Source organism: Leyella stercorea, from assembly GCF_021531355.1.
Taxonomy (GTDB): domain Bacteria; phylum Bacteroidota; class Bacteroidia; order Bacteroidales; family Bacteroidaceae; genus Prevotella.
The window spans coordinates 115,343-173,013 of record NZ_JADYTS010000002.1 but is presented as its reverse complement, the minus strand read 5'-3'; the positions used below and the strand labels follow the sequence as shown (position 1 = coordinate 173,013).

43 protein-coding genes and 2 pseudogenes (1 of these 45 cut by a window edge) are annotated in these 57,671 nt (G+C 48.8%); 12 read left to right on the top strand and 33 right to left on the bottom strand.

Annotation, left to right across the window (positions count from 1 at the left end):
* The 3 genes from I6E38_RS01425 to gpmI all read left to right on the top strand — a co-directional run.
* Positions 1-905: the 3' portion of a hypothetical protein gene (locus I6E38_RS01425; protein WP_235392310.1), read on the top strand. It extends 121 nt beyond the left edge of the window; 905 of the gene's 1,026 nt are visible here — the last part of the coding sequence; its start codon lies off the left edge, out of view; its stop codon occupies positions 903-905.
* Between the two features lie 240 nt (positions 906-1,145).
* A complete protein-coding gene (locus tag I6E38_RS01420) occupies positions 1,146-2,276 on the top strand; it encodes an AraC family transcriptional regulator (RefSeq protein WP_235392309.1) in 1,131 nt (376 codons plus the stop codon).
* A 155-nt stretch (positions 2,277-2,431) separates the two neighbouring features.
* Positions 2,432-3,955 (top strand): 2,3-bisphosphoglycerate-independent phosphoglycerate mutase, encoded by a 1,524-nt coding sequence (gene gpmI, locus I6E38_RS01415; RefSeq protein WP_235392308.1) that lies wholly within the window; start codon positions 2,432-2,434, stop codon positions 3,953-3,955.
* A 76-nt stretch (positions 3,956-4,031) separates the two neighbouring features.
* Here the strand turns inward: gpmI and I6E38_RS01410 are convergent, their stop codons facing one another.
* From I6E38_RS01410 to I6E38_RS01400, 3 genes are all read right to left on the bottom strand, one after another.
* Complete coding sequence (locus tag I6E38_RS01410) at positions 4,032-6,518, bottom strand: glycoside hydrolase family 95 protein (RefSeq protein WP_407936636.1); 2,487 nt, start codon at positions 6,516-6,518, stop codon at positions 4,032-4,034.
* Positions 6,519-6,526: 8 nt separating this feature from the next.
* Positions 6,527-9,262 carry a 4-alpha-glucanotransferase gene (locus I6E38_RS01405; protein ID WP_235392307.1) on the bottom strand — a complete coding sequence of 912 codons (2,736 nt, stop codon included), beginning with the start codon at positions 9,260-9,262 and terminating at the stop codon, positions 6,527-6,529.
* 190 nt (positions 9,263-9,452) lie between these two features.
* Positions 9,453-10,379, bottom strand: coding sequence for a magnesium transporter CorA family protein (locus I6E38_RS01400; protein WP_235392306.1), 927 nt, complete (start codon positions 10,377-10,379; stop codon positions 9,453-9,455).
* A 332-nt stretch (positions 10,380-10,711) separates the two neighbouring features.
* On the opposite strand from I6E38_RS01400, the gene I6E38_RS01395 reads away from it, so the two are divergent.
* On the top strand, positions 10,712-11,671 hold the full coding sequence (locus I6E38_RS01395) for an alpha/beta hydrolase (protein ID WP_235392305.1): 960 nt from the start codon (positions 10,712-10,714) through the stop codon (positions 11,669-11,671).
* Positions 11,672-11,933: 262 nt separating this feature from the next.
* Here I6E38_RS01395 and I6E38_RS01390 read toward each other — a convergent pair whose 3' ends face one another.
* The 6 genes from I6E38_RS01390 to I6E38_RS01365 all read right to left on the bottom strand — a co-directional run bounded on the left by I6E38_RS01390 (position 11,934) and on the right by I6E38_RS01365 (position 24,555).
* Positions 11,934-14,489 (bottom strand): glycoside hydrolase family 31 protein, encoded by a 2,556-nt coding sequence (locus tag I6E38_RS01390; protein WP_235392304.1) that lies wholly within the window; start codon positions 14,487-14,489, stop codon positions 11,934-11,936.
* A gap of 123 nt (positions 14,490-14,612) precedes the next feature.
* Positions 14,613-16,742 (bottom strand): glycoside hydrolase family 97 protein, encoded by a 2,130-nt coding sequence (locus I6E38_RS01385; RefSeq protein ID WP_235392303.1) that lies wholly within the window; start codon positions 16,740-16,742, stop codon positions 14,613-14,615.
* 14 nt (positions 16,743-16,756) lie between these two features.
* The gene (locus I6E38_RS01380) at positions 16,757-18,538 is read right to left on the bottom strand and encodes an endo-dextranase (RefSeq protein ID WP_407936633.1); all 1,782 of its coding nucleotides are present in this window, start codon (positions 18,536-18,538) and stop codon (positions 16,757-16,759) included.
* A gap of 20 nt (positions 18,539-18,558) precedes the next feature.
* Complete coding sequence (locus I6E38_RS01375) at positions 18,559-20,064, bottom strand: SusE domain-containing protein (RefSeq protein ID WP_235392301.1); 1,506 nt, start codon at positions 20,062-20,064, stop codon at positions 18,559-18,561.
* 38 nt (positions 20,065-20,102) lie between these two features.
* Positions 20,103-21,596 (bottom strand): RagB/SusD family nutrient uptake outer membrane protein, encoded by a 1,494-nt coding sequence (locus tag I6E38_RS01370; RefSeq protein ID WP_235392300.1) that lies wholly within the window; start codon positions 21,594-21,596, stop codon positions 20,103-20,105.
* A gap of 13 nt (positions 21,597-21,609) precedes the next feature.
* Positions 21,610-24,555 carry a SusC/RagA family TonB-linked outer membrane protein gene (locus I6E38_RS01365; RefSeq protein WP_407936635.1) on the bottom strand — a complete coding sequence of 982 codons (2,946 nt, stop codon included), beginning with the start codon at positions 24,553-24,555 and terminating at the stop codon, positions 21,610-21,612.
* Between the two features lie 371 nt (positions 24,556-24,926).
* On the opposite strand from I6E38_RS01365, the gene I6E38_RS01360 reads away from it, so the two are divergent.
* Positions 24,927-26,564 (top strand): DUF6377 domain-containing protein, encoded by a 1,638-nt coding sequence (locus I6E38_RS01360; RefSeq protein ID WP_235392298.1) that lies wholly within the window; start codon positions 24,927-24,929, stop codon positions 26,562-26,564.
* 505 nt (positions 26,565-27,069) lie between these two features.
* Here I6E38_RS01360 and lpxB read toward each other — a convergent pair.
* Both lpxB and surE read right to left on the bottom strand, forming a co-directional pair.
* Positions 27,070-28,209 (bottom strand): lipid-A-disaccharide synthase, encoded by a 1,140-nt coding sequence (gene lpxB, locus I6E38_RS01355; RefSeq protein ID WP_235392297.1) that lies wholly within the window; start codon positions 28,207-28,209, stop codon positions 27,070-27,072.
* Between the two features lie 60 nt (positions 28,210-28,269).
* The gene (surE, locus tag I6E38_RS01350) at positions 28,270-29,031 is read right to left on the bottom strand and encodes a 5'/3'-nucleotidase SurE (RefSeq protein ID WP_235392296.1); all 762 of its coding nucleotides are present in this window, start codon (positions 29,029-29,031) and stop codon (positions 28,270-28,272) included.
* Between the two features lie 100 nt (positions 29,032-29,131).
* Between surE and I6E38_RS01345 the strand changes: the two genes are divergently transcribed.
* The 6 genes from I6E38_RS01345 to I6E38_RS01320 all read left to right on the top strand — a co-directional run bounded on the left by I6E38_RS01345 (position 29,132) and on the right by I6E38_RS01320 (position 36,313).
* Positions 29,132-29,914, top strand: coding sequence for a ParA family protein (locus tag I6E38_RS01345; protein WP_235392295.1), 783 nt, complete (start codon positions 29,132-29,134; stop codon positions 29,912-29,914).
* 36 nt (positions 29,915-29,950) lie between these two features.
* Positions 29,951-30,877: a ParB/RepB/Spo0J family partition protein gene (locus I6E38_RS01340; protein WP_235392294.1), complete on the top strand. Its 927-nt coding sequence runs from the start codon at positions 29,951-29,953 to the stop codon at positions 30,875-30,877.
* A 234-nt stretch (positions 30,878-31,111) separates the two neighbouring features.
* On the top strand, positions 31,112-31,693 hold the full coding sequence (locus I6E38_RS01335; protein WP_235392340.1) for a DUF5683 domain-containing protein: 582 nt from the start codon (positions 31,112-31,114) through the stop codon (positions 31,691-31,693).
* Between the two features lie 70 nt (positions 31,694-31,763).
* The gene (locus tag I6E38_RS01330; protein ID WP_235392293.1) at positions 31,764-33,107 is read left to right on the top strand and encodes a lytic transglycosylase domain-containing protein; all 1,344 of its coding nucleotides are present in this window, start codon (positions 31,764-31,766) and stop codon (positions 33,105-33,107) included.
* A 149-nt stretch (positions 33,108-33,256) separates the two neighbouring features.
* A complete protein-coding gene (locus I6E38_RS01325) occupies positions 33,257-35,536 on the top strand; it encodes a RelA/SpoT family protein (RefSeq protein WP_235392292.1) in 2,280 nt (759 codons plus the stop codon).
* A 33-nt stretch (positions 35,537-35,569) separates the two neighbouring features.
* Positions 35,570-36,313: a copper homeostasis protein CutC gene (locus I6E38_RS01320; protein WP_235392291.1), complete on the top strand. Its 744-nt coding sequence runs from the start codon at positions 35,570-35,572 to the stop codon at positions 36,311-36,313.
* Between the two features lie 37 nt (positions 36,314-36,350).
* On the opposite strand, the gene pnuC is transcribed toward I6E38_RS01320, so the two are convergent.
* On the bottom strand, positions 36,351-36,956 hold the full coding sequence (gene pnuC / locus I6E38_RS01315; RefSeq protein WP_235392290.1) for a nicotinamide riboside transporter PnuC: 606 nt from the start codon (positions 36,954-36,956) through the stop codon (positions 36,351-36,353).
* A gap of 7 nt (positions 36,957-36,963) precedes the next feature.
* On the bottom strand, positions 36,964-39,315 hold the full coding sequence (locus I6E38_RS01310; protein WP_235392289.1) for a TonB-dependent receptor: 2,352 nt from the start codon (positions 39,313-39,315) through the stop codon (positions 36,964-36,966).
* Between the two features lie 389 nt (positions 39,316-39,704).
* Between I6E38_RS01310 and asnA the strand changes: the two genes are divergently transcribed.
* Complete coding sequence (gene asnA / locus I6E38_RS01305; RefSeq protein WP_235392288.1) at positions 39,705-40,742, top strand: aspartate--ammonia ligase; 1,038 nt, start codon at positions 39,705-39,707, stop codon at positions 40,740-40,742.
* Positions 40,743-40,757: 15 nt separating this feature from the next.
* Here the strand turns inward: asnA and I6E38_RS01300 are convergent, their stop codons facing one another.
* From I6E38_RS01300 to I6E38_RS01210, 20 genes and pseudogenes are all read right to left on the bottom strand, one after another.
* Entirely contained in the window at positions 40,758-42,638 is a 1,881-nt protein-coding gene (locus tag I6E38_RS01300) for a heavy metal translocating P-type ATPase (protein WP_235392287.1), read from the bottom strand.
* A 93-nt stretch (positions 42,639-42,731) separates the two neighbouring features.
* Positions 42,732-43,742 (bottom strand): hypothetical protein, encoded by a 1,011-nt coding sequence (locus I6E38_RS01295; protein ID WP_235392286.1) that lies wholly within the window; start codon positions 43,740-43,742, stop codon positions 42,732-42,734.
* Between the two features lie 21 nt (positions 43,743-43,763).
* Positions 43,764-45,323 (bottom strand): alpha-L-fucosidase, encoded by a 1,560-nt coding sequence (locus I6E38_RS01290; protein ID WP_235392285.1) that lies wholly within the window; start codon positions 45,321-45,323, stop codon positions 43,764-43,766.
* Between the two features lie 133 nt (positions 45,324-45,456).
* The gene (locus I6E38_RS01285; protein WP_235392284.1) at positions 45,457-45,834 is read right to left on the bottom strand and encodes a RidA family protein; all 378 of its coding nucleotides are present in this window, start codon (positions 45,832-45,834) and stop codon (positions 45,457-45,459) included.
* A 35-nt stretch (positions 45,835-45,869) separates the two neighbouring features.
* Positions 45,870-46,892, bottom strand: coding sequence for a S41 family peptidase (locus I6E38_RS01280; RefSeq protein WP_407936632.1), 1,023 nt, complete (start codon positions 46,890-46,892; stop codon positions 45,870-45,872).
* Positions 46,893-46,901: 9 nt separating this feature from the next.
* The gene (locus tag I6E38_RS01275) at positions 46,902-47,789 is read right to left on the bottom strand and encodes an Rpn family recombination-promoting nuclease/putative transposase (RefSeq protein WP_235392283.1); all 888 of its coding nucleotides are present in this window, start codon (positions 47,787-47,789) and stop codon (positions 46,902-46,904) included.
* Between the two features lie 86 nt (positions 47,790-47,875).
* Complete coding sequence (locus I6E38_RS01270) at positions 47,876-48,559, bottom strand: PP2C family protein-serine/threonine phosphatase (protein WP_235392282.1); 684 nt, start codon at positions 48,557-48,559, stop codon at positions 47,876-47,878.
* A 64-nt stretch (positions 48,560-48,623) separates the two neighbouring features.
* Positions 48,624-49,526: an NADAR family protein gene (locus tag I6E38_RS01265; protein ID WP_235392281.1), complete on the bottom strand. Its 903-nt coding sequence runs from the start codon at positions 49,524-49,526 to the stop codon at positions 48,624-48,626.
* 25 nt (positions 49,527-49,551) lie between these two features.
* A complete protein-coding gene (locus I6E38_RS01260; RefSeq protein ID WP_235392280.1) occupies positions 49,552-50,208 on the bottom strand; it encodes a matrixin family metalloprotease in 657 nt (218 codons plus the stop codon).
* A gap of 12 nt (positions 50,209-50,220) precedes the next feature.
* Positions 50,221-51,348, bottom strand: coding sequence for a hypothetical protein (locus I6E38_RS01255; RefSeq protein ID WP_235392279.1), 1,128 nt, complete (start codon positions 51,346-51,348; stop codon positions 50,221-50,223).
* Positions 51,345-52,439, bottom strand: coding sequence for a WG repeat-containing protein (locus I6E38_RS01250; protein WP_235392278.1), 1,095 nt, complete (start codon positions 52,437-52,439; stop codon positions 51,345-51,347). Before I6E38_RS01250 ends, I6E38_RS01255 begins: the two co-directional genes overlap by 4 nt.
* A 231-nt stretch (positions 52,440-52,670) precedes the next feature.
* The gene (locus I6E38_RS01245) at positions 52,671-54,164 is read right to left on the bottom strand and encodes a DUF3298 domain-containing protein (RefSeq protein WP_235392277.1); all 1,494 of its coding nucleotides are present in this window, start codon (positions 54,162-54,164) and stop codon (positions 52,671-52,673) included.
* A gap of 106 nt (positions 54,165-54,270) precedes the next feature.
* On the bottom strand, positions 54,271-54,999 hold the full coding sequence (locus I6E38_RS01240) for a vWA domain-containing protein (protein ID WP_235392276.1): 729 nt from the start codon (positions 54,997-54,999) through the stop codon (positions 54,271-54,273).
* Between the two features lie 164 nt (positions 55,000-55,163).
* Positions 55,164-55,280, bottom strand: a pseudogene (locus I6E38_RS01235) (hypothetical protein); the annotation flags it as partial.
* Positions 55,281-55,286: 6 nt separating this feature from the next.
* Positions 55,287-55,430: pseudogene (locus tag I6E38_RS15565) on the bottom strand (A1S_2505 family phage non-structural protein); the annotation flags it as partial.
* On the bottom strand, positions 55,427-55,681 hold the full coding sequence (locus I6E38_RS01230; RefSeq protein WP_235392275.1) for a hypothetical protein: 255 nt from the start codon (positions 55,679-55,681) through the stop codon (positions 55,427-55,429). The gene I6E38_RS01230 and the pseudogene I6E38_RS15565, both read right to left, overlap by 4 nt.
* A 91-nt stretch (positions 55,682-55,772) precedes the next feature.
* Positions 55,773-56,060: a hypothetical protein gene (locus tag I6E38_RS01225; protein WP_235392274.1), complete on the bottom strand. Its 288-nt coding sequence runs from the start codon at positions 56,058-56,060 to the stop codon at positions 55,773-55,775.
* A gap of 11 nt (positions 56,061-56,071) precedes the next feature.
* Positions 56,072-56,560: a hypothetical protein gene (locus tag I6E38_RS01220; RefSeq protein WP_235392273.1), complete on the bottom strand. Its 489-nt coding sequence runs from the start codon at positions 56,558-56,560 to the stop codon at positions 56,072-56,074.
* A 62-nt stretch (positions 56,561-56,622) separates the two neighbouring features.
* Positions 56,623-57,057 (bottom strand): hypothetical protein, encoded by a 435-nt coding sequence (locus I6E38_RS01215; RefSeq protein WP_235392272.1) that lies wholly within the window; start codon positions 57,055-57,057, stop codon positions 56,623-56,625.
* Positions 57,058-57,200: 143 nt separating this feature from the next.
* Positions 57,201-57,563: a YkvA family protein gene (locus I6E38_RS01210; protein ID WP_235392271.1), complete on the bottom strand. Its 363-nt coding sequence runs from the start codon at positions 57,561-57,563 to the stop codon at positions 57,201-57,203.
* Positions 57,564-57,671: the final 108 nt, after the last annotated feature.

Here is a 57,671-nt window from a genome sequence, read left to right as displayed (position 1 = left end):
TCAATCTGACAAACGACCAGTATGAGGCAGCATACGAGATAAACCTCGACTACCTTATGAGCGTAAACACTGTCGACGACCTGTATGGTGCCTACTGGCGCTACCGCAATCTCGACATGAGCTACGTTCTACTCTACTGGCAGTATCGCGCCTTCTGCGACGCAGCCTACTTCTATCGTCCGCTCTACTTCAACGCTGGCTACTGGCACTTCGGCATTTACGCACGCTATCCGCATCGCGACTACTTCTACTTCGACCGCCCGACTGTGTACATCAGCTATTGCGGCGGCCACTCATGGCACACGAACCGCGGACGCTCATGGTATCACGGTCGTAGCTATGGCCCGCGTCGTGGTGACAACCACTTCGGAATGCGCGACGGATTCGACCGCGGCGACTACGGACGTGGCAACAGACAGTCGTTCGGCTCACGCGAACCGCAATATATCTCAAGTCGTCCGCAAAACTCATTCGGAAGCCAGAGCAACCGTCAGCAAGGCTCGTTCGGTAGCCGTGGCAGCAGCACACGCACTACTGTAAAACGCTCGTTGACCGACAATAATACAAGTCGTGAACAGTTTGGTTCAAGTCGTGGACAGTTTGGATCGCGACGTGGAGGTGATGACGTATACGGCACACCGCGCAACACGTTCACACGCCCCAACACTTCCAATCAGTCAAGACCGTCGTTCGGCAACAGCAGCCGCAACAACTCATCATCATTCGGAAGCGGTTCGCGCTCTAACGGTTCTTCATTTGGAGGAGGTTCACGTTCAAACAACAGCTCGTCGTTCGGCTCACGCAGCAATGGAGGCTCATCGTTCAGTGGCGGCACGCGCTCAAACGGCGGAAGCAGAAACAGCAATGGCGGCGGAAGCCACGGCTCATTCGGAAGCCGTCGCTAACATAACGCTATCATACACAGCTCAACAACAAAATATATAAAGGTTGAAAATGAAGTGTGAGGATGTCAAAACCATAATGTTTTGAACATCCTCATCTTTTATGTATACACGACACATCCAATAAAAAAACAAATAAAAATCGACAAGAAGCGGGCTTATATAAAAAATAAATGGTAATTTTGTAATTACAAAAATCGGAGAATGTTTACTACTATACTGCTTTTAATTATTTACTAAGTTATGGATTCACTATTTACATTACAGTACACCTGCCTACTTGTATTCGCAATGATTATGTTGCAGCTTATTGTGTCACGACTATACCTGACATCAACAACTCTACAATATGAGAAGTCGCGACTGTTGCTCATAGCGACAGCGATAGTACTGATAACACACTACGCGCTACAGATCAAATTCAAATTACGAGCCAACGACAACAACGTAGGCACCGTATTCAACATGCTTTTCTATCCTATTGCCAGCTATTTTCTGGCGTGCTCGATAATACAGATACAAAGTTCACGAAAAACCACACGGCGTTATGTCATAATAGGCTTACTGGCATGCCTTGCAATAGTGGGTGTGTTCGGTACGGGATGGATTGTCACTGGCAGCATGGCACTTGGCTATTTCAGGCACATAATGTTCGGTATATTCGCTATCAGTATGATATATTTCATTGTTTCGCCTACCATTATACTAAGACGCACCACACATCGTATCAACGACGAGACGGGCGGCGATATCTCTCCATACGACCGCTATGTTTCGTCAAGCTATAGAATGCTGTGTATGTTGGCGCTATCGATGATTTTCGCCATAACATGGCGACCTGCATTGTTTGTTGTAGGTCCGCTCATATTGCTCGCAATATTTCTGTTTGTCTCAAGTTTCGTGGCGCTGGGCTTCAATATGGCTTCAGTGAAAGACGTTCTGGACGAAGACGATGCCAACAACACGGCAACCGACAACATAAGCCCAAATATCATAAACGACGACCCGACAACGGTATCAGCACAACAAGCCGAACAAATAAGCGAAATACTGGCACAATGGGTAGCCGACGGCGGATTTCGCGACACATCAGCCAACATCAGCAAGCTGGCCCAACAGACACGTATATCGCGCATACGACTGAGCCAATACTTCGACCAACAACTCGGCTCAACGTTCCGTGTATGGCTGTCGGGCATACGCTTTGCCGAAGCACAACGGCTAATCCAGGTACACCCCGAATACAACAACGACACAATATCGGTATATTGCGGTTTCTCATCGCGTAGCCAGCTGTACAAGATATTCAACGACAACACAGGCATGTCGCCACGCGAATGGCGAGAAATGCAGAGTAAAAGTACTACAATATAATTGTTGTTAAACTTGTTTTGCGTTATTTTGCCAATTAAAGCGAAAATTGTAATTTTGCATATTGACGAGTAGACAAGGAGATTGGCTTTCCTTGACAATCGTTGAATACACCCGAAGATTACAGAACAATTCATTTATAAGATTTTATAATAATTATGGCAAAGAAAGCATTATTGATGATCCTCGACGGATGGGGCATCGGCCAGCATGGCAAGGGAGACGTTATCTACAACACACCGACTCCTTATCTCGACTATCTCACAGCTGTTAGTGCTCACTCACAGCTCCTCACCTGCGGCGAAGACGTAGGTCTGCCCGCAGGACAGATGGGTAACTCGGAGGTAGGCCACCTCAACATCGGTGCTGGTCGCATCGTTTATCAGGACCTCGTAAAGATCAACCGCGCATGCAAGGACGGTTCTATACTCCAGAACAAGGAAATCATTAACGCTTACAGCTACGCTCAGAAGACTGGCAAGAAGCTCCACCTCATGGGTCTTACTTCTACCGGCGGCGTACACTCTTCACTCGACCACCTCTTCAAGTTCATCGAAATCGGCAAGGAGTATGGTCTGAAGGACGTATATGTACATTGCTTCATGGACGGCCGTGATACCGACCCGAAGTCGGGCAAGGGCTTCATCGAGCAGGTACAGAAGTGCTGCTCTGACAATGGTGCACACATCGCAAGCATCGTAGGCCGTTTCTATGCAATGGACCGCGACAAGCGTTGGGAGCGCGTTAAGGAAGCTTACGACCTGCTCGTTGAGGGCAAGGGCAAGCAGTCGGCTGATATGGTTCAGGCTATGCAGGAAAGCTACGACGAGGGCGTGACCGACGAGTTCATCCTCCCTATCAACAACTCTACCGTTGACGGTACAATCCAGGAGGGCGACGTTGTCATCTTCATCAACTATCGTAACGACCGTGCCAAGGAGCTTACCGAGGTGCTCACACAGAAGGACTACACCGAGGCTGGCATGCACACTATCAAGGATCTGCAGTACTACTGCATGACTCCGTACGACGCTTCGTTTGAGGGTGTACACATCCTCTTCCCGAAGGAGAACGTAACAAACACTCTCGGCGAATACCTCGCTGCCAACGGCAAGCGTCAGCTCCACACTGCTGAGACAGAGAAGTATGCTCACGTAACATTCTTCTTCAACGGTGGTCGTGAGACTCCGTACGAGGGCGAGGACCGTATCCTTGTTCCTTCACCAAAGGTTGCCACATACGACTTGAAGCCGGAGATGAGCGCATACGAGGTTAAGGACAAGCTCGTTGGTGCTATTCAGACTCAGGAGTACGACTTCATCGTTGTCAACTTCGCCAACGGCGACATGGTAGGCCACACTGGAATCTACAACGCTATCGCTAAGGCTGTTCACGCTATCGACAACTGCGTTAAGGAGGTTGTAGAGACTGCTAAGGCTAACGATTACGAGACTATCATCATCGCTGACCACGGCAATGCCGACCACGCTCTTAACGATGACGGTACTCCTAACACAGCCCACTCATTAAACCCGGTTCCGTTCATCTACGTTACTGACAACAACTCAGCAACTGTTAAGGACGGTCGTCTGGCTGACGTTGCTCCTTCTATCCTCCACATTCTCGGAATGGAGCAGCCTGCCGATATGACTGGCGAGAACCTCATTGAGGACAACAAGTAATCAACAGATTTACTAAATACAAAAAAACTGGCAAGCAACCAATTGGTCGACTTGCCAGTTTTTTATTTATACATTTTTACTTCACAATCAGCTTTCCATTCACGCTGGTAACGTTGTATGTCTTGCCCTTTTGGGTCTTGAAGCGTACGGTCTGGTCGCCATAGCGCACCTCGCACGGTTCACCGGCACCTGAATAGACAGTAGCCTTAGTCAGCTTGCCACCGTTCCATACTATGCCTACGGTGAAGTTGCCACGGGCACGTAGACCCTCGATTGTTCCTTCAGCCCAAGCATCAGGCAAAGCAGGCAACAGATGGATGAATCCCATGTGACTCTGCATAAGCATTTCGGTCACACCGGCAGTTCCACCGAAGTTTCCGTCAATCTGGAATGGAGCGTGAGTGTCCCACAGATTGTCGAGTGTGCCATTCTTAAGCAAATTGCCATAGAGCTTGTATGCGTGGTTGCCGTCGTGCAGACGTGCCCACTGATTGAGTTTCCATCCCATTGACCATCCTGTAGCGCCGTCGCCACGATGCTCGAGTACTACACGCGAAGCCTTGGCAAGCTCTGGAGTTGTGACAGGCGAAACGGTGTGACCCGGGTGCAAGCCGAACAGATGATTGACATGACGATGCTCGTCCTTAGGATCATCAATGTCGCGCGACCATTCCATAAGCTGTCCGTAACGACCTATCTGATAAGGAGCGATGTGCTTCAATGCATCTTCCCACACACGGCGGTCCTTGGCGTCGCGGCCGAGAATCTTGCTCGCCTCAATAGCATCCATAAGAATCTCGCGCACCACAGCGTGAGCAAAAGTAGCACCCTCGTCAACCGGTCCGTGTTCGGGCGAAGTAGACGGTGCTGCGGTATATACGCCATCCTTGCGATGCCACAGATAGTCGGCAGCAAAGTCGGCACTACCCTTGATTATGTCGTAAGCCTCGTTGGCAAGGAACCGGCGGTCGCGTGTGTAGTCATAATAGTTCCACATGTGTGTAGCAAGCCACGGACCTGCAAACGGAGAGAAGTTCCACGACATATCCTCGCTCGACAACGGCGATGTGAATCCGAAGATGTTGGCAGAAACAGATGTTGTCCATCCACGTGTACCGAAGTAAGCCTTGGCAGTAACCTCACCCGGCTTGATGAGTGTGCGGATGAAGTCGAACAACGGCTGTTCGCACTCGCTGAGGTTGGTCTGGCATGCCGGCCAGTAGTTCATCTGCAAATTGATGTTGGTGTGATAGTCGACACGCCAAGGTCCGTCAACATTGTTGTGCCATACGCCCTGCAGGTTGGCTGGCATATTGCCCGGACGCGACGAAGCGATGAGCAGATAGCGGCCAAACTGATAGTAGAGCTGTTCGAGATAGAAGTCCTTCTGACCGCGACGATAGTTGCTGAGTCGCTGGTTGATAGGCATGTCCTTAACGTTGGCTGTTGCGTTGTTGATGTTGAGCTTCACGCGGTTGAACAGACTTGCGTAGTCATTGTAATGCTCCTTGAACAGCGTCTCATAGCCCTTGGCTACAGCCTTGTCGACCCACTGGCGTGTAGTAGACTCAGGATTGACGCCTACATAAGCCTTTGCTTCGTCGAAGTTGGGATTGTAGTTGGGCTTGTAGTCGGTGTCGGCTGTGATGATGAACACCACCTCGTCGGCACCCTTAACGGTGATTTTTCCGTTATGATTGTCTACGGTTCCGCCCTTTACCACCGCCTTCATACGTATGCAATACTGCATATTATTATTGTCGAGACGGGCGTTCCACAAGAGCTCGTCGTTGCCTTCGGCTATCATCTTGCCCTCCGAAACGGGGTTCTTGGCATACGAAAGCACGAGGTTCTGCATTCCATTACGCGAAGCCTTGAAGCGTACCGCCATGACATTGGCAGGATAGCTGACGAAGTATTCGCGTGTATAGCTCACGCCGTCCTTGGCAAACGACACTACAGCCAGAGCCGAGTCGATAGATAGTGAGCGGCGATAGTCAGTCATGCCTACCTCGCTAAGACCTGTCTCGATATAAAGTTCGCCTGCTGTAGTGAAGCTACCAAAGCGGAAAGGTTTCTCTGCATCAGCCTCGTAAGGCACAGGACTGTTGAAGTTCTTGCGTGTGAGCAACTCAGCCTTCTTCAAGTCGTTGTCGACAAAAGCCTGACGGATGTCCTTGATGACACCAGCCGACTGCTTGTTGACATCCCAGTAGTAGCGTGCTCCCTTGCTGGTGTTAGGTCCGCCACGCCAGAGAGTCTTCTCATTGAGAGTGATACGCTCAGCAGGAACAGAACCCATGATATTGGCACCTATCGAGCCATTGCCTATAGGCAGCGACTGCGACTCCCACTCCTGGTCGGGATTCTTAACGACATCACCAGCTCTTTCAGGCTTGTTTTCGCCCTTCCACATTTGCGGATTGCCGCCATACCACACGGCCTGTCCACGCATGGTAGCCGGGGTATCAAACCAGTAGTTAAGCCCGTGCTGGGCCATTGCTGTTGATGTTGATGCTGCAACGAGTGCAGCGGTGTAGAGAAATTTTTTAAGCATTTGTATTTGGTTTATTAATATCTTCCAGTCTCGTCAACGATATCCTTGATACTGTTCACGAAGTCACGGTCAGCCTTCAACGATTCGATGGTCATTGGCATACGATAACGCCAGTAATGGAACGGATTGGCAGGCACATTGACACGCTCACCAGTAGGATCGGCCTGACGGATGCGCTCGTCTGTAGCAAGCCAGTCTTGCAACTGCACTATACACAGCATCGAGGTGGTCTGCATCTGACGCACCACAATCTCACGAGCCAACCATCCCGGCAACGGATGAGGTGCCGTGCCTGTATGATAAAGTACCGACTCGTAGTAGTCTTGCGCCACCTCATAGTCTTCGTTCCACCACAGACGGAGCGTAGGCATGTCGTGCGACGAGAAGAGGCAAACCGAGCGATAGGGATATTTCGACAAATCGGCAAAGCGTACGCCATACTCCTTGGGCATAGTCTGGACGTTGAGCGAGAGGATACGCAGGTCTTTCATGACCCAGTCTACGCTCTCGGGCACCATACCGAGGTCTTCGGCACACACAAGCATGCGTGTAGTCTGCACCAGTCGAGGCAGTTTCTTCATAGCCTCACGATACCAGAACATGTTGTGGCGACGATAGTAGAAGTCGTCATAGAGTCGGTTGAAGCGTTGCTTGTCGTCTTCGCTGAGTGCAGCAAAGGCGAAGTTGAGCTGTGCCGTGATGCGCGGATGATAGAGATAGTTGCGCTTGCGGTCGCGTACGAACAGCACATTCTCAATGAGTTTGTACAATCCGTCGCGCAATGCCGTGTCGGCAGCCGACTCCTTTCCTGCAAACGCAGCCTGCACCTTACGCTCCGTGTCGTATTCGGGACGCATGCTGAAGGTGCCGTCTTCGGCAATGGGCTGCAGATATTTTTCGGCTACATCCAAGGCACGTTCGCCGAAGATGCGCTCCAGCACCCACTTGTTGATGAACGGACGTGTATGTCGTTCCTCGTCAAACTCAAATCCGTAGCTGCCTATCTCCGCCTTGGTCATTGGCAGAGCCGGCGAGAACTGTCCGAGCAGTGCGTGAACGCAATCGATGGGGATGTCCCATATACGGAAGAATCCCAGCACGTGGTCGATGCGATAAGCGTCGAAATACTTAGCCATATTGCGGAAACGACGCACCCACCACTGGCATCCGTCAGCAAGCATACGGTCCCAGTTGTATGTAGGGAATCCCCAGTTCTGTCCTTTGACAGAGAATGCGTCTGGCGGAGCACCTGCCTGTCCGTCAAGGTTGAAGTATTGGGGTTCGAACCATACGTCGCATCCTGTACGGTCTACACCGATAGGAATGTCGCCCTTGAGTATCACGCCACGTGCCATGGCATGCTCGTGTGCGGCGCTCATCTGCTGGTCGAGCACGAACTGCAGATAGTAGAAGAAGGCGAGTTTCTTGTATGCCTTGGTGCGCGGATTTGACAGTTGTCCGCGCTCGGCTTCCGTCCATTCACGATGGCTGGGCCATGAGTTGAAATCGGACGTGCCATAGGCATCGCGCAGATAACTGTACTGGGCGTATGGCACAAGCCAGCGCTCGTTGTCGCGGAAGAACTTCTTGAACGCAGCCGAACGCATGGTGCGCTCGCTCTCCTGCTCAAACATAAGGTGCATATACTGCTCCTTGGCATGTATAACACGCTCGTAGTCGACAGCCGGGAGGGCGTTGAGTTCCTCGCGAAGAGCCTCAAACTCGGCCAGCTTCTGTGCGTCGGCCAATGGCGGCAACTGACGGAGGTCGACATATATCGGATGGAGTGCAAATATGCTTATGCACGAATATGGATAGGAGTCGGTCCAATGGCGCGACGTGGTTGTATCGTTGATGGGCAGCAACTGCAGCACTCGCTGACCGGTATCAGCCACGAGGTCGGTCATTGCAGCAAGGTCGCCGAAGTCGCCTATACCAAAACTGCCTTCAGTACGCAGTGAGAAGAGCGGCACGAGGGTTCCTGCCAAACGTCGGTTGCACATTGCAAAGAACGACTGGTCTTCTTCTATCACGCACGCGTCGCCCGTATCCATGGCATCGAGCTTGAGCGTGCGGTTGCTGCATGTCTCCCACATCACCTTGCCGTCGGTGCTGACGGCTATGAATTTGTATTCCAATCCCTTCATAGGCACAGCCTCAGCGCCTTTCTTGGCTGGCTGCGGCACACCGAGGGCGTTGGCGTTGAGGTCAATCTGCCATTCGTTGTAGTTATGCTCGTGCATCGGCAGGGCGTGGTCGGTGTTCCACTCGCCCATGGACGGGTGTTCGCCCACTATGGCAAGTCTTTCGCCCAGTCGCAACTGAGGCGCACGCACTATCAGTCGCACCGTGCGACAATAAGCCGAGCGTCCTACCGAGTGGCGCGGATGGCGGTTGATGCAGTCGGTATAAGCCGATGTATATAGATAGGAGTCGTGCGGCATCTCGTTCCAACAGTTGTTTACGGTTATCGTTGTGGCCTTTGACATGTTGAGGTCGAGGCGGTGTTTCACGGTTATCCACTCACGACGCAACTCTTTGCCAGCGTTGCTGAGTGAGAAGAAATAATCAATATAAGGAGTGGATGGAGTGTCGATTTTGTCCAAGGAATATTGCCAGTGGTGTCCATCTGTGGTAGACATGCTGAACACGGCAGTCTTCTCCTGTCCGTCTTCAGTCATCACCTTGACGTTGAGCAACAGTTCCTCACCAAATGTCGTTTGGTAGTTAAGATTGAATTTAATAGTCATTATCGTTAAGGTTACTGTGTCGTTAAGACACTGGTTATAGTTTTATTTGGTTCAAAATTAGTAAAAAAAATGCATACAATAATAAAAAATAGGATTTTTTTAAACACAAAAAGACCCGAACATTACCAATCTATTAATAATCAGTGATATTCGGGTCTTTTTAATATGTAACCAACAGCCGTTTGTGGCTTTATAACAGTCGTTTATGGCGCAGTATTATCCACGATAGTGCCGAGATAACCACCGAGATAAGCAGCGCTATGAGGAATCCGAAACGGCTCTCCTCCATACCGTTTATAAGGTTCATTCCGAAGAACGAAGATATAAGCGTAGGCAACATCATGATAATTGACACGGACGTAAGTGTACGCATCACGGTGTTCATGTTGTTGTTGATGATGCTGGAGTAGGTGTCCATCGTCGACTCAAGAATGTTCGAGTAGATATTGGTGGTCTCGCGTGCCTGCGACATCTCGATGTTAACGTCTTCGATAAGGTCGGCATCAAGCTCGTCCACCTGAAGCTTGAACTTCAGCTTCGATAGCAGCGTTTCGTTGCCACGTATGGACGTAACGAAGTATGTGAGCGAGTCCTGCAGTCGCGACAGGGCGATGAGCGACTCGTTGTTCACGTTGTGATCGAGGTTGTGCTTTGCCTTTTCGATGAGGGTATTGATTTGCTTCAGACGTTTCAGATACCACACTGCAGACGACAGAAAGAGTCGGAAAATCATGTCTACATAGTCAGTAAATCCCTCGCCTCGCTTCTGCTGGTACGACACAAAGTCGATCATCATGTTTGTCTCGTAATAGCACACAGTGATAGTGACATCGCGCTTGTGTATGATACCAAGCGGCACAGTGGTGTATGGCGTACGCGAGCGTATCTCCTTGACATACGGTATACGAAGAATGATGAGCATCCATCCGTCGTCATACTCGTAGCGCGCACGTTCGTCGGCATCGCTGATGTCGGAGAGGAAATAGTCGGGTATGTTGAATTTGTCTTCCAGAAATTGCTGGTCTTCGTCTGTCGGACATGTTACCTGTATCCAACAGTTGGGCTGCCATTCGTCGATGGTCTTAAGTGTAGAGTTTGTATTCCAAAATGTTCTCATAAAGATAGGTCTCCATGGGTTAAAACAATATGTGGGAGACCAGCCGTTATGAGTTGCTGTCCTCCTGCACTACAAATTCATATTTTCCGCGTGATAGTCGTCCATATATTGCGTATATATTGATTTTCGGCTGCAAAGGTATATAAAAATGGCGAATAAGCGTACTTTACTTCTACATTATTTGCACAATCGTAGTCAATTTTTACACAAATGAAACATTGCCAAAACTTTTTTCGAAGCTTGCTTGTGTAATTTGAGTTTTTCTAATACCTTTATCGCATTATACTACAAATGGGGTTATAACGAAACACTGAATACAAAAAGAAACATATATGAAAAAGAAAATTCTGCTGACAACAGCTACTGTCGTCATCCTACTTGCAGCCGTGCTGACTGCCGGCTCGTTTTACCTGGTAAACTTTGCTCTGGTGGATGCCAACCGACACCGCGACAGCAACTTCAACAGGGCTATGACAAACTATCCCGAACTGCGACCGTGGATAGACAGTCTGAAAGCCGAGGGCGCGCTCAGCGACACATTCGTAGTGATGCCTACCGGCGAACGTGCTCACGCTCTGTATGCACGCTCTACAAAGGCGCATGGCGCAACGGCTGTTCTGGTGCATGGCTATACCGACAACGCCACGTCGATGCTTATGATTGCCCGAATATACAACCGCTACATGAACTACAACATACTGCTGCCCGACCTGCACGGACATGGACAGAGCTATGGAAAGGACATACAGATGGGATGGAAGGATCGCCTCGACGTGATGCACTGGATTGACATTGCACCTGGAATTTTCCGTACACCTGCCGACTCAATGCGCCTCGTGGTGCACGGCATATCTATGGGTGCTGCCACTACGATGTGCGTAAGCGGTGAGCAGACGCCCAAGTATGTGAAGTGCTTTGTTGAGGATTGCGGCTACACAAGCGTTTGGGACGAGTTCGCCCACGAACTGAAAGGACGCTTCTCGCTGCCTGAATTTCCGCTGCTTTATACAGCGTCGTGGGTGGTAAGGATGAGGTACGGATGGTCGTTCGGTGAGGCTTCACCGCTCAAGCAGGTGGCTAAGTGCCGCAAACCGATGCTATTCATCCACGGTGACAACGATACTTACGTGCCAACGGCTATGGTCTACCCACTCTACGAGGCCAAGCCTCAACCCAAACAGCTTTGGATAGCGCCCGGAAGCAAGCATGCCCTCTCCTATCGCGACCATAAATCGGAATACATAAGAAAGGTTACGGAGTTTGTAAGCAAGTGGAACGGGGCGGAGAATTGAAAATTGAGAGGTGAGAGTTGAGAGTTGAAGAGAGTGAGAGTTGAGAGTTTTTAGTACATGCAAATATTGTATTGGCGGTAAGAAATTGTTACAAACGAAAATCTGATTCTAGAGATTTCACTGACGGTTTTTATCGTCTACGACAGCGATTAGGACACCTCAAAACATCAAAATGACTTAATACAGATTTGCTTTACACGGTTTTAACAATTCAAAAACTGTGTAAAGCAAATCTGTATTAAGTCACCCCACCCTCGTACTATTACTCGGCAAGCATAAACTTCTGTGCATCCTCACCCTCAATACCGTTCTGCTTAAGGATGTCGGCAAGCGAAGCGTAGTTCTTGCGGAATGTCTCCACTATCTGCTTCTGCTTCTCGGGATTGTAGGTCATTGCTATTCCGGCTGACTCCATTGTTCCGAGTGGCTCGGCAAACACGATGCCCGGGTTGTGATATTTCACGGCAATGCAGTTCTGCTGAATATGGCGGAACTTGCCGATGAGTCCGTCTGTCAGAACGGGGGCATCCTTGGCATAAACCACCTCTATAGTCTTTGCCTTCGAGCAGTCGGTCTCCGGGATGTCAACTATCAGGCTGAGGTTGTTGCCGTCGTATTCAAAATCGGTCGGCTTTCCGTCCACTATGACTTTCTCTGGCACTGCCGACGCCACGAGCTTCAATCGGTATTGGCGGTGTGCAGGCATTCCGCTGTACTCCCCTTTACGTGCTCCTATACTTACACGCAATGTTCCGTCGGCTGAATGTGTGGCAGACAGCAATGTGGAGGCATAAGCCGTGGCATACTGCTTGTCGTTGCCGTTGTCCTCATACATTACGAACTGTGCATCTACGTTGCCCGGATATACCGTCACGGTGACAGCCTCGTCGTTACGGCGCAGATTCTTCACGTCGCCATATTGCGGAATTATGCTGCCCGCCTTGACGTATATAGGATACTCGTCGAGCAGGAAGCGACGTTCAACCGTCTGTCCGCCCTTCAGCATTGTGCCCGATGTGAGTTCGTACCAGTCGTTGCCAGCCGGCAGCCACACCTTCTGTAGCGACACGCCGTCGTTCATAGGCTGCGTGATAGGATAGACCAGATAGTTGTCGCCGAACATATACTCATTGCGGTTTGTGTAAGCCTCCTGCGCATCAGGATAGTCGTAATACATCGGTCGGCACAAAGACACACCGGTGTCGTAGGCATGGCGCGCCATAGTATATATGTAAGGCGCGAGCGAGTAGCGTTGCTTGATGATGTCGCGAATGATGTCGCGCTCCTTGTCGGCAAATACCCACGGCTCCTTGTTAAGCCCTGCATTCTTTGTAGAATGGGTGCGCAGAATGGGGCTGAAGGCTCCGAACTGCATCCAGCGTATGTACATCTCAGGATTGATAGAGTCGGCTCCCATGTGTCCGCCGATGTCGTGGCTCCAATAACCGTAGAGCACGTTGGAGGCGGTAGAGTTGTAGTAAGGCTGGAAGTCGAGCGATTTCCAGCTTATGATGGCATCGCCAGAGAATCCTATCTGATAGCGGTGGTTGCCCAGTCCGCCCCAACGGTGATACAGCATGGGTCGGGTGTCGTGATGACGCTCCATGTCTGTGAATGTAGCATAGTTGATCCACCACACGTTGCTAAGTCGTGGAAACTCCTTGTCGTTGTTCCACTGCTGCCAGTCGAGCCACCAGAAGTCGATGCCGTAGCCTTCCATAGGACGCAGCACCTTGTCATACCATCCCTGCATGAATCGTTTGGACGAGGCATTCCATGGTATATCCTTCTTCTCGGCAGGATCCATGCCCATCCATCGTGCCATGTCGGCGTAGCAATCCTCATAATGCTTTATGCCATCGGCAGGATGAAGGTTGACGGTTGTTTGCAGTTGCTGCTGCTTGGCCCACTTCATGAAGCCCGCAGGCGATGGAAAGAGTCGCTTGTTCCATGTATATCCGGTCCATCCGCCTCGTCCTTCCTCAGTGTAGTGCCAGTCCATATCCACCACAAGCACGTCCATCGGGATGCTGTAAGAGTGCATCTTGCTGACGAGTTGGCGCAGTTCGTTGTCGCTATAGCACCAGTAGCGCGACCACCAGTAGCCGAACGCATAGCGGGGCGGCAACGGTTCTTTGCCTGCAAAGACCGTAAAGTCGTGCAAAGCCTTCTTGTAGTCGTTGCCATAAGCGAGGAAATACATGTCCTGTGTCTTGCCTTCGTTAGGGCGATGTGCCACCCATTGCCAGTCGCTGTTGTCGAATACGTAGCCCTCAGAGTCGTCTATGAGTGTCCATCCGCTTCTCGACAGCAGGCCGTCTTCTATCGGCATCTTGCCAGTATCGCCACGCGAGTCGCCGTCATAACCGTCGAGTGTGCGGTAGGTTCCCTTCAAATTGGCGCCCGGCGCATCCTTCTGTCCGGGATGCCAGGCAAAGGGAATGACGCGTTTGCCGTCAGTCGGCTTCTTCTTTGTCTTTGCCGAGACTATTGAAAGATTGCGTTCGGTGAGCGGACCTGGGCCTTTTGTGTAAGTGAGTGTGAGATAGTCGGTGGATATGACAACCTTCTTGGCTGTCTCGCTCTTCTTGTATTTCACTTCAGGATAAGAGCGGTTGACTGCAATAAACGACTTGTTGTCAAGAAATTTTCCGTCGGGTGCATACTCCATGCGCACCGTTCCGTCGGTGACAAGCGTGAAGCGCACGTTGCTGTCCTGATAGACAACATTGGCATTCTGGGCTGCTGCGGTGAGCGAAAGAGCTGAGAGAGCTGAGGAGAGAGCCAGCAATTTGTAAGATGAATACTTTTGTTTCATTATCAGTATAGGTTTATTGTTTGTATTGTTACAGGGTGCTTGTCTTTATAAATCAGCAATAGGAGAGTGTGACAAAATGTCGCACCCTCCTAAAAAATACTACTACAAAAATCAAACCGTTTTTTATTTAGCCATAAGGCTGACAGCGAATCCGCCGCCACGTGCCTGCTTCAGCTTCAGCACATCACCTTTCTTGACTGTACGGTGAGTGATGACGTAGGCTGAAGGATTCTTCTCGTAATCGGCATTGGGCGCATCCTGATAGATGGCGCAGTCGTACTTGCGTCCTTTGTCAAGAAAATCGAGGCGCACGACTGACTTATGGCCTTCGGCATCGCACTTTCCGCCCACAAACCAATTGTCTGTTCCTTTAGCCTTGCGGGCTACAGTGATATACTTGGCAGGCTCGGCTTCCAGATAGCGAGAGTCGTCCCAGTCGCAAGCTACGTCGCGAATGAACTGGAAAGCATCGTCATACTTCTCGTAATTCTCAGGCAGATCGGCTGCCATCTGCAACGGCGAGTACATAGTTAGATAGAGTGCCAACTGTCCGCAGAGAGTGGTGTGGACATACGACTTGTTGTTGGGGTTCCACTCGCTCAGCTTCGTTACGAATATGCCGGGAGTATAGTCCATCGGACCACCCTGCAATCTGGTGAACGGCAGAATGACCGTATGGTAAGGCTCACTGCCTCCGAATGCCTCATACTCTGTGCCTCGTGCCGACTCGTTGCCTACGAGATTAGGCCATGTACGGCACAATCCAGTAGGACGTGTAGCCTCATGCGCATTGACCATTATGTGATGCTTGGCCGCCTCCTTGATGCAGTAGAGATAGTGGTTGTTGGTCGACTGCGAATAATGGTAGTCGCCTCGCGGAATGATGTCGCCCACATAGCCGCTCTTCACGGCATCATATCCATACTTGTTCATAAGCGTATAGGCTGCCTCCAGATGACGCTCGTAGTTCTGTGTGGATCCGCTCGTCTCGTGGTGCATCATCAGTTTCACTCCCTTGGAGTGGGCATAGTCGTTGAGATACTTTATGTCGAAGTCGGGATAAGGTGTCTGGAAGTCGAACACATAGTCCTTGTAATGACCGAACCAGTCTTCCCATCCGATGTTCCAACCCTCTACCAGCACCTCCTGAAGTCCGTTCTTGGCAGCGAAATCAATATAACGCTTCACATTCTCGGTATTGGCAGGATGCTGTCCGTGCGGCCGGCACTTTGAATAGTCAAGGCTTTCAAGATGCACCGAAGGCAGATCGAAGGTGTAGCTCCACTGCTTGCCTCCGGCTATCATCTCCCACCACACTCCGCAATACTTAGTAGGATGAATCCACGACGTATCCTCTATCTTGCACGGCTCGTTGAGATTGAGTATGAGGTTGGACGCAAGCATGTCGCGGGCATCGTCGCTTACTATCACCGTACGCCACGGTGTGTTGAACGGAGTCTGTACATATCCCTTCATACCCGTAGCGTCTGGCGTGAGCCACGACTCGAACACCATGTTCTTGTCGTCGAGATTGAGGTGCATTGTGGGGAAGTTGACGCAGGCGGCTTCATGCAGATTGATGTAGAGTCCGTCGTCGGTCTTGAGCTGCAGTGATGTCTGTACACCCGTAGGCGAGAACGATGTCTGCGAAGCATTGGACGTTATGGCTGCCTTCATTTTCGAACGTATCTCGCTCATCTTCGATATTACGGTCTCATACTCCTGCGTGTCGTAGTCGCCCGGAATCCAATAGGCTGTATGGTCGCCCGCCATTGCAAACTGGGTGTGCTCTTCCTTCACTACGATATAGTTGAGCTTGGGCTGTTGCGGAAACTCATAGCGCAGTCCCATACCGTCGTCGTAGACACGGAAACGAATGCAGATGTCACGCTGCATTGAAGCCTGATTGAGCGTTACGGCAAGTTCGTTGTAATGGTTGCGTATTGTTGCGGTCTCGCCCCATACCGGTCGCCATGTCTCATCGAACGTGGCTGTCTGGGTGTTCTTCACCGTGAACCCGTCCATGAGGTCCTGCTCGTTCATTTCGTTGGACGCATGCTTGTCCTTGGCAAGTTCCAGTCCGAGATGCGACGGACGTATCACTTCCTTCTTCTTGTATGTCATCTCATACGTGGGACGTCCGTCCTGCAGATAGAACTTCACCGAAACGTTGCCGTCAGGCGATGTCACAGTCTGCGCACCTGCCCCCAATGTGAGGGCAAGTGCAAGTGCTGAAAACAATAGTTTCTTCATATGTAATTGTTTATTTATTCTACAACAATCATTGTCCAATACTTAAGCTGCGGAACGGTGAATACAACGAAGTCGCCTTCCTGACGATATTGCAGTTCCTGCGGAGCGCCTCCAAGTTGGTCGGGCGATGCCACCCACAGCTTCTTTACGTTCTTTGCACGCATACGCAATGTTAGGTTGTCGATGGCTTCGGGCTCGGGCATCGTTCCGTTCTTGTCGCGCCAGCTCAAGCTGTTGGCCTGACGGAAGTTGAGCAGACTCACCACTTGCTTGCCGTCTACGCTCTTGCTGTATGCCGTTACGTTGCCAAGTACGGGCGGCCATGCATTGATCGTTACCACAGACTTGGCTGCTGCAATATCGCATTGTGTCTCTGTTCCACCGTTGCGAAGCAGGTTCTGATAGGCTGTAAGGAAATCGTAGTACGCCACTATCTGCTTCTTCAGTCCGGCGCTCATCTTCACATCGGCATAAGGGAAGTATTCTGAACTCAGCATATGTCCTGCTCCGAGTTCGAGATGTGATGCTCCGAGGGCGAACATTACGGCATCGGTGAGCAGCACTCCGGGTGTATTGAACTCCGGCTTATTGTGTCCGTAGTCCATATATGCGGCATACACCTGACCTAACGTATTGCCGGAATACAGGCGATTGGCCTTCAATATGTCATGGAGGTCACTGAACTTGTCTTCACCATCCCACAATTCGGAGTACATAAAGTCAACGCATCCTGTTGACACAATCTTGTCTGAGCCATAATTACTGACGGCATTCATCACCAGACGTTTGTCGGGCTGACGCTCTTTCATAGCTCGTATGAACGATGCATAGCCGTTAGGCAGATTCACCTGCGATCCATAATAGTCGTAATCGGTGCCACGTGAGCCAAGCTGGTCGATATGGAATCCGTCAAAATCGAGTGCTTCATACACATCGTCGTTGCGGTCGGCAAGGTAATTCTGCCAGTCTTTGTTCGACGGATCGACAAGATAGATGTCGCTCTTCCAGTCGGACGGCAACTGATGGCGGTCGCATTTAGAGTGATTCTGGTCGGTATATATATACCAACGGTCGCCCACTCCATCAGCCTTTGCATCGTCAAATGCACCGAAACAGAGATTGTAGAACATTGCCTTCATGCCCAACGAGTGAGCCTGAGCGATGTAGTCCTTCACCACCGAAGTGTAGTTGTCGCGGTTGGCAATGTCCTTGTAGCTCTCGAGCAGATTGCCTGGTGTGCCGCCGAGCGGCCAATGCTGCTTGTATTGCCAATCGTAGAACTGCAATCCATTAATGTGGCAGCGGTTGAGAAATGACAATTCGGAAGCAATAACATCCGAAGTGCGGTCGCTACCGTATGAAGCTATGAAGCCATAGCGTGGGAATCGCGCCCAATCGCTCGACACATCTACGCCAATAGTGGCGTAGACGGTCTGCTGATTGTTGCCGTCAACTGTGTATATGTCGGCCATATAGCCTGTATAATCAGCTTGCGGAGCTGTCCATGTCCACGAAGTTGAACCTAAGTTTTCCTCGGCTATCACCTCAGAACCATGACGGTAGCGTATGCGAGCCGATGCAGGCAGAGTGCCGTCAGTCACGTTGAAGCGTACTGTCTCGCCCGGTTTGTATGCCGCCTTGTCTGTAGTGACAGTGAGCGAGAGGTCGGCTGTGGTCTTCACCACGGTCTGTATGATGTCCGTCGGAACGGTAGCGGGGTCGTTGTAGCTATTGTTGTCATCGCCGCATGAGCCTATCAATAGGGGCAGCGCTATTAGCAATGCATTCATTTTCATTTTATGCTTTTGTTAGATTGTTAATTTTTTGAGATTGTTACGGTCTCGTTGAGCTGGTCGAGCGTTATGGTGTATGTGCCCGACGATGTTATCTTCCACTTGTAGTCGAGGTCGCTAACGTTCACAGTCAGATACTGCGATTTAAGTGTTTCGTCACTCTTGTTGATGAAGAGAGCCTTCTCGACAGTGCCCTTTGGTTCGGCATCGGGAGCAGAAGGCATAAACCACGCTCCGTTCCAGTCGCTCTGCTTGTCGCAAGAGAACTTGAGTTCGCCTGCGTTGAGCTGACCTGTCCATGTGAATACATAAGGACTCTCTGTAGAAGTCATCGGTGTTGCATTGCCAAGATCCCATCCGTTGGGTGTAGCATCACCCACAAGGTATATCATTTTGTATGGAGTGAACTCGCTCATCATCATACGTTCCTTGCCCGAACGAATGTCAACGCATATCTTATAAGCCTTGCCGGTCTCGCTGTCCTGCAGATTCCACTTGTTGTCGGGGTCGAAACCTGATACGAATGCCATGCTCTTGTCCGTATAAGGAGCATTTGCCTGTGTCGCCTTATACATATTCTCCCATGAGTTCATGGATGTTCCGAACTTGAATTCGCCTCCTACGCCCTGCTCAAAGTAGCGTCCCATGCGGAAAAGGAACGGATCAAGAGCGTCCTGTGTCATCGGTTCAAAGCCCCATCCGGTTGGATTGCCGACAAAGAAGAGCTGGTCGAAGGCAGGTCTTATGCCCTCTGTCTTCTCTATGCTTACTGTTCCGACAAGCAAATCGACCGTGACTTTATAGTCGTGAGCCTCGTCTATAGTCCATTTCTCGTCGGGTTGGTCGTCGCTTGTGCGGAGCACAGGAGCACCGTTGTCGCCGCGTCCGTATGAAGGCAGAAACTGTCCGAGAGTGGTTATGAACTTTATCTCGCCGCTATTGAGCTTGCCTTCCCAAGTGAAGAGGCCGTTGGTGGTGCGAGTCATTTCCGATGCATTGTCGGCGCTCCATCCGTTTGGAGCAGCACTACCTATAATATACAATGTGGATGTGACGGGTTCGTACGGTGTAACGGTGAACTGCGTGGTGGCAGTCTGTGTCTCTTCTGCGCCGCTGACTATGGCAGTGACGCGTGCTTCGATGTCAATGGGTGTGCCAACGGTGCCTCCCATCTTGTCGAGAATGATGTTGTTAAGATTCTCCACGTTGGCGCTCCACGTGTAAGTCTGCGTCTGTTCGTCCACAGCAACGTACGGTTGGGCGAAATCGGTGCCAGCCTTAGCCAGCTCCAGACGATAGCTGATGCGGTTGCCGGTACCGTAATTGTTGCCGGTGGTCCAGTTCAGTGTGACGGCGTCACTTGCATGGTTGGTCTCTTGCAGAGCGGACAGGGCTTGGTCAGCCGTGATTGTCAGCTGGTCGCGTCCTTTGTCCAGTTCGGTGTAGTCCTGGTCAGAGCAAGCGGAGAGGGCAAAGCCGATGAAAAGAAGAGCCAACAGACTATGAATGCAATTTATATATCGTTTCATATTGATTCGTTTTATTGTTTATAATGTTTCCTGACGTTTTAATATCCGGGGTTCTGTGTCATCAGCTGGTTGGCATCTCGCTCTGTCTGCGGAATCGGGAAGAGCAGACGTTCCTTAGTGACACGCGACTTTCCGATGGACTTGAGGAACTTCACGGCATAGTCGCCATGCTGCAAGCGTATCATGTCAAACCAGCGATGGCCCTCAAACGCCAGTTCAATACGACGTTCGTGTATGATCTTTTCGCGCATAGCTTCCTGCGACAATCCACTCACTCCAGGCAGTCCGGCACGATGACGGACGATGTTAAGAGGCTCGGCTGCCTCAGCAGTCTTGCCCTGCTCGTTGAGAGCCTCAGCCTTCATAAGCAGCACATCGGCATAGCGATACACCACGAAGTTGGCAGGATTGGTGTTATATTCTGGTGATACGCTCTTCGAAACGAGAAACTTGCGCACGTTATATCCGGTAGTTGAGTAGCTGCTCTTGTATGTCATGCCGTCAAAATCGGGACATCCATCATACAATACGGTAAGGTCCTTGCGCTTGTCGCCTTCCTCATACTGCGACATGAACTCTTCTGTAGGCTGGTTCCATCCGTAAGATCCTGCCACAAAGTTGGAGTTTCGCGGTCCCATGAATGTCGACAGCCAGCTCGACTGCGGATTGTTTCCCCAGAAGTCGTATTCGGTATTGCCAGAGAACTGCACTTCGAAGATTGACTCAGGACCGTTGTTGATGGTAGCGTCAAAGTTTGATTCGTACGTGCATTGGCTTAGATCGTAGCCAAGAGCTGTCACATCGTCGCACAGGCTCACAACCTTCTGATAGTATTCATTGTTGTCGGGAGCGAGTGTGAGGTATATATCGGCGAGCATTGTATAGGCTGCGTCCTTCGTAGCACGTCCAAGATTGTCGTCGTCAAGCTGGCTTTTGGCAGGAAGCAGATCGGCTGCGCGGTTGGTATCGTCAATTATCTGCTTGTAAACCTCGTCAACCGAAGCACGTGCTATGTCCGTGCTCTCGCCTGGATTGAACGGCTTCAGACGCAGAGGTACCCCACCATACAAGCGTACAAGTATATAATAATAATGTGCACGGAGGAAGTAAGCCTCACCGAGCGAACGTCCCAGAATGGTGCCCTTTTCCGGATTCTTGTCTTCGAGAGCATTGATGAGGATGTTGCACTGTCCGATACCGACCCAAGGCGAGCGCCACATGTACAGCGCCATACCATTATCGCTCTGCGTGGTGAAGTTGGAAGCCTGAACGGTCTCAATGCCGTCGGTACCTCCACCAGCGCCTACTATGCTGTTACCAGCAACGATGTCGAGTGTCCACAGACGTTGATTGTACATATTTGACGACTGGAGTGTACGGTAGCAGGCATTTGCCATCGACACCGCCACGTCCTCGTCGACCGTCGTTTCGGGGTCGACTGTGTTCTTAGGCTCACGGTCGAGGAAGTCGCTGCATGAACACATCGAGCCTGCAAGTGCTATGTTGAGAGCCAGAATAAATATCTTTTTCATAATGATTCAGTTGTTAGAAGTTTAGGTTTAATCCGATGTTGAACGTGCGCGAGATGGGATAGCTTGAGAGGTCGATTCCGTTGACACCCACTTCGGGGTCGAAACCTGAGTATCCGGTTATCGTTGCCACGTTCTCGCAAGAGAATGTGATGCGTGCAGAATTGAGTGTCAGGGCACGAAGCCACTGCTGCGGCACATTGTAAGAGAGCGAAATGCTCTTCAGACGCAAGTATGCACCGTTCTCAACAAAGCGGTCGCTGATGCGGTTGTTTTGGTTGGGATCGCCATAAACGGCACGTGGCATCGTGGTGCTTGTGCCCTCGCCATGCCAGCGTGACAGCACGTCGGTGAGCTGGTTGTAGGCTGCCGACATGCCCGTAAGGTCTATCTTGTTGGCATTGAATATCTTGTTGCCAGCCACGCCCTGCAAGTATACCGACAGTTCCAGACCCTTCCATGCGAGCGTATTGCTCATCGAGAAGATGTGTGTGGGGTTAGGATTGCCTATCACGGTGCGGTCGTTGTCGTTGATAACACCGTCGTTGTTGAGGTCCTTGAAGCGTATGTCGCCAGGCTCGGCACCAGTCTGAATGGCGTGTTCTTTTACTTCCAGCTCGTTCTGGAATATTCCGTCGGTGACATAACCGTAGAACACGTTGATGGGCAGATTGTTGGCGAGCATCGTTACGTACGAGTTGTTCACCTGATTGATATAGTAAGGCACGTCGCTGTTGAGACTCTTTATCTTGTTGCGGTTGTATGTATAGACGATACCTGTCTCCCACTGCAGCGGACCCTGAATGTTGACGGTATTGAGCGAAACCTCAAAACCCGTGTTGCGAACCTTTCCGGCATTGGTGTAAGTGGTGCTTGTGTCCTCAAATCCCGAAGTGATTGGGATGGAAGCCTTTACGAGCATGTCGGTCGTATTCTTTATATAATAGTCGAATGTGAGGTGGGCACGCTGATTGAAGAGTGCTGCATCGAAGCCAATGTTGGTCTGTGCCACCTGCTCCCAATGAATGTTAGGATTGGCAAGCGTTGCCGAAACGAGTGCCGACTGTTCTGTTCCTGTCTTGCCGAACGGATATACGCTGGTGTTGTATGAAGCCAGATAGCTGTAGTTGCCCACACTGGCCTGACTGCCCGTAACGCCGTATCCGGCACGTATCTTGAGGTCGTTGAGAATATTGTTCTTCGGGAACCACTCTTCTTCAGAAGCGCGCCATGCCAGCGATACTGACGGGAATGTTCCCCAACGGTTGTTGCGGCCGAAGCGCGACGAGCCGTCACGGCGTACTGTAGCGGTAAGAAGATAGCGGTCGGCAAACTCATAATTGAGTCGTGCCATATATGACATAAGCGCCCATTCGGTCTCGTTGCCGCCGATGGCATGCATCTTCTCGCCGTTGTCCATCTCGTGTACGCCCTCATAAGCGAACACGTTCTTCTGTGCGTTGAGATAGTCGAAGTTGTTCCACTGTGCCGATGTACCAGCCATCAGTCCTACGTGATGCTTCTTGGCGAACGTATGGTCGAAGATGAAATAGTTGTCCCAAAGATAGGTGAACGACTTGTTGTCGCTCTTGTAGCGGCTGCTCTCCTCAACGGGCGAGGGTTTCCAGTTGTGCTTGGGGGTATAGCTGTCGTTATACCAGAACTTGGCGTCAATGCCGAACGTGCTCTTCAGCTTGAGCCACTTAGCCAAAGTTACCTCAGCCGAGATATTGCCAAGGAGGTTATAGCCCTTAGTGCTGCTGCGGTCGGTTGTGGTTGGACCGATCGGGTTGCGTGCGCTGCCATACCAAAGCGAATTGCCCTCAGGTCCGGTCCACTCGCCACTGGCGTCCTTAACGGCAAAGACGGGCAGTGCTCTGTATGTATTGCCCATGTCATAACTGCCCTGCTGCTTGCGGTCGGCCGAAACGGTTATGTTGGATGTCATCTTCAACCAAGGCTGCACCTGGGCATCAGAGTTCTCCTGGAAGGTGAACCGGCGGTACTTGACGCTTCTTACAATACCCGTCTGATCGAGCATACCTCCCGACACATAATAATGTGCCTTGTCGCTGCCACCCGAATAACTCAACGTGTAGTTTTGCATATATCCGGTACGTAACAACTCGTCTACCCAATCGGTTCCTTTACCGAGAGCCGACGGATCTGCCCATTCGGGATTGGCTGTGTTGCCCGAATTGTTCATCATGTCGTTGCTCAGCGCTGCATACTGGCTTGCATTGAGCAGGTCGGGAGTACGTGTGGCATTCTGCACGGCAAGATTGGCAGAGAGCGAGAGGTGTCCCTTGCCTTCCTTTCCCTTCTTGGTGGTTATCATTATGACACCGTTGGCACCGCGGCTACCGTATATTGCCGTTGCTGAAGCGTCCTTCAGCACGTCCAGACGCTCTACGTCTGCCATGTTGATGGCATTGATGCCGAGGTCGGTTGGCACTCCGTCTATTACTACAAGAGGGTCGCAGTTGTTGATAGAACCCATACCGCGCACCTTAATAGTAACGTTGTCGCCCGGCTTGCCGGCATCTACAACCTGCAATCCTGCTATCTTACCCTGAATGGCCTGTCCGATGTTGGCTACCGGCGTGTTCTCCATGTCCTTGGCAGCAAGCGAACCGACAGCTCCGGTGAGGTCTTTCTTCTTCATAACGCCATAACCTACAACGACAAGTTCGTTGAGTTTGTGGACATCTTCGGTCAATACGATTTCAAGCGACGACTTGCCACCTACGGCAACACGCTGGTTGTTGTAGCCGATGTACGAAATTTCGAGTACTGCATTGTCGGGAACTGAAATCGAGAATTCTCCGTCAAGGTTGGTTACAGTGGCGTTTTTAGTGCCTTTTTGTCCAACGGAGGCTCCAATGATAGTCTCACCATTGGCATCCTTCACTACACCATGTATTGTCTTATTGTTCTGTGCGTATGCGCCTATAGGCAACATTGCAAGAAACGAACAAGCAACAATCTGGCTGATCCATTTTCGATTGGTTTTGTTCATATTATTGAGTTTTTAGCTGTTAAGTTGTTTTAACGGTTGCAAATTTAGAATTTATTTTCATAAGTTGTTCGTCAAAGTACCCAATATGTACACGTCTATGACTCAATAAAATATTAACAATATGATAATCAGATATTTACAAAAGCGCATTCACACTGCCAAGTACATCGTCCGAAAAGCAATGATATTGTCAAAGCAAGGGAATCAATGAAAAATATGAATAGGAATGCGCAAAAAGGCAATCATCCAATATGTTATTTCTGCAAAATTTGTAAATTTGCAGAAACCTATAGAAACCACAAACAATTCACTCCATGCAACGTTACATAGCCATTATCATATTCTTTATTGCCACCGCCACCTCCTCAATGGCAGACACCAACGGCAAGCTTATACAGCGTATTGACAGCATTATAGACAACATAACGCAGATATACGGCAAGAAGCAGGCACGCATCGACTTCTACAAGTCGATGGCACACAAAAGCCAAAAGCCCGAAACGCTGCTTTCGGCTTACGACAAGCTGTACGATGAGTACTTCGTTTTTCAATTTGACTCTGCCATGGTATATGCAGACAAGGCAATAACGCTTGCCGACCGCATAGGTGACAAATTCCATCACGACAAATGCCGCATTGAGAAAGCGTCGCTGCTGGGCGTAGGCGGACTCTATGGCGAAGCCGTTGCGCTGCTCGACAAGATTGATTCGACACACCTCGACAATGAACTACGGTTCGACTATACCATAGCCTACTACTTCATCTACACCTATTGGGCCGACTACTGTCACGACTATTACTATTCGCCACGCTATCACGAGCGTGCCAACAATTACCTTAAACAGGCAGTAACGATGCTCCGCCCTACCGACTCTTACTACAATTTCTTCTGGGGTGAGTATTATATATATGTGGAACGCAACGACAAGCGCGCCCTGGAGCACTACTTCAAGACTCTGAGTACAGCCCCCGTAGAGTCGCGATGGTATGCCATGGCGTCGTATGCCATTGCCAACAACTACAGCACCAACAACAATAACAACAAGTATGAGGAGTACATGCTGCGTGCATGCATTAGCGACCTGCTCAACTGTACGCGCGAAAACCTCGCCATGCAAGACCTTGCAATGTATCTGTTCAAGAAGGGCGACGACAACATTCTGCTCGCCGAGCGCTACATCAATTTTGCTATGGACGACGCCAAGAACTACAACAACCGACTGCGTATCATTGAAATATCGCAGAAACTGCCCGTCATCGTGTCGACCTATCGCGAAAAGCTGTCATCACAGAACAACACCATGCGCTTCGCATTGCTCGGAGTGTCTATCCTATTCGTGTTCGTTGTAGTGCTGCTATACTTCTACAGCCGGCAAAACCGACTGCTGGCACGCCACCGACACGAACTGTCTGAGAACAACAACCTGCTGTCATCGCTCAACGACAGGCTTAATACTCTCAACTCACGATTGCTCGATACCAACAGCCGACGCGAACGTCTGGCTAAGCTCTACATCGACCTTTGCGCCAAATACATCGACCGTCTGAGCAAGTTTGAAACTCTTGTGAAGCGCAAGATTAAAGTAGGTCAAGTCAACGACCTGCTCAATACGGCATCGTCGTCACGCCTTTCGGAAGAAGATGCGGCTACGTTCATGAACAGTTTCGACACGGCTTTCCTCGACCTTTACCCCTCGTTTGTCGACGAATTCAACGCTCTGCTGCGAGCCGACGAGCAGATTGTGCCTCCACACAAGGGACGCCTCACCACCGAACTGCGCATTTACGCCTTGATAAGGTTGGGTGTCAAGGAGAGTTCGGAAATTGCGGCATTGCTCTTCTATACTCCTCGCACCATCTACAACTATCGCTCTACGATAAAGAGCCGTGCCATTAACCGCGAAACTTTCGAGTGCGACGTCGAGCAGCTGTGCCGTGTAATACACTCCTGACAGCAATGTTCTGCACATGCAAATATTGTACTGGCGGTAAGAAATTGTTACAAACGAAAATCTGATTCTAGAGATTTCACGGGCGGTTTTTATCGTCCACGAAAGCGCTTCAGTCACCTCAAAACACAAAAAGGGGCTTCTTTGCTCTCCCAAAGTTATCGTTCAGGAGAGCAAAGAAGCCCCTTTTGCATTATGACTGTACCCCTTTTGCATTACAAAACGAACCCTTTTGGAGTGCAAAACGAACCCTTTTGCCGCAAAATGTAGTCCTTTTAGAATTTCCAAGATTGCACATTGGCTTTACACATTGACATATTGCGCTGTATATCAGCAACATCTGTGCTGCACGCGCAAAACTCAAGAATTTCGCACCAAACGTCGTCTTGCTCGTTCAACTGGCAGTTTTGAGCGGTCAGAAATGCAAATATTTTACTTGAAGCAGAGCTTCAGTTGTGGTGTTGAGGGGTTGATGGGGTGAGGATTTGAGGGGTAAGCCATGGAGCGCTCAGCTCTTCTTCACCAACCCATATATAATATGTGCGGTGCATTTCGACGGACTGTCCTCGCCTATCTTGCCCATCACCTCGCCATATCCAGCAAGCATCTGGCTGCGATAGTCGCCGTCGGGCAACAGACGGGTGAGTTCGCTGGCGATATTGTCTACCGAGAACGTGTCGGCTACAAGTTCGCGCACCACCTCACGACCGGCTATCAGATTGACAAGCGATACGAAGCGTACCTTCAGCACAAGACGCTTGAGCAGCGCGGTGAGACGAGGCAGAGGGGTCTTGTAGCACACTGCCTGTGGTACATTGAGCAATGCTGTCTCGAGCGTAGCCGTTCCGCTGGTTACCACGGCGGCACGTGCGTGCGTGAGAAGGGCGTATGTGTCGTCCGTGACAAGCTCTACGCCTCGTCCGTCTACAAGCTTACGGTAGTAGTCTATGGGTATTCCGGGGGCGCATGCCAGCACCATCTGATGGTCGGCAAAGCGTGAGGCTGCCTCAATCATGGCAGGCAGATTGTCTTTAATCTCCTGTCGACGACTGCCGGCAAGCAATGCTATGATGGGGCGCGACGACAGATTGTGGCGTCGGCAGAACTCGCCTGTGCTCTCCGTGTACGACTCGCGGAACTGGCGCACTTCCTCTGCCGTTGGATTTCCTACGTAATGTATAGGATAATGATGCTTCTGCTCGAAGAAGGGCACCTCAAACGGCAGTATCGAGAACAACTGGTCGACATCGCGCTTGATGTTCTTGATGCGCCACTCCTTCCACGCCCATATCTTGGGCGAGATGTAATAGTAGACGGGTATCTGCGTATGCGAATGGATATATTTGGCTATGTCGAGATTGAATCCCGGATAGTCGACGAGTATAAGTGCGTCGGGCTGCCACTCCACAATGTCGCGCTTGCACTTTGCCATATTGCGGAAGATGGTCGGCAGATGCATGAGTACGGGTATAAAGCCCATATATGCCAGCTCACGATAGTGTCGCACACGTATCCCTCCGACATCCGACATCTTGTCGCCGCCGAAGAAACGGAACTCGGCTGCATCGTCTACACGACGCAAAGCAGCCATAAGGTGCGAAGCGTGCAGGTCGCCCGAGGCTTCGCCAACAATCAGGTAGTATCTCATATATCAATTCAAAATTGAACAATTCAAAATAGCGCAAAGCGATAATTCAAAACTCAAAACTCAAAATTCAAAATTCTTCAGCGTCTCGTAGTCGGTCACGTCAATACGTGTAGGCGTAATCGCCACATAGCCATGAGTCAATGCCCAATTGTCGGTATCGGTAGCCTCGGGCTCATCATTGCGGTAATTTCCCGTCATCCAGTAGTAGTCGTAGCCGTGCGGATGGCGCATCTTGACACACTCATCATACCATGTTCCCATAGCCATACGGCACATCTTCACGCCCTTGAACTCGCTGGTTTTAGGGAAGTTAACGTTCAGGCACACTCCCTTAGGCAATCCCTCGTTGAGCACCTTGCTTACTATCTGTCGCACATAGGGGCGCAACGGCGTGAAGTCGGCATCATCGCGATGGTCGCAGAGCGAGAATCCAACCGACGGGATATACTTCATGCAGCCCTCAAGCGTAACGCCCATCGTTCCACTATAATGTACGTTGACCGAGCCGTTGTCGCCGTGATTGATTCCGCCTATCACCATGTCGGGACGACGGTCGGCAAAGAATTCCTCCAAGGCTATCTTCACACAGTCAACCGGCGTGCCGTTGCACGACCACATCTCGAAGCCCTCGTCCTTGCGACGCAGCTTCAGGCGCAAAGGCACTGTGGCTGAGAAAGCTGTGGCAAAACCCGAGCGGGCCGACTCAGGAGCACATACCACAATGTCGGCCATATCGCGCAGCATATCGACGAGGCAGTTTATGCCTTTGGCATGATAGCCGTCGTCGTTTGAAACAAGTATTAATGGTCTTTTAATATTCATAAAATTGGCTTTATTTCGTATGCAAATGTACGAAAAAAGGTTTAAACCTCCATTATCTCGCATAAAATATGTAACTTTGCCAAATAATTTTTGACACGAAATGGGAAAGATAATAGCACTCGCCAACCAAAAAGGAGGAGTTGGCAAAACAACAACGACAATAAATCTCGCGGCATCACTGGCCACATTTGAGAAAAACGTACTCGTGGTAGACGCTGATCCACAGGCAAATGCATCAAGCGGACTTGGCGTGGACATAAAGGAGATTGACTGCTCATTGTATGAGTGCATAATCGACCATGCAGACGTGCGCGACGCTATATACACCACCGACATCAACGGACTTGACATCATTCCAAGCCACATTGACCTTGTGGGTGCCGAGATTGAAATGCTCAACCTCAAGAATCGCGAGCGCGTCATCAAGAATTTGCTCGACCAGATACGCGACGAATACGACTATATACTCATCGACTGCAGCCCCTCGCTCGGACTGATTACCGTCAACGCGCTCACTGCGGCCGACTCGGTCATCATACCCGTGCAGTGCGAGTACTTTGCACTCGAAGGCATCACCAAGCTGCTCAATACCATCAAGATTATCAAGAGCAAGCTCAACCCTTCGCTCGAGATTGAGGGCTTCTTGCTGACAATGTACGACAGCCGACTCCGACTGGCCAATCAGATATACGACGAGGTGAAACGACACTTCCAGGAGCTTGTGTTCAAGACCGTCATTCAGCGCAACGTGAAGCTCAGCGAGAGTCCAAGCCACGGACTGCCCGTGATTCTCTACGATGCCGACTCGGCAGGTTCGAAAAACCATCTGGCTCTGGCCAAGGAAATTATCAACAAGAACACACCCGAGGAAAGTGAAAAGTGAAGTTTTATCACTAAACATTAAACATTAAAAAAAAGGATGGCAGTACATAAGAAATACAACAGAAGCGCACTGGGACGCGGACTCGAAGACATAGAAGGTGGCATGGGGCTCGACGCCCTTATTGACACCACCCCTGCCCGTACGCAGGGCACATCGACCATCAACGTGATTCCTCTCGACCAGATAGAGGCCAACCCCAACCAGCCTCGACGCGAATTTGACGAAGACGCTCTCGAAGAACTGGCTTGCAGCATACGCGAGATAGGCATCATTCAGCCCATCACACTAAGACAAGTCGATGAGAACCGTTTTCAGATTATCGCCGGTGAACGCCGTTGGCGTGCTTCGCAAATGGCCGGACTCACTGCCATTCCTGCCTACATACGCACCATCAACGACGAGAACATCATGGAAATGGCACTCGTCGAGAACATACAGCGCGAGGATCTCAACGCCATTGAGATTGCTTTGGCATACGAACACCTGCTTGATGCCGACGGAATGACACAGGAGAAAGTGTCTGAACGTGTAGGCAAGAGCCGCACAGCCATTACCAACTATCTGCGACTGCTGCGTCTGCCCGCCCAGGTGCAGATAGCACTGCAGAAGAAACAGATAGATATGGGACATGCACGCGCACTGCTGGCAATCGACTCACCATCAATGCAGATAAAACTGTTTAACGAAGTTGTGAAGAACGGCTACTCTGTAAGAAAGGTGGAGGAAATGGCACAGATGCTGAAAAACGGCGAAGACGTGGAAAGCGGCAAGAAGAAAATCGTAGCAAAGACAAAACTGCCCGAAGAGTTCACCGCACTGAAGAACCACCTCTCCGACTTCCTGCAGACCAAGGTGCAGATGACTTGCTCTCCAAAGGGAAAAGGAAAAATAACAATCCCTTTCGCCAACGAGGAAGAACTGGAACGCATCATGTGCGCTTTCGACAAAATGAAACAAGAATAATGAACTGGTAAGGCAACGGCAAGCCTCCAACAGTAAATAAAGAATAGGACAACAGTGAAGACTTTTTTGCTAAATATTCTGCAAACATTGGTTGTGGCTGTGGGCATGACTTTCATCGCCGGCAACGCCGCAGCACAACGCAAAGTGGCTGAACCACCGGCAAGAACACAAACTGCCAAAGCTACAGCCGCCGACTCGCTGAACCCCATACTCACCCAGCAAGACACACTGCGTATGCTGTCTACAACCAACGACTCGCTGAAAATAACCAACGACTCGCTGAAAATAGCCAAGCAACGCAATTGGGCGACGTGGCGCCCCAACCCCAAACGAGCTATGTGGCTCGCACTTGTGTTGCCAGGAGCCGGACAGATTTACAACCGAAAATACTGGAAGCTACCCATTGTGTACGGTGGATTTGTAGGATGCGTGTATGCACTGCGATGGAACAACCAGATGTATCACGACTACTCGCAGGCCTATCTCGACCTCATGGACGACGACCCTAACACGCAGAGCTACAACCAATTCCTACACTTAGGAGCACAAATCAACAGCTCGAATATGGCGCGATTCCAGAAACTGTTCAAGAATCGTAAGGACACCTACCGCCGCTGGCGCGACCTGAGCGTGTTCTGTCTTATCGGAGTATACGCCTTGAGCGTCATCGACGCTTATGTTGACGCATCGTTGTCGGAGTTTGACATTTCGAAAGACCTCAGTCTGAGAGTTGAACCGACCATAATAAACAACAACCGCGAACGCAATCCGCTCAAATCAAATAGTCTCGGCATCAACTGTAGCCTGAATTTCTAATGGCAACAGCAGCCAAGACCAGCAAACAAAAAATAATAAACAGATAAAATCGAATATATATATATTATTGATGAAAAAGACATTAATACTCATAGCAGCAGCAATTATGGGCTTCTCTACCCCAATCCTCGCGCAGAGCGACGACAACGAGAAGGAAATCACCGTAACTAACGCTCAAGGCAAGAAAGAGGTTATCGACCTGCCTGAAGCGATGACAACCGAATTCGACAGCCTACTGTCGGCATACAACAACAAGACTTATCTGCAGATCAATAACGACTGCAATATGTCGGACGTTAATCCTGTGTACTCTCCAGAAGTGTACAAGGAGCGTCTGGCACGCATTCCTTCAGTCATCGAACTGCCGTACAACGACGTTGTGCAGCAGTTTATCGACCGATACAGCGGACGCCTGCGCCGCTCTGTAAGCTTAATGCTTGGCGCACAGAACTTCTACATGCCACTGTTTGAGGAGGCTCTCGAAAGCTATGGATTGCCTCTTGAGCTGAAGTATCTGCCCGTCATCGAGTCGGCACTCAACCCCAACGCCGTGTCGCGTGTAGGTGCTACAGGACTGTGGCAGTTCATGCTTGCCACAGGTAAGCGTTATGGTCTGGAGGTGAACTCGCTCGTTGACGAGCGCCGCGACCCTGTGCTTGCATCTTATGCAGCAGCACAATACCTGCGCGACCTGTACAAGATATTCGGCGACTGGAATCTCGTCATCGCAGCCTACAACTGCGGACCAGAGAATATCAACAAGGCAATACACCGCTCAAAGGGCGAAAAGGACTACTGGCAGATATATCCCTACCTGCCAAAGGAGACACGCGGATATGTGCCGGCATTCATTGCTGCCAACTATATCATGAACTATTACTGCGACCACAACATCTGTCCGATGCGTGCCGAACTGCCTGCAAAGACCGATACAGTCGTAGTGAGCCGCGACATCCACTTCGAGCAGATAGCAAAAGTGCTGGGCATGGACGTCGACCAAATCAAACAGCTCAACCCACAGTATCGTCGCAACATCATCAACGGCAACACCAAGCCCTCAGCTGTACGTCTGCCGGCTACATTGGTGAGCAGCTTCATTGACAATGAAGATTCCATCTATGCCTATCGTCCTGAAGAACTTCTGGCTAAGCGTACTGAGGTAGAAGTGAACAATACTACCCCGACATACTCACGCAGCAACACTTCAAGCTCACGAAGCCGCAGTTCGGCATCGTCGAGACGCGGTCGTCACAGCAAGAAGCGTTCACGTGGCGGTCGCAGCATTACAATCCGCCAGGGCGATACTCTGTCGGAGATTGCAGCACGCAACGGCACAACTGTGAAAAAGCTCAAGAAGCTGAACAAGATCAGCGGAAGCAGCATCCGTGCTGGCAAGAAAATCAGAATTAAATAATATAAGTAGGCAGACAAATTCTGCCTACCGGAACGGCGGGCTCATGTCCGCCGCTCTGTATTTACATACAAATATGTCTCTTGACAACAAGGCACAAGCCTGAATCTGTAACCTGAATTACGTATTAACTTAAAGGGAGGACCCTAACTATGGACGACCAGAACTTGAAAGACCAACAGCGAGAAGCCGCTGACAACAAAATGATTGAGGACGCATTCAACGAAGTTCTCAAGATATACCTTGCATCACGACACCGCAGAAAGGTTGACATCATAAACAAAGCTTTCAACTTCGCACGACAGGCTCACAAAGGCGTGCGCCGACTTTCGGGTGAACCGTACATCATGCATCCTATTGCTGTGGCACGAATTGCCGTTGAGGAGATGGGACTCGGTTCTACCAGCATCTGCGCAGCGCTGCTCCACGACGTCGTGGAGGACACCGACTATACCGTCGAGGACATCTCCAACATCTTCGGCGAACGCATTGCGCACATCGTCGACGGTCTGACCAAGATTTCAGGCGGCATCTTCGGCGACCGCGCTTCGGCACAAGCCGAAAACTTCAAGAAGCTTCTGCTCACCATGAGCGACGACATCCGCGTCATACTTATTAAGATATGCGACCGTCTGCACAACATGCGCACACTCGCTTCGCAGCCTGCCAACAAGCAGTACAAGATTGCAGGCGAGACCATGTACATCTATGCTCCGCTGGCAAACCGACTCGGACTGAACAAGATAAAGACCGAACTGGAGGACCTTTCGTTCAAGTATGAGCATCCCGACGAGTACAACTACATCAAGAACAAGCTCGCCGACACACAGGCGCAACGCGATACGCTCTTCGCAAAGTTCACCGGACCCATACGCGAGGCTCTCGACCGCATGGGCATACAGTACGAACTGAAGGCACGCGTGAAAAGCCCCTACTCCATCTGGAACAAGATGCAGAACAAGCATGTCACCTTCGAAGAAATATACGACATCCTTGCGGTGCGCATCATCTATACGCCTAAGGTGCGTTCGGAGGAAATCAACGAGTGCTTCAAGATTTACGTAGCTATCAGCCAGATATACAAGTCGCACCCCGACCGACTGCGCGACTGGGTGAACCATCCCAAAGCCAACGGCTATCAGGCTCTGCACGTGACGCTGATGTCGAAGCAAGGCAAATGGATTGAGGTGCAGATACGCTCCGACCATATGGACGAGGTGGCAGAACAAGGCTTTGCAGCACACTGGAAATACAAGGAAGGCGAAATTGGTGACAACGAAAATGTTGACGACGATTCCGAACTCAACAACTGGCTGTCGACCATCAAGGAAATCCTTGACGACCCGCAGCCCGATGCTATGGACTTTCTCGACACCATCAAGCTCAATCTGTTTGCAAGCGAGATTTTCGTGTTCACGCCTAAGGGCGAAATCAAAACCATGCCTGCCGGATGTACGGCGCTCGACTTCGCTTTCCAGATACACACCTTCCTCGGTTCGCACTGTATCGGTGCCAAGGTTAACCACAAGCTCGTGCCGCTGAGCCATCATCTGCAGAGCGGTGACCAGGTAGAAATCCTATCGTCAAAGTCGCAGCATGTGCAACCGTCGTGGATCAACTTCGTGTCAACGGCTAAAGCCAAGCAGAAGGTTATGGCTATACTGCGACGCGACAACCGCGAAACTCAGAAGAAGGGCGAGCAGATTCTCGACGATTGGTTGAAGAAGAACGAGCTGGAAATGACCACACCTGTACTCAATAAGTTGTGCGAATTCCACGACATGCAGAAGCATGAGGACCTGTTCCTCGCTATCGGCCGACGCACTATATTGCTTGGCGACAAGGACGTTGAGGAACTGCTCGAAAAGAAGAAGAACGAATCGACAAGCAGCTGGCTCAAGAAATATGTGCCATTCTTCGGACACAGCGACAAGAAGGACAGCAAGAAAAACAACTTCTTTATTGTTGGCGAAGGCTTCAACAAGAAGAAACCTGTCATCATCAACGAGGAGAATATCTCGCAATTTATATTCCCCGCCTGCTGCCATGCTATTCCTGGCGACGACATACTGGGATATATCGACAACAAGAACCGCATCGAAATCCACAGACGCGACTGCACCGTGGCAAACAAACTGAAGGCAGCCTACGGCAAGCGAATTCTCGATGCCAAGTGGGACATGCATAAGGTGATGTTCTTCGACGCTACAATCGAGATACGAGGCATCGACCGCAAGCGCATGCTGCACGACGTTTCGGAAGTGATTTCGGACAAGCTCGACGTCAACATCCACAAGATGACAATCGAAAGCAACGAAGGAATATTCGACGGACAGATTGAAATACGCGTACACGACCGTAATGAAGTTAAAACGATAATGTGCGAACTGCGCAAGATTGAAGATATAAAGGAAGTGCTGCAGATACTCTAACAAGTGCTACATATAATATAAATAAGGTGTATTATGGAAAGGAAATGCCTGTTTGAAGTATGCGCCAATGGCGTAGAGAGTTGTCTGGCGGCGCAGAAAGGCGGTGCCGACCGTGTGGAACTGTGCGCCGGAATACCCGAAGGCGGCACCACTCCGTCGTATGGCGAGATTAAGGTGGCGCGCCGATTGCTCACCTCTACACGCCTGCACGTGATAATCCGACCGCGCGGAGGCGATTTCCTCTACTCTCCACTCGAAGTGGAACGCATGGAGGAGGATATAAGAATATGTAAGCAACTGGGTGTTGACGGCGTAGTGATAGGCTGTCTGAATGCCGACGGATCGCTCGATATGGATGCCAACCGACGTCTGGTGGAGGCTGCTGAGGGCATGTCGGTGACATTCCACCGCGCTTTCGACCGCTGCAACAATCCTCACGAGACGCTCTGTCAGCTCATAAAGCTGGGCATCGACCGCGTGCTTACATCCGGACAGCAGCCCACTGCCGAGCAAGGCATACCGCTGCTCAAGGAGCTTAACGCCCTTGCCGACGACCGTATAACGATACTTGCAGGATGCGGAGTAAACGAGAGCAACATACGCAAGATACATGAGCTGACCGGCGTACACGAGTTTCACATCTCGGCACGCACAGCTGTAAAGAGCCGTATGCAATATATCAACCCTGATGTATATATGGGTACGAAAGATGCCGACGAAGGTACGCTGATGTACACGTCGGCAGAAAGAGTAAAGGCTACAATATCACAACTGTGATGTTGTAGCCTTTATCCTTTTATACAAAACCGTCAGTCTAATGCTTGCTACCGTTTGTTGTAGTAACCATTGCCTTCCACTTGAAGTAGCCCATTACCGCTATCACCACATACAGACCGTACAGTCCTGCCTTGAAGGGTATACCCTTTACTATATACAGATAGCAACATATTACATCTACGACTATCCAGAACGCCCATTGCTCTACGTATTTGCGTGCCAATGCCCACAAGCCGACGAAGCTAAGGGCATTGGTGAAGGCGTCAAGAGCCGGAACGGTGGAGTTGGTGAACTCGGTGAGCACGTAATATGTAGCCGCCCATGCCACTACGAGAAACACTCCGGCTGGCAGATACAGACGGCCCGGCATGTGGGTGATTGGCATTGCATCGCCCTGCTGCTGTCCACGCTTCTTGCCGAAACGCCACACAGCATAGCCGTATATTGCAGCAAGAGTGTAGTACACAGCCATACCGGCATCGCCATACAGTCCGTGACTCCAGTAGAGATAAACGTCGAGAGCCGGCATAATGATGCCCACCACCCACAGAGCTATGCTCGCACGATACTCAAGAATGAGATACACTATGCCGAGAACGGTAGTGAAGATGTCGAGTCCGTGCTCTATAATGAAATCAACCATCAGATTCTTAGAACTTCAGAGTGACGTGTGTCATGCATGTAAAGCCTGCCATCGGGATGTAGGCGATGGTAGATGTGCGCTTGCCCTCGTTATACCAGTCGTAGTAGACGTAGCCCGATGCAGCGTAATGGCGGTTGAAGATGTTGTTGAAGTCGATGCCCAGTGTCACCTGCTTCATTCCAAGCGCCTTCGAAACCTTGCTTGTGTAGTTGAAAGAGAGGTCGGTCTGCGAGTAGCTCGGGATTGAACGCTCCGAGCTTTCGGTGTTGTCAAGATACTGACGGCTCACGAAATTGGTGTGCCATGTAGCGCTGAATCCGCCGAAGTGTACGTCAACAAATCCGTTGAGGATGGCTGACGGCGAATATGAGAGGGGCGACTTGGCGTATGTATTGTGCACAGCCTCGGTGTCCCAAGCCTCAACCTCCTCGGTGAAGTTCTTCAGCTTGTTCTGGCTCAACGCAGCATTGCCCTCCAATGAGAGCCACTGCAGCGGGCTCCAACCTGCCGACAGCTCGGCACCAAGACGATAACTGTTCTTGATATTGCTTGTTATAGCCTCACCGATGTCGCTCTTTGCACCAGTCATTACAAACTGGTTGATGTATCGCATATAATAAAGGTTGGCGCTGGCATACCAGTTGGCGGCACGATACTGATAGCCAAGCTCTGTGTCAAACAGATGCTCGGGCTTCGGAAGCGCTGCACTGCTGTTGTCGGTGAAGTTGTTGCGCTCCGGCTCGCGATTGGCGTAGGCTACCGAAGCGTAAGCCTTGTGTCCGCCATGTGTATAACTAATGCCTGCCTTAGGATTATAGAACACATAAGTCTCGTCGATGTTGAGCTGCTGCTGTGTGTAGAACTTGCGTCCGTCCTTCTTTCCCTTGATGAACTTGTCGTTCACTCCGTCGGTGGTATAGTCAACGATGCGCATCTGCATATCGGCAAACGCATTCCAGCCCGAACCGAAATTGTATGCAGCCTTTACAAACCAGCTGTAGTCGTTCTTGTCGGCATCAGAGTCATAGTACTTGTACTTGCCACCATCCTTCAGATACTGGCGTTCCACTTCCTCATTAGCTATATATGTAAGGTAGCCCCAGTGGTTGCAACGGAAGAGCTGGGCGCTGAGTCCACCGGTCACATCCCAAGAGTCGTCACGATACGACACGTTGTAGAGGGCACCGTAGTTGTTCTGCGTAAGTCCCTTGCGGCGCACAGCCTCCGACTCAATCAGTTCGCCGTCGGCATCATAAACGTTCAGTCCGAACTTCTTGCCGAGAGCCGAAGCACGGCGGAACTCATTGTAGTAGCCGTAACCATAAGTGTAGTGTACGGTAGCGTTGTGGCTCCAATGCTCCGACGGTTGCCAAACAAAGTTGAGGATATTATGGTTCTGATAGAAGTTGTCGGTAGTCTGATTCCACTTGCGTCCGTCGCGGAAGTAGAACGACTTGGTAGAGAGACGACCGCCGTCGGTCGAAGGATATACAAGGTCTTCCATGAGCGAGTTGTATCGTCCCAGACCATAATTGTACATATCCTTATAGCTGTTGATACCATACGACGAGAGCGAGTTGCCTTCATAGTCACACGCTGCAACACCGTTCCATGCCTGACCGGTCTTCTCGAAGTTGCCGATGTTCTTGTAGCTCAACTTGAAGTTGCTGCCTATCCATGTCAATCCGCCGTAGTAAGAACCCGAACGTCCGCTTGTGCCATGTATATAGCCGTCGGTGTTGGTCTCATGATAGGCACCGTCGAAGATAAGGCTATTGCCGATGAGGTTGGTAGAGAAGTTGATGCCAGTGTTCCAAGTGTTGTACGAGCCGAACGAACCGGTCAGTTCAACGTACGGAACTGTAGAAGGAGCCTTAGTGGCAAGCGAAATGCTACCGCCAAAAGCACCGTCGCCATTGGTAGAAGTACCAATACCGCGCTGTATCTGGGCGCTGCCGAGAATAGAAGCGTAGCTGTTCATGTTAGCCCAGAACACCGTCTGGTCCTCGGGAGAGTTAAGTGGTACACCGTCGATAGTGATGTTTATACGGCTACCACCGGCACCACGCATACGCATATACGCTGCACCCGTGCCCATACCGTTCTCGCTCCATGCCAGCACACCGGGTGTACGGCTGAATAGAAACGGCATTTCCTTGCCTGAAGTGGCAAACTTCTGCAGCTCACCGCTCTTGATGTTGGCCACCGCAAAGGGGGCGTTCTTGGGTGCTCGCACACCCTTTACTACAACCTCATGAAGGTTCTGCACCTTCAAGGTGTCAAGTGTGGTCTGCGCCTGTGCCATCTGAGCAGATGCAACACATGCTGCAGCCATAGCTACACCGATTGTCTTTTTCATCTTTTTACCTGATTTTTTAACGTCATACGGCATAAAAGTTTTCCTGAAATCATCCGCAATGACTAATAATACATAAAAGGGGCTGCCTTTAATGCTAAACCTTTTCGCTACGCCGGTATTGTCCGGATCAGCTCTGAGGGTATAATCTCAGACGGAAATATTCCGCCACCCCTTGGTATGCACTTTGTATTCCGAGTACAAAGTTAACAATATTTCGCTAAACTGACAATAGTTTTGACGTTAATACAAATATCGTTTACACCGCGAAGCTTGTCAGTTTGCTATCTTATCAATAAAACATTGTGTCGTTTTAATATTTTATACCGTATTCATTTGTCAGTTTGCTACAATTTATTACCTTTGCAAAACGAAATTAAAAATACAACAAAATGAGTATAATAATAAAACCAGAACACTACCATGCCCTTCTTGATATGCACAAGACCGAACAGGGCATCAAACTCATAAAGGATTTTTTTCAGGAGAATCTTTCAACTGAGCTGCGCCTGCGCCGCGTCACAGCACCGCTGTTCGTGCTTCAAGGACTCGGCATCAACGACGATCTCAACGGTGTAGAGCGTCCCGTCACATTCCCAATCAAGGACCTCGGCGACCAGAAAGCGGAAGTTGTACACTCGCTTGCGAAGTGGAAGCGACTCACATTGGCTGAATATAACGTCAAGCCAGGATATGGTGTGTACACCGACATGAACGCCATCAGAGCCGACGAGGAACTCGACAATCTGCACTCATTGTACGTTGACCAGTGGGACTGGGAAGCCGTTGTCACCCGCGAGCAGCGCAACGTGGCATTCCTCAAGTCGATTGTGGAGCGCATCTATGCCGCCATTCGCCGCACGGAGTATCTGGTTTGCGAGACATACGAGAACATCAAGCCCTTCCTTCCCGAACAAATACACTTCATTCATAGCGAAGACTTGCTGCAAATGTACCCCGACCTCTCGCCGAAGGAGCGCGAGGACGCTATCTGCAAGAAATACGGAGCCGTATTTATAATAGGTATAGGCGGCAAACTGTCGAACGGCGAGAAGCACGACGGACGTGCTCCCGACTACGACGATTGGTCTACAGTAGCCGAGAACGGCAAGGAGGGCCTCAACGGCGACATTCTTATATGGTATCCTGTGCTCGAACGCTCGTTCGAACTTTCATCAATGGGCATACGTGTCGACAAAGAATCGTTGCTCCGCCAGCTCAAAATTGAGGGCAAAGAAGACCGTGAGCAACTGTATTTCCACCGCCGACTGCTTGCCGACGAGATGCCTCTGTCAATCGGCGGTGGTATAGGTCAGAGCCGTCTCTGTATGGTTCTGCTCCACAAGGCGCACATCGGTGAGATCCAGGCAAGCATCTGGCCCGAAGACATGCGCCGCGAATGCGCCAAGCTTGGTATGCCCTTAATCTAAGGAAAGGGCATACTCTCAGTCTGACGAAAGTCTCAGCGTACGCATGGCGTTCAATACCGCCAACACCATAACGCCAACATCGGCAAACACAGCCATCCACATAGTAGCCAAACCCACTGCGGCGAGCAACAGCACGAGCACTTTGACGCATATGGCAAACCATACGTTCTGCCGTGCTATGCCCAGTGTACGACGCGCTATGTGTATGGCTGTTACTATTTTCGAAGGTTTGTCGTCCATCAACACAACATCGGCAGCCTCAATGGCTGCATCCGAACCGAGCGCTCCCATCGCTACACCTACGTCGGCACGCGCCAATGCAGGCGCATCGTTTATGCCGTCGCCGACGAAAGCCAGCGTAGTGTTGTTCTTTTTCTTATCGAGCAATTGCTCGAGAATGCCGAGTTTGTCGGCAGGCAACAGCTGTGTGTGGCAATCATCAATGCCCACACGGCGAGCCACATCCTCTCCTACTTCCTTACGATCGCCCGTCAACATGACGGTATTACGAACGCCCATGGCGTGCAATCCGGCTATGGCGTCGGCTGCATCTTCCTTTATTCGGTCTGCCACAACGATATGTCCGGCATACTCACCGTCAATGGCTACATGCACCGTGGTGCCCACCAGATGACACTTATGCCACTCTGCGCCCACCGAATCCATCATGCGCTCGTTGCCAACGCACACCGTATGACCATTCACTATGGCACGTACGCCGTGTCCGGCTATCTCCTCAACATTCTCAACCTTACATCCGTCAGCCTCATTACCGAACGCCTGCTTCAGCGAAACGGCTATGGGGTGGGTGCTGTATCGCTCCACATGGGCTGCAAGATGAAGCAGATGTTCGGGCGATATCTTGTCGGGATGAATTGCCTCAACGCAGAATTCACCATGAGTGAGGGTTCCTGTCTTGTCGAACACTACGGTGTCGAGTTCTGACAGAGCGTCGATATAGCTTGCACCCTTTATCAATATGCCGTGGCGCGACGCTCCACCTATGCCGCCGAAGAACGACAGCGGAATGGAGATGACTAAAGCGCAGGGACATGAAACCACGAGGAATGTCAACGCACGGTAGAGCCACGTGGTGAGCGCTTCGACATAACCGCCGCAGAACATTGGCGGGACAAACGCCAGAACCAGTGCCACTATGACGACGATGGGCGTATAGACACGTGCAAAACGGGTGATGAAGGCTTCGCTCTTCGACTTCTTCTCCGAAGCATTCTCCACCATATTTATTATCTTAGAGGCTGTCGACTCGTCGAAACTCTTCTGCACCTTGACGGTCAGCACGCCCGATATGTTGACGCATCCCGACACAATCTGGTCGCCATTGCGTACATCGCGCGGCATACTCTCGCCCGTAAGTGCCACGGTATTGAGTGCCGACGTGCCGTCAACTATCTCGCCGTCGAGTGCAACACGCTCGCCCGGCTTCACAATGATGGTCTCGCCGACGGCTATTGTGTCCGGACTCACGGTCTGAATCTTGCCGTTGCGCAGCACATTGGCAGTGTCGGGGCGTATGTCCATTAGCGCACGTATGCTGCGGCGCGAGCGGTGTTCGGCATAATGCTCAAACAGTTCGCCCACCTGGAAGAACAGCATAACAAACACGGCTTCGGCAAACTGGGGTTCGGCTCCGGGCAGAAAACCTATACACATGGCTCCTACGGTAGCGACGAACATAAGGAAGTCCTCGTCGAAAACCTCGCCATGGCATATTCCTTCAAACGCCTCGCCCACAACATCGTAGCCCACTACCAAATAGGGCACAAGATAAATAAGGAGCATTTGCCACACTGGCAACTGCACCGAATGCCCTATTATGGCAGCGGCTGCGAGCAAAACGGCTCCAACAATGATTCTAATTAGCTTTACATTCATATCTGTTTGTTTTTATTGTTTCTGAATGCAAAGTTAAGAAATACCATGTGCAACACGGTTGCATAGTTGGGCCGCAAACAATAGCTTTTCTTTTTACTTCACTTCGGCAGCCACACTGCTGAAGTAAGGCACAAATCTAATGTCGCCGTCGATGACGTTGGCGGGTATGGTATAGGTGCCGTTGTTGAAGCGGTCGGCTGTAACTACGGTCTCTGTCCAGTCGCCCGGTGCGTTGCCGTCGATGTTTCTGCCGTGGCGTATTACGAGTTTGTTGAATCGGAATCCCGGTGCCGAAACTGCCTTTACGCTCAACGGCTCGCCACACTTGGCTGTACGGCCCGTCACAGCCGACCCGTCGGCAAGCAGGATGTCACCGTTGAGTCCGCCGCCAAGGTCGTCAACGCCTCGGCTAAGCTTCACGAGGTCGCCACGTTTGAAGACACGCGAGGTTGCAAATGCGCCTACGGTGAAGAACGGTTTTTCGTCGGCTGAGAGCACTATATCGTCGATGTAGGCAGCAAAGTCGGCTGTCAGATTGTGGGGCGAAGTAGCGTCGGGCACGATGAGCAGGTTGTGTATGGTCACGCCATTGGCTCCCGACACGGCAAACACGGCATCGTTCCAGTGTCCGGCAACGAGCGGTTGCGAGGCTGTCGACCAGAACTGCTCGGTCAGAGGCGACTGGTGCGGACGGTCGTCGCGGTTGCCCAGTCCGATGAGCATTGCTGGTCCGCCCTTGGGCGAGTATATCTTCACGTGCACGTATTGCACGGTCTTGGTCTGGGCGAAAGGTTCTTTAAGCCCTACGAGTGCGCCGAACGTGTTGCTGCCGAAGCGCGAGCGTTGCACGGCGAGGATATGGCGCGAGGGATTGGGGGCAAAACCGCGTACAGGGTCGGCATCGTTCAGGTGGTTCTGCACTACCTGTATGTTTCCCTCAACGGAGTTATTACGGAAGGGCGAATTCTCCCATGTGTCGTACACCTTTATCGAGCGGTAGGCATCAGCCGACTCAAAGTCGCACAGCTTGCGCTCGGTGTTCTGCGCCGATGCAGCCATAGGCAGTGCAAGCGCAGCTATGATTGTATATATCTTGAAGTTCATTGTTGTATGATTTTAGAGAGATTAGAATACCGACAGACTCTGAATCAGCGGACAAGCCTTGCTGTCGTTGATTGTAATGCGCATTGCCTTCACCTTATATCCGTCGCCCTCGTAGCTCTTGGCGGTAAATCCGTTGAGCGGAACGATGCGCTTGTAGCCTATCGTGGTGGTCTGGATGTTGGTGGCACGCGGCGTGAATGTGGTGCCGTCGTCGCTTGTCTCTATAGTGAACGAGCGCACACGCTGTCCGAGCTTGATGTGCTCCATCAGCTGAACGTATCGCACGGTGACTGCTTTGTCCCACTTCAGCGTGATGGTGGCGTGTGTTGTGGCGTCGTTCGTTGCCCAATAGGTGTTCTTGTTGCCGTCGGTGAGTCGGCGTACGGAATAGTCGGTGTGTGCACCGGGGGTGCGCTCCTCGCTCACACTGATTTTAGCCTTCAGCGCAAGGTCGTTGCCCAGTCGCGTCTTGAGCATGCGTCCGAGTTCAGCCATGCGTTGAGCGGTGGCTTGCGGAATAAGTCCATTGACGTCGGGGGGCAGATTGAGGATGAGCGTAGCGTTGCGTCCCACTGTCTCCAGATACATCTGGAAGAGCCGTTCGGCTGAAAGCACTTTCTCGTTCTTCTTCCAGAACCATCCGCCTGTGGTAGCCTTGGCGTCACTTTCGCCCGGATTCCATCGCCAGGCATCAGCATTGCCACTCTCGCCCGACCCCATTGCCCAGCAGGTTTCGCCTGCGTGGCCTGCTTCATTGCCTATCCAGCGCACTTCTCCGCCTACTCCCCACATCACAACGTTAGGAAGCAGCTTGTGAATGGAGTCGCGCAGGTTGGGAATGTCGTAGAATGTCTGTGCATTGTCAATCGTTCGGCGGCCCGTTGTACCCTTGCCGCCGTATGCTCCACCGTAATATCCGGCATGATCGCCACCCGTTGCACCGTCAAACCACATCTCAAACTGGTCGGAACCATATTGCGCCAGCTCTACACATTGAGGGAAAAACACCTTCTTTGCGTAGTTGTCGGTGTAGCGTCCCTGACTGTCTTTCTCGCCCCAATAGATGCTACTGAGGTCCCACGGCGACACGTAGAATCCGTATTTCATCTTCAGTTTGCGGGCAGCACGGGCAAAGTCGCGCGGAATATTTGTCTTGCGGGCTGTCTCAGTGGCTGAGTTCAAGACGCTGTGGTCGGTGGTCTTGGTGGGCCAAAGGCAGAATCCGTCGTGATGTTTCACCACGGCTATGCCGCCCTTCATGCCTGCCTGCTTTGCCACACGGAGCCATTGGGCAGGGTCGGGCACTCGTGTCGGGGCGAATGTGGATTCGTCTTCGGTGCCGTCGCCCCACTCCTTGCCGGTGTATGTGTCCATGCCGTAGTGGAAGAAGGCGTAAAACTCGGTTTCGTTCCACAGCATCTGTCTGCGGCTCGGAACGGGAAATACCGGACGTGGGGTGTTCTCAGGATTGGCAACATTGCATTGCTTCAACTGGAACTGGCTCTCTTTGGCCTGTCCGATGGCATCGTTTAGCAGTGGCGGAAGGCATAGAGCCATGAGTAAAAGTGAACTTAACTTCATGTTGTAATGGTTAGTTTATTGTTAGGAAGATGATTTTCTGAAGGCTTATTATTGCCTTGATACTAAAAATGGAGACTACGGCAGAAAACTTGCTGTAGTCTCCATTCATGTCTATACGTATTTCTGCGGAGCGTTACTTCACTGCGATGCACTCTACTTCAACAAGCGCATTCTTCGGAAGAGTCTTCACTGCAACGGCTGAACGTGCAGGGAAAGGCTGTGTGAAGAACTCAGAATATACCTCGTTCATTTCACCGAAGTTAGCCATATCGCTCAAGAATACTGTTGTCTTAACAACGTGTGCCAGGTCGGTACCAGCCTCCTTGAGGATGTTCTGGGCGTTGGTGAGCGACTGACGTGTCTGCTCCTTGATGCCACCCTCGGCGAAATTGCCTGTAGCAGGGTCGATAGGAAGCTGACCAGATGCGAATACCATGCCGTTAGCCTCAATAGCCTGTGAGTACGGACCGATTGCTGCAGGAGCGTTGTTTGTGTTAATTGCTTTGTTCATAGTGAATTGTTTTTATTATGTTAATGATTCAAGTGTCATTGTCTGAGCACCTCTCTTGCCTTCTCTATTATCGTGTCCTTGCCACGCAGAAGGTCGGTTTGCGAGAGCTGCACGTCGTAGTCGGGCGCTATACCGAACTCGGTGCTGTTGCCGTCCTTGTCGTACATGGGGCAAGCCGAGAAGCGTATGCTCCATCCTATGGGCAGTTCGCTGGAATAAGGCATTCCTGCTCCGCCACCAGTGCGGTCGCCTATCTGCACAACGTTAGGACAACAGCGCATGTACTTGACAAATTCGTTGGCGGCACTATACACAGAACGGTTGGTCAATATTGCCACGCGCTTCTGCCAGCGTATTCCCTTCGACGGCTTGAGGCGCTGCTCCTCCATCGACGAGAAGTCAGAATGGCCGCGTCCGGTCTTATGCTGCATGTAGCCGACAAGCAACGGGGTGTTGGTAAATCGTGCCGCCAACTGCTCTGCCGATGTAACGAGTCCGCCGCCATTGTCGCGGATGTCGATGATGAGAGCGTTGCACGGCATGAGATAATAGAGTATTTCGTCGAGATTGCCCTCGCCCATTGCCGTTGCAAACGACGTACAACGTATGTAGCCGATGTTGTCGTCGAGTATGCGATAACGCATGCCTGAGGCTATACGGTAGTCGGTGCCGAGATAGCGGTTGATAAGAGTATCGCTCAGATTTGAAGGATAGTTCTCGTGCCACGACCAGTTTCGTGCCACGTCCCATGACGAATACATATTGACATGACCGTCCTTCAACTCGCCGAGCATATTGCCCAACACCTCAAACAGCTGGCTGTCGGTCATATCATCGGCTATCTGGCGCGAGTATTTGTCGTAAACGGCGTTCCAATCGAGTCCGTACTGCTCCTTCTTATAGTCGAAGAAGCAGTAGTGTTCGTCTACAATCTTCCACAAAGCCTCAAAATTGCCACGCGGATTGTCGGCATATTCCTCCTCGTCTACGCACGAACCGAGCGAGAATATCGCAACGATTGCCATAACAATGTTGCAGAAAAGCTTTCTGTTTGTCATCTTGTTTTATTATAGCAGTTTTTCTACTTCTTCCATACTCAAGCCTGCACCTTGAGCAACCTGCGAAGTATTGAGTCCCATTGCAAGCAGACGTTTGGCTGTAGCTATCTTTTCTTCAGCCATTCCTGCAGCTCTGCCTTCTTCTCTGCCTTCCGCCATTCCTTTTTCTTTAGCAGCAATTTCTGCTGCCGCCATACAAGCCATATTGTCACGTGCTATCCAAAGGCTGTTTTCATAAGCCTCCCACTCTTTTTTCGTCAACCTGTGACTATCGGCATATTCTTCCAATTGCTTGAAAATCTCCTTTTGTGCCGTAAACGGCATTCTACTCAATGCTTCCATATGCTTTAAAACATAAATCCATTTATCAAAATCCGTATCACATTCATCCACCTTCTTTTCAAAAAGTGGAAGTACCAAGTAGATGAAGCGGAGCTTGTTTGACACAAGCTTACCACTGTCTTTATCTGCAAGAATGATGTCAGTTCTGAACTTGTCAAGTTCTTCATTCTCCGATTTATAGTTCATAAAACAGACTGTATATATTGGCAGGAATTTATATGCATCCTGCCTCTCCGTCTTGCCTTTGTCCACTTGTTCAAGCACACTCCTACAAGCATAGCAAATTGAGCGGTCGATAAAGTTCGGCTGCCATCGATTTTGCATTTCCAGAATGAAGCGTTCTCCTGTATCAGTTTCGCAATAAACATCGTAGATTATGCCTCTTTGATCTTTTGTTGAGGGTAATTCTTCCTTGTCTTTGAAAACAACGTTTTTCACTTGAAGTTCACCAACTAACAAATCATTAAGAAAGCTTATCAATAAGCCCTTGCTGAACTCCTGTCCGAAGAGTCGCTTGAATCCCCAGTCAGTAAAAGGATTGATATATTTTCCCATAGTGACGAGTTTTGATGTCCTATATGCAAAGTTATTGATTTTTCGTGAATAAACATAGGTCTGTCAAGTTTTTATTTCTCGTAAAATTAGACACATTCAATCAATATTGCCGTATAATTGTCATCTCCTTGTTTCTTACAAAGGAAATCATAAACGTCAAGTATCTCTTCCAAGGGTTTGTCATCCATCATCCTTGCTTGCAAAATGTCAGGAGCCATGCTTTTGTATAGTCCGTCTGAACAAAGCAAAATTCTGTCACCAGTCTGTAGCTTGATTTGTCGAATATCTGGCACAGCCACTTCGGGGCGGTAAGAGAAGAAGCACTTGGCAACAACCTCCCATCCGAAATCAAGACGGATATGGTCTTTTGTCTGATAAAGTAATCCATCACCAGGTCTTTGTACATAACAACGGCTATCACCAATATGTACAATGGTTGCCACATCGTTCTCAATACTTACCATGACCATGGTCGTACCCATCTCTGCATGATGTAGTTCAAATGACTTTTGGTCAATGGCACAACTCGCTTTCTTGCAAGCAAGTTTCACCTTTGAGTCACAATCTGGCGTACCAATGTATTTTTTCCAAAAGTCAGATATAGTATTGCATACAGTTTCACTGGCAGTTTCTCCAAAGGAATGACCGCCCATGCCATCACAGACTATTCCCATAAACCGGTTGTTTTGTGGCATATCAATGACCTTGTAAGCATCCTCATTGTTATGCTTTCTACCAGTCTTGCTTATTGTTGCATATCTTATCTTCATATTACGATTCTTTTTAGTTTATGATAATAAAGGGGTAAATATTTGTCACGCTTGTTGTTGTATATCACTTGTCAATATAATCATACCCCGCTATGAGCTTACGGTTGCCATGCTTGTCTTCCATATAGAACGCTATGTAATATTCACCACAGAAATCAGTATGTATGACATAGTCGTCTGAATAGTCGTCTGAAGGAAGCGGAGAAAGCTTTATCTCAATCTCCTCATCCTCTATTTCATAGACTGCATCCATCTTAAGCCCTTTAAGGTGGTCAGGCAAATTCTTCCGAACGAGGTTCAGAAAGTAAGCGCCAACATCAGTACAAATAACCAACCGCTTTTCTATCAAGACAGACGGATGTATGGCATACACAGGGCCACGAGCTCCTTCCTTATCACCATAACCCATCTCACGTACCAGGGGCTCTTTGGCTTGTTCTGAGATTCTAAGGTCATATTCCTCACGCATCTCCATCAGTATGCTGCAAAACTCCTTTGGAGTGAGGATGGTCTTGTAAATGTTTTCCTCGCCAGTAGTATGTGTCAGTGTGACACCTCGTGTTGACATCAATGCCGTGCGGAAACGCTCACTCTGCTCGAACATAGCCTTGTATGCCATGCGTACAAGCATCTGGTATTCATCGCTTTGGCGATTAATAGCCTGTCCCTTCCACCATACGATTTGGTCGGTCTGCCATGACGTGACGCTACGCTTACGGGCATTACCTCCTTTCATACTGCATATCTGACGTTGCTTATCCAAGTCTTGTTGCTTGAGGGACTGGAGAAATCCCTCCATACTGCCACATACCATTCCGTCGAAACGAAACCCATTGCTACACAGATTGCTCAATACTCCAGAAGGATAAAGCCCATTTGAACGTATATCCAACGTATTGGTCTCTGGATTGTACATATCCTGAGACTCATGTCCATTACGTGAGGTTGCATTATAATTCTCTTCCATATCTTCTTGTTCATAGTCAAATGAGTTATAAATTCCAATGTCGATTCTTCATGAACTCTTTGCATTTAGCACAAAAACTGTTTGTCTTTGCAAATGGATTTCCGCCATTACCGTTTTGCATCATGCAATTCGTATCATGGCAATGACGTAATCCTTGTGTATGACCTATTTCATGAAGCATCACACAGAATAATTGCCCATAACCTTTAGGACGGTATGAGGAGAATACCGCTATACCAGAGCCAATGCCACTTGCAAGTCCCATTATACCACTATGAGGTCGGTTACGGAAATTGTCCAATCCAATATCAGCTTGTGTCAGTCCAATAACTATTGTTGAATCAGACTTGAACGCTTTCAATTGCTCATTCAGCAAGTCGGCTCTATAGCGCACATGGTCTTTTCTTTTTGTTGTCAATGCTTTTTTGTCCAAAGCAATATTGCCTACATATTTACATTTGGGATAATGTGCTTTTAAAGAGTCAAACATTGCTTCACGCAAGTTTGTTGATACATTTCCCAATGTATACAAACAGACTGTCGGTACAGTTTTAGATACCTCTATATTCGTTGTTACGTGTTGAGCACCTGCTTTGTTTTTCCGATTGCAACCAAACAAGCAGATGGTGAGACACACACAACATAGAAGAAAGCCTTTCTTAATAATCATTCTATAATCCATATACATACATTTTTATTTGTTGTAGTAATTCTCCCATCTGTAATCACCACTGTCAACATTCATGTCCTCATGATACATTTCCATGTTAGGAACATCCATGACAGAAGTTGATAGAGTTTTCAATGTTTTGGTTTTATAATCAATAGTTTCATATATAACCTTTACCTTGTTGTTGGACGGAAAGGAATATGTTTCCTTTTTCAACACCGTGCCATACTTGCTGATTTCCTGTATGTACGCCAACAGCCCATCTTTATACGCACGTTGATGCTTGCTGCCATCCTCCCATGTAACAGAATAGACATTCAAGTCACCTGTTCTTACTGGTATGAAGACAAGGTCTTTATCATCTGGCTCTATACATGAATCATGATGCCATACAGTTTTGACTATGCGCCCATTCCGATAATCCGACTCCACAGATGGAATAAAGTCGGCATATCGGCATACCTTATAATTGAGCCAATCTTTTCCTTTTGGTTCCATCTTTACATGAAAGATATAAAAACCGCCATGCAAGTCGCTTTGCCAAAAACTCAGACAAGGTTTTACTGCAACGGTCAACTTATACCCACTTGGCGCAACTATGCTATCATTGCCATATACGATATAGGCTTTTAGCGCATCACCATCTTTATCGTATTCAATGTTGGTCTGTTGGAATTTTGCAGTGTCAGGATGTTCATAATCCATATTTGCTATCATCTGACGAAAGCCAAGATACCCTTCCTTTGTTCTTTCATAGCTTGCACTGTCAGAATCCAAGCCTTCAAAGATTTCACTCTTGTATTGGAGAAGATGAGCCAACCGTCCTTCATCATCATAATCATACACAAGAGTTTGTGCATAACATTCTGATGCTCTTGCCACTGTTGCTATCGTTCGTCCCTTGTTATCAAAGAACTCCGTCAGACTGTTCTGCGGTGCATATTGCAAACGATGTACCGCATACGACCCATCAGAAAATCTAACGGAGTCATACTCTATAAATCCGCAAGGCATCATCAAGGAGTCTTCCTTGTTGGTATTGTCAGATATACTTTGCAATTGCTTGAAATAGGCAATGCTTATATCTTCTTTATTACAAGAAGTAACCAATAACAGTACCAGGCCTAATATAAAAAAACAGCTATCTATCATCTTACCCTTATTCCTTTGCCGTTCAGAATCTCACCTCTAATGTCATCCATTTTACACAAATACAAATCGTAACCAATGGCTGTAATGTCGCTATATATTGGCGGAGTAATAACCTTGCCGTTTAGTGACATCAACCCATACCAACCAGGTGCTGCTTCATATTTTTTGCAAATCTCATCAGTATCATACAATAATCTGTCAACATTACTAATCAAGAAATCGTCAACCAACTCACCTTTCAAATTGTATTTGCGAAGAGTGTGGTCTTTCATTGTTGCTGTAATGTTACCACCTGACACCCAAAAGTCTGCTTCCATAAAAGGCAATATTGGTTTCAGATTTTCAGCAAGAACACTCTGCTTGTCTCCGTTGCTTACAATGAAGAAAGAATCCTTGGGATAAATAGCATCATATTCAGCCTTCAACATCCAGTTTCCCTTTTTGTCAATCAATCCAAATTTGTCGCGCTTGTTGTTGTGTATCACGCAATACCCATTGTGGAATACATATCCTTCTGCACCAGTGATATATGGTATGTTCAGGTCGATAACCACATTGCCTTTGGCATCAATGAATTTTATCATTCCGTTGTCATCTACTGAAGCCAAGCCCTCAGAGAAAACCCATGCGTGCTTGTACTGAGGCTTAATGGCAATTTCTCCTGTCAGCATATTGAAGTAACCACGTGCATCTCCATTACTATAGCATACAAGTGAGTCATCACCCCATGGCTTCGAAATCCAATGGATGCCCTTGACGGTCTTTTTACCATCACGAGTCTCCACATATCCATCAGTCTCATAACTACGACTATAGTAAGTGGCATTTCGTGACAGATACTGCGAGTCATAGTAGGAGTCATCAAAATATTTCGCAGCATTCACTTTCTTGCAAACAAATTGGTATAGCGCATTAGCTCCAGCACAGGCAAACACAAACATGAGGAAAGCAAAGCATCCTCCAACAACACGTCGGATAAACTTGCCATACTTCGACTCATCCTTCATACCCAGTATCACGGTGAACCATTCAGCTGTAGCAGCAATGATACCTGTCAGCCCTTTCCAAAATAAAATAATTGCTCTTTTCATATGCCCCTTATTATTAGTTTTCGTTTATATTGTCCATTATAAATAATTGTAACCTTTACCTTGTTGTTGGACGGAAAGGAATATGTTTCCTTTTTCAACACCGTGCCATACTTGCTGTAATCTTCATATTCCTCTTTTTTTGATGGTTAATGATAATAAGGAGGTAAATGTAACCCCTTATCTATCTGTAACGTAGCTTTTTCTCTTATATTATTCTTGATATTTTCATTTTTACCACTTGATGAATCTTTGCAACTTTGGTTTCAAGTCCTCATGCTTGGAATAATCGAACATCAAACATTTATTAGCTTCCTTAAAAGGTATAACTGCATGGTATTCGCCTGCAGCAAAGCAATCAATCTGATAAGGATGATATGTCAAGACTATGCCTTCTGGCAGTACGGCAAAGTGAGTCAAAGGAAAATCCTTCTCGGTAAATGCCTTTTCGTTGTAACCATTCCATCCCGCCCAATCATCGCAAGAATAATTATGTACAAGTAATGACCGCATTACATCGTCCATACCGCTTGTATCAATCATTGGACAATGGAAAGAGAAAATGCTATGCGTGAAATCCTCCCATGAATTTTCACATTCATAACAGAAATCGTATTCTTTCTTCAAGCTCTCCAATGCTAAATGCCGAAACTGTTGTACCATCGCAGGTTTCACGGAATTGTTGACATCCAACAATCCGCCTCTTCGTTTGTCATATGTGATGTAATACTCACGAGGCAAATCATGAAGTCCTCCATTGTAAAGGCTTGCCCAATAATAGTATGTGGTATAGTCTTCACAGTCAACCACTTTCTTCACTCTTATATTGCAGGTCATTCTAAGCTCCAACGTATCTTCTATTTGATACTCTGCCCGACAAAGTTTCTCCCACAACACACCATATTCATCCAAAGAAAGCTGTAAATCCTTTAACGATGTACACTTCCCAACAGGAATGTCCCGATTGTTTTCCAACTGATAAAACGCATCGTCTCTAATAGCAGCCATCATCCATTCCCGAATAGCCTTGTCAGACTCAGCATCACCTTTCGGTATATCCAAATCAACACTAAATCCTGCTTCCATCCGTTCGTACTTGCTCCTCGGCTTGATATAATAGTTCTTTGCCAATCTTTCTGTTGTCGTATCGGGAGCATCACTCTTTTTCTTTGCGTTGTATAAGTCACCGAATGAAACATCTTTTGTTTGCGCCCCTGCCACCAAAGTTATCATACCTTCTTTCTTGGGTTTGCGATAAAACACATCATCTTGGAGTCCAACACATTTTCCATCAGAGAAGCAAATCGTATCAGAACTTGCGAAAAGGTGTAAGCTTTTCCACTGACCAAGATAATAAAGTCCAGACGCACTGCATGGAGATGAGAACAATATCTTTCTATCCTTGATGTCATAAACATCATTATCGTCAATGCTCACATAGTTGACGGTATTGTCAATAGAAGTGATACTTGTTGCTCCAATTTGAGGATAATAGAAGCCATTACGTTCATACTTTAGAAGGTAGCATGGTGTCTTTTCATCGGAATGTTCATAGTTCCAAACGATAAACAGACTGTCACCAATTCGTTCTTGAATAGTGAACGTATCACCATCCAAGACAAGGGTGTCTTCGTCAATGACTTCCCCTTTTAATCCGACTCCCATACGCAAACCATGACAGCCAGTAAGAACTGCAAGCATAAGGAATATAAACAGTAGTTTTTTCATAGTGTAATATCATCCGTTACTTTCATATCATCGTATTTCGTAATACCCCTCAGCCCTTTCCAAAATAAAATAATTGCTCTTTTCATATGCCCCTTATTTTAAGCTTCTACCTATTTTCCTCCTCATCAAAGGCTTCATCTGCCAATCTTCCATAGCAACCAAGACGTTCTTCCTTTGACATCGGTTCTGCACAAAAAGCAGCCTCATGTTTCATTTGAGAAAGACGAGAAAAGAAATTCATACGGGTCGTGGTGTCTTTGCGCATGGAAGCACGTGTTCCTTCTGAACTATAATCAAAATTACGAGCATTGCGGATAGACATCGACATAGCAACTTCCATTGAATCTTGATTTGCTCCCATGTAAGTGAATGTCCAGCCTTCTTTGCGAAGTGTTTCCACAAGTGCCTTGATACTACTACCATTATATTCTTTGGACGCATTCTCATAACCGTCAGTAATGATAGTAACAACAACCGCAACATCCTCAATGTCTTTGATCTGTTTATGCATCGCAGTAAGGGTGAATCCCATAGCATCGTATAAAGGAGTTGAACAACATGGCTCATAGTCGTTAACCCTCAACTGATGTGCTTTACCCACAGGTACTTTGTCAAAAACATTACATGTCTCACAGCTACAAAAAGTAACCAGTGAAACGAAATGCTCCTGTGTGTCGGCAAATTTCTCTTGCGCTTTCTTGATTCCAACCAAGGTTTCGTTGAATCCATCCACCGCTGCTTGACGTATTCTCTGCATAGAACCACTACGGTCAAGGATTATTACATTGAAGATTTGAGTCTTCTGCATTGCTGTCTTGTCTTTTAGCTCTTCCATATTATCTGATATTTTTTGTGTTACAAACTTTATTTGTTTATGTGTATAGAGTAAAACAAGTAACCATTCCTATCATCAAAGTATATAAAAATCCCTCAGCCCATTCGATTTTATATCAAATTGAGCTGAGGAATACGATTTCCTTTATTCGGTAGTTCTTTACTTTACCTATTAATTGATGATGCATCAACTTCCCCAAAAATATCTACCACATCCATATCAGTATGCATCGACAAAGCCTTCGTTACAGCTCTTAATCTCTCACCTAATATCGGATGATTGAGAAAACCTTGCCCCCATACTGCTCCAAAACGCTCTTTGGCAATCCTTGCTGCACCTCCGATGTGGTATCCATCCAAATTGCTGCCAAAAACAAAGACCTCATTTTCTTCAAGAGACTCTATATTGTTTGGCGTAAATTTATCTTTCATGCGTTGTTCCTTTTTATTTTATTCTGTGCATTCTTTCCTATATGCCATCCGTCACACCAAGCACATTTGTATATAGAGAAATGCACGCCATGCTTCTTACCCATAGCCTCAGCAGCTCTTAATGCCACCTTCTTATTCGGATAAGGAATCTTGGGTTTCCCGCTACGACGAGAAATATGGCTATACTTGCTGAATATTCCAAAGGCATTGTGTGTGACAAAAATGTTTCGCCATGCACCCTTTCTTGTCAATTGGTTCCAAATGGCAAGAATACTATTTTTAAAACTTATTTTACATACATTCATCGGTTATATATATCTTGATGAAGTCTTATGGTTGGTGTTATATGACTACTATCGTATGCTTTTTTCTTGCGGTTTCTTGACCTCGAAAGCCTTCTACTTCATAAATCAGGAATATTCCTCTCTTTAGTGGAGTAAGTTCATGTGTTACAGTAGAATCGTCTGCACCACATAACGTGCACCGTTCTTTTTCGGAATATACATATTTGTAGTTATATTCCATGCGAAAAGCAGTTTTATCATACTCTATACGATATTCTATGCCAACAGAGCCATAAACCCTGCCTTTGAATGTCAAATGGTCACCATTAAGTTTAATTACTTGCATAACCTTTTTGATTATATGTAATGGAAATTGTTGTAGTTAAATACGGATAGTGAAGTTCTTTCAGCATCCATGTTTTTGATACGCTGTGGTATTTCGCATAGAGGGATAACCTCGTCAAGTAGCCAACGTAAGTGTCCAAACATGATGGTATTGGACTTTAGAATCTCCTGTTGTGTAGCCATGATACCATATTCCTCTGCTTCACTTTGCTCAGATATTATCATGCCTGAGAATAGCCCATGCAGTCCTTCTGCTCTTGCAAACTTGTCTGCATAACACCATATGCCAATGATATTACTACCGTGCTTACGCAAATGGAATGCGTGTGGGTGTCCAACAATGATTTTATCAAACTCATCCTTAGTGTCATCCCCTCGATAGAACAGCCCTTTGTCTGAGCCATGTCCAAGTAACATGATTCGTTCTTGTGTAGAAACATGATGCAACAAATGCTCCATTTTTTTATTAGAGCAATTACTGCTAACCATATTTGCATCCATACCCTCATATAGTGTAGAGAGTACAGAAGTCGTTCTGTCTTTTGGATGAATAACCAACATACTTACTTCTCGTATTTCCTCAATATTTCCTCCACATCGTCCATTGGCTGAAAAGGCACGATTATTTCCAAGTCCTTATTGATGATGCAATAGGCTTTTTCTTCGTCATTGTCTTCCATTCCGAAACCATCCTCATCAGCAAAGTAGCGTCCATCGGGATATATCATCCAAGAGATAGCGCAAACACCATGTCGGAAATTATCATATCTACCGAAACAATATCGAACAGATTTACAACCATTGAAATTTGGACATCCCTTATTTATTGCATCAAAGTCAATCTCGCTGTCTGCCACAAGAAGAGTTCCGTCTTCACTTACAAACTGCCTTGTCTTATCAGTTTCCTTATTGATGATGGTGAAACTTCTTCCTTCACTGCTAAGCACTGCCATATTCTCACCTATATCATAGGCATCCTTAAATTTATTCTTGTCCATATCCGTAAGTTTTTATTTGTTGTAACCCCTTATCTATCTGTAACGTAGCATTTCGAAATGTATTATTTCAACAACCAAAAAATCTTTTCAGCGATTGTTATGAATGCAAATCAATAATATTTGCTTTTCTTTATTGTGTGCATTTATTCAAAGACTTCAATATAGTTGGCATATTCAGGAAACCACTTGTCGAGCAAAGCATCCGTCTTTCGTTCAATCTCAGGAGTGATATTCTTACTCACTTTCTGATAGGCAACTGAAAGCGAAAAAGCTTCATCTATCCATCCTATAATAGGCAGACGCTTAGCTGAAATAAAGTCTATCGGGAACACCAGATAAGATATGGTTGACAATATCATCAACTTATCGCTCTTCGGAGTGTCTTTGCTCACCATGATGAAATATAGCACCAATAGTGGGCGAGCACTAATACGACCGACTTTCATCGCATACTCCTGCAGCCTGTCTTTCAATACTACTGTGTCTATAATACTTGGTCTGTTCATGTCTTTTAATTATTTTATTGTGATACGTTTTTATGTTATAGAGTTGGGAAAGGTAACCAATCTATCATAGAAAAAGAAAAACTTGCAAACCTTAATTTTCTGTTTGCA

What these genes read in the sequence shown, in the direction of transcription:
- gpmI (WP_235392308.1), top strand. Translation starts at nt 2,432, where the DNA reads ATGGCAAAGAAAGCATTATTGATGATCCTCGACGGATGGGGCATCGGC.
- I6E38_RS01385 (WP_235392303.1), bottom strand. Translation starts at nt 16,742, where the DNA reads ATGAAGAAACTATTGTTTTCAGCACTTGCACTTGCCCTCACATTGGGG.
- I6E38_RS01420 (WP_235392309.1), top strand. Translation starts at nt 1,146, where the DNA reads ATGGATTCACTATTTACATTACAGTACACCTGCCTACTTGTATTCGCA.
- I6E38_RS01290 (WP_235392285.1), bottom strand. Translation starts at nt 45,323, where the DNA reads ATGAAGTTAAGTTCACTTTTACTCATGGCTCTATGCCTTCCGCCACTG.
- I6E38_RS01330 (WP_235392293.1), top strand. Translation starts at nt 31,764, where the DNA reads ATGAAAAAGACATTAATACTCATAGCAGCAGCAATTATGGGCTTCTCT.
- I6E38_RS01375 (WP_235392301.1), bottom strand. Translation starts at nt 20,064, where the DNA reads ATGAAACGATATATAAATTGCATTCATAGTCTGTTGGCTCTTCTTTTC.
- I6E38_RS01255 (WP_235392279.1), bottom strand. Translation starts at nt 51,348, where the DNA reads ATGATAGATAGCTGTTTTTTTATATTAGGCCTGGTACTGTTATTGGTT.
- I6E38_RS01325 (WP_235392292.1), top strand. Translation starts at nt 33,257, where the DNA reads ATGGACGACCAGAACTTGAAAGACCAACAGCGAGAAGCCGCTGACAAC.
- I6E38_RS01280 (WP_407936632.1), bottom strand. Translation starts at nt 46,892, where the DNA reads ATGACAAACAGAAAGCTTTTCTGCAACATTGTTATGGCAATCGTTGCG.
- I6E38_RS01400 (WP_235392306.1), bottom strand. Translation starts at nt 10,379, where the DNA reads ATGAGAACATTTTGGAATACAAACTCTACACTTAAGACCATCGACGAA.
- I6E38_RS01335 (WP_235392340.1), top strand. Translation starts at nt 31,112, where the DNA reads ATGCTGTCTACAACCAACGACTCGCTGAAAATAACCAACGACTCGCTG.
- pnuC (WP_235392290.1), bottom strand. Translation starts at nt 36,956, where the DNA reads ATGGTTGATTTCATTATAGAGCACGGACTCGACATCTTCACTACCGTT.
- I6E38_RS01265 (WP_235392281.1), bottom strand. Translation starts at nt 49,526, where the DNA reads ATGGAAGAGAATTATAATGCAACCTCACGTAATGGACATGAGTCTCAG.
- I6E38_RS01240 (WP_235392276.1), bottom strand. Translation starts at nt 54,999, where the DNA reads ATGGAAGAGCTAAAAGACAAGACAGCAATGCAGAAGACTCAAATCTTC.
- I6E38_RS01295 (WP_235392286.1), bottom strand. Translation starts at nt 43,742, where the DNA reads ATGAACTTCAAGATATATACAATCATAGCTGCGCTTGCACTGCCTATG.
- I6E38_RS01285 (WP_235392284.1), bottom strand. Translation starts at nt 45,834, where the DNA reads ATGAACAAAGCAATTAACACAAACAACGCTCCTGCAGCAATCGGTCCG.
- I6E38_RS01215 (WP_235392272.1), bottom strand. Translation starts at nt 57,057, where the DNA reads ATGGACAAGAATAAATTTAAGGATGCCTATGATATAGGTGAGAATATG.
- I6E38_RS01340 (WP_235392294.1), top strand. Translation starts at nt 29,951, where the DNA reads ATGGCAGTACATAAGAAATACAACAGAAGCGCACTGGGACGCGGACTC.
- I6E38_RS01260 (WP_235392280.1), bottom strand. Translation starts at nt 50,208, where the DNA reads ATGGATTATAGAATGATTATTAAGAAAGGCTTTCTTCTATGTTGTGTG.
- I6E38_RS01405 (WP_235392307.1), bottom strand. Translation starts at nt 9,262, where the DNA reads ATGACTATTAAATTCAATCTTAACTACCAAACGACATTTGGTGAGGAA.
- I6E38_RS01220 (WP_235392273.1), bottom strand. Translation starts at nt 56,560, where the DNA reads ATGGATGCAAATATGGTTAGCAGTAATTGCTCTAATAAAAAAATGGAG.
- I6E38_RS01365 (WP_407936635.1), bottom strand. Translation starts at nt 24,555, where the DNA reads ATGTTGCCTATAGGCGCATACGCACAGAACAATAAGACAATACATGGT.
- I6E38_RS01225 (WP_235392274.1), bottom strand. Translation starts at nt 56,060, where the DNA reads ATGCAAGTAATTAAACTTAATGGTGACCATTTGACATTCAAAGGCAGG.
- I6E38_RS01270 (WP_235392282.1), bottom strand. Translation starts at nt 48,559, where the DNA reads ATGAAGATAAGATATGCAACAATAAGCAAGACTGGTAGAAAGCATAAC.
- I6E38_RS01370 (WP_235392300.1), bottom strand. Translation starts at nt 21,596, where the DNA reads ATGAAAAAGATATTTATTCTGGCTCTCAACATAGCACTTGCAGGCTCG.
- I6E38_RS01275 (WP_235392283.1), bottom strand. Translation starts at nt 47,789, where the DNA reads ATGGGAAAATATATCAATCCTTTTACTGACTGGGGATTCAAGCGACTC.
- I6E38_RS01245 (WP_235392277.1), bottom strand. Translation starts at nt 54,164, where the DNA reads ATGAAAAAACTACTGTTTATATTCCTTATGCTTGCAGTTCTTACTGGC.
- I6E38_RS01250 (WP_235392278.1), bottom strand. Translation starts at nt 52,439, where the DNA reads ATGAAAAGAGCAATTATTTTATTTTGGAAAGGGCTGACAGGTATCATT.
- I6E38_RS01390 (WP_235392304.1), bottom strand. Translation starts at nt 14,489, where the DNA reads ATGAAACAAAAGTATTCATCTTACAAATTGCTGGCTCTCTCCTCAGCT.
- I6E38_RS01345 (WP_235392295.1), top strand. Translation starts at nt 29,132, where the DNA reads ATGGGAAAGATAATAGCACTCGCCAACCAAAAAGGAGGAGTTGGCAAA.
- I6E38_RS01320 (WP_235392291.1), top strand. Translation starts at nt 35,570, where the DNA reads ATGGAAAGGAAATGCCTGTTTGAAGTATGCGCCAATGGCGTAGAGAGT.
- I6E38_RS01210 (WP_235392271.1), bottom strand. Translation starts at nt 57,563, where the DNA reads ATGAACAGACCAAGTATTATAGACACAGTAGTATTGAAAGACAGGCTG.
- surE (WP_235392296.1), bottom strand. Translation starts at nt 29,031, where the DNA reads ATGAATATTAAAAGACCATTAATACTTGTTTCAAACGACGACGGCTAT.
- I6E38_RS01360 (WP_235392298.1), top strand. Translation starts at nt 24,927, where the DNA reads ATGCAACGTTACATAGCCATTATCATATTCTTTATTGCCACCGCCACC.
- lpxB (WP_235392297.1), bottom strand. Translation starts at nt 28,209, where the DNA reads ATGAGATACTACCTGATTGTTGGCGAAGCCTCGGGCGACCTGCACGCT.
- asnA (WP_235392288.1), top strand. Translation starts at nt 39,705, where the DNA reads ATGAGTATAATAATAAAACCAGAACACTACCATGCCCTTCTTGATATG.
- I6E38_RS01310 (WP_235392289.1), bottom strand. Translation starts at nt 39,315, where the DNA reads ATGAAAAAGACAATCGGTGTAGCTATGGCTGCAGCATGTGTTGCATCT.
- I6E38_RS01380 (WP_407936633.1), bottom strand. Translation starts at nt 18,538, where the DNA reads ATGAAAATGAATGCATTGCTAATAGCGCTGCCCCTATTGATAGGCTCA.
- I6E38_RS01395 (WP_235392305.1), top strand. Translation starts at nt 10,712, where the DNA reads ATGAAAAAGAAAATTCTGCTGACAACAGCTACTGTCGTCATCCTACTT.
- I6E38_RS01300 (WP_235392287.1), bottom strand. Translation starts at nt 42,638, where the DNA reads ATGAATGTAAAGCTAATTAGAATCATTGTTGGAGCCGTTTTGCTCGCA.